This is a genomic window from Sedimentitalea xiamensis (assembly GCF_030164465.1).
Classification (GTDB): domain Bacteria; phylum Pseudomonadota; class Alphaproteobacteria; order Rhodobacterales; family Rhodobacteraceae; genus Sedimentitalea; species Sedimentitalea xiamensis.
This window is the reverse complement of the sequence record NZ_JASNJE010000003.1, coordinates 223,705-265,192: the sequence shown is the minus strand read 5'-3', so window position 1 is coordinate 265,192 and position 41,488 is coordinate 223,705. Positions and strand designations below refer to the sequence as shown.

The window sequence follows — 41,488 nt, the reverse complement described above, 5'->3', positions numbered from 1 at the left end:
GCCGGAAATACTCCGGGGTTTGGGGCGGAGCCCCAAGTCACACGGAGCCCAGCTAGAGGCGCAGGCTGGGCAGGCCGATGCCTGTCGCCTCGAACCCGCCATCGGCGGCCAGGACCTGGCCGGTGATGAAACTCGCGTCCTCCCCAAGCAGGAACACGATGGCGGCGGCGATCTCGTCTTCGGTGCCATAACGGTTGAGCGGAATGGCGTCGTGATAGGCGGCGCGGATGTCCGGCGTATGCACGGCCAGCGCCAGTTTCGTGTCCACCGGACCCGGCGCCACCGCGTTGACGCGGATGCCGAGTTCGCCGAGTTCCACCGCCTGTTGCAGGGTCAGCTGCGCCAGACCCGCCTTGGAGGTGCCATAGGCGACGCGCAGCGTGCTGGCGCGCAGCCCTGAGATCGACGTGATGTTGACGACCGCGCCGCCGCGCACTGCCAGCAAGCCGGTCAGCGCCTGGGTCATCAGGAAGGGTCCGTCCAGGTTGGTGGCCATGACCGTCCGCCACCGCTCGAACGTGGTGTCCCGGATCGGTCCGAAATCGGCCACGCCCGCATTGTTGACCAGCCCGTCCAGCCGTTCGAAATCGGCGGCGATCAGCTCCGGGAGTCGCGCCACCTGGTCCGGATCGGAGACATCCGCGACGATGACGCTGGCGCCGTCCAGGTCTTCGGCGGCGGCGCGCAGCGCGGGTTCGTCGCGATCCAGCATCGCCACCTGCCAGCCGGTGTCCAGAAGACGCCGGGCGGTGGCCAGCCCGATGCCGCGCGCGGCCCCGGTCACGAGTGCGGTTTTCATGTCTGTTCGTCCTTTCCTGTGGTGGCCGCTTCGGACCAGTCGCCGTGATGGAGGCCCGGCCTGTCCAGCCGTTCGAACCCGTGCGCGCCGAAGATGTCGCGCTGCGCCTGGATGAGGTTCGCAGTTCCGCGGCCCCGCCGCAGGCTGTCATACCAGGCCAGGGCCGCCGAGAGCGACGGCACCGGCAGTCCGGCCAGGGCGGCCGCGGCGACGACCCTGCGCAGGGCGGGAACGCCGCGGGCCAATCGCGGCCGCAGCACCGGGGAGAGGATCGGCGGCTGGCCCCGCGGCCCGTCGCGCAGCGCCGCGGCAAGATCGCCCAGCAAGGCCGACCGGATGATGCAGCCGGCGCGCCAGATTTCGGCGATCCGGGCGGTGTCCAGCGCCCAGCCGAACGCGTCCGAAGCGGCCTCCATGACCTGAAACCCCTGCGCGTGCGACAGGATGCGGCCGGCGAGAAGCGCCTGCGCCAACTGGTCGGGCGCGGGCAGAACCGTGTCCTGCGCGGCCGGCGCCAGCACCGTTTCCGCCTGCTGCCGCGCCGCCCGGCCGGCGGACCAGGCGCGCGCGCCCACCGCCGCCTCAATGGTGCTGGCCGACTGCCCCAGTTTCAGCGCCTCGATCACCGTCCAGCGGCCCGTGCCTTTCTGGCCGGCGGCATCGGCGATCACGTCCACCATCGGCAGGCCGGTGTCGCGATCCGTCGCGGACAGGGCCCTGGCGGCGGTCTCGACGAGGAAAGAGGCCAGCGGCCCGGTTTCCCAGGCCCGGAACAGCTCGCCGATCCGCCCGGCCGGCCAGCCTGCGCCGTCGCGCAGGATGCCGTAGATCTCGGCGATCATCTGCATGTCGGCGTATTCGATGCCGTTGTGGACAGTCTTGACGAAATGGCCGGCGCCATCGGGTCCGACAAGGGCGACGCAGGGGTCCCCGTGATATCGCGCCGCGATCGCCGTCAGCACGGGGCGCAGATGCGTCCAGGCTTCGGGGCCACAGCCGACCATCAGCGAGGGGCCGTGCCGGGCGCCCTCCGCGCCGCCGGAGACGCCCATGCCCACATAATGCAACCCTTCGTCCCGCAAGGCGGCGCACCGGGTGCGGGTGGCATGGAAATCCGCGTTCCCGCCGTCGATCAGGATATCGCCCGGTTCGAGAAGCGGCACAAGACGCGCGATCATGTCGTCCATCGGTGCGCCGGACGGGATCATGCAGAGAATGGTCCGGGGCCGCGCCAGACCGGCCACGAGAGTCCCGAGGTCGAAAGCCGGGCGCAGGCGGCCGGCGAGGGGTCCGGCGCTGTCCAGCACATCCGCGATCCAGTCGGTTTCGCGATTTCCGATGGTGACGGTGACGCCGTGATCGGCCAGGTTGAGCGCCAGCGCACGGCCCATCGTGCCCAGCCCGAATACCCCGATCTGCGCTGCCTGCATGACGCGCCCCTTTCCATCGCCGCTGTCCCAGCATGGCGAGCCGTGCAACCGGGCGCAAGGTCAACCGTGCCCGCGCCGCGCGACCGGATTTGGCTTTCCCGATCCAATGGTCTATATTGGGTTATAAACAAAATAATAACACTTCAGCAGGCTACTGACAAAATGACCAATAAGATTTCAAAAGCCTGGACCGAACTGGTCCTTCCCATTCTGCAACGTCCCAAGCGGGTCCAGGTCGCGGCCCTGTGTTACCGGCAAAGCGAAAACGGTCGCGACGTGCTCTTGATCACCAGCCGGGACACCGGCCGCTGGATACTGCCCAAGGGATGGCCGATCGACGGGCTGGACGGACCGCAAGCGGCGCTCCGGGAAGCCTGGGAGGAAGCCGGGGTCAGGACCGCGGAGATCGAACCGCGGGCGGTCGGGCAATACGATTACACCAAGGGCCTGGATAGCGGCGGCGAAGCGGTCGTGGAAACGCAGGTCTACCTGACGCGGGTGATCGAACTCGAACAGGACTATCCCGAAGCCGGCGAACGCGCGCGCAAATGGGTCGCGCCGGAAGATGCCGCCAACATGGTGGAGGAACCCGAGCTGAAAGAAATCCTGCGCCATTTGTGACCGTCGGTCCGGCCGCGCTCCGCAACAGTCTGGTTGCACCTTCGCCGCCGACCGCGTAGATGCGGCGGCGAACCGAATTTGAACCTGGGCGCTGACCGGAAGCATGTCGAACGCACCTATCGGAAACCAGTGGAAGACGCTGGACACCGACCTGAACCGGATCAGCCAGGTCGAATACGCCACAGCCTATGTCGCGCGGCCGATGGTCGCCACCGGCATCGCCATGGCGTTCATCGTGATCGCGGCGCTGGCGGGCGCCGTGCTGTTCGGCCAGACGCCGATCAGCCTCGTCGTCACCTTCGCGGCCGCCTTCGGCGCCTATATGGCGATCAACATCGGCGCCAACGACGTCGCCAACAACATGGGCCCCGCGGTCGGCGCCAAGGCGCTCAGCATGGGCGGGGCGATCCTGATCGCGGCGATCTGCGAAAGCGCCGGCGCCCTGCTGGCCGGCGGTGACGTGGTATCGACGATTTCCAAGGGCATCATCGACCCGGCGGGCGTTCAGAATGCCCAGACCTTCATCTGGGCGATGATGGCGGCGCTGATTTCCTCGGCGCTCTGGGTCAACCTGGCGACCTGGATCGGCGCGCCGGTATCGACGACCCATTCCGTCGTCGGCGGCGTCATGGGGGCAGGCATCGCCGCCGCCGGATTCGGCGCGGTCAACTGGCCGACCATGAGCGCGATCGCGGCGAGCTGGGTGATTTCTCCGATCCTCGGCGGCGCGGTGGCCGCCGCCTTTCTGGCGCTGATCAAGGTCAAGATCATCTATCAGGAGGACAAGATCGCGGCGGCCCGGCGATGGGTTCCGATCCTGGTGGGCGTCATGGCCGGGGCGTTTTCCTCCTACCTGGCGCTCAAGGGGCTGAAGCGGGTCATTCACATCGATCCGGGCACGGCCCTGATCATCGGCCTCGTGCTCGGGCTGGCCGTCTGGGTCGTCACGCGGCCGATGATCCACAGGCAGTCCGAGGGCATGGAGAACCGCAACAAGTCGCTCAAGGCGCTGTTCGGCCTGCCGCTGGTGTTCTCGGCGGCCCTGCTCAGTTTCGCGCACGGGGCGAATGACGTGGCCAATGCGGTCGGCCCGCTGGCGGCGATCGTCCATGCTGCGGAATTCGGCGATTTCGCCGCCAGCGTCGCGATCCCCACCTGGGTGATGGTGATCGGCGCCTTCGGCATTTCCTTCGGCCTGTTCCTCTTCGGCCCCAAGCTGATCCGGATGGTCGGCAGCCAGATCACCAAGCTGAACCCGATGCGCGCCTTCTGCGTCGCCCTGTCCGCGGCGATCACCGTGATCCTGGCGAGCTGGCTGGGCCTGCCGGTCAGTTCGACCCATATCGCGGTCGGCGGTGTCTTCGGCGTCGGCTTTTACCGCGAATGGCACATGGAGCGCCGCCTGCGGGACATGGCGCTGAACCCGACGGTCAAGCGGCTCGCTCCCGAGGAACGCCGCCGCCGCAAGCTGGTGCGCCGGTCCCATTTCATGACCATCGTAGCAGCCTGGGTGATCACGGTTCCGGCGGCGGCGCTGATGTCCGCCCTGATCTTCCTGCTGCTGAACGCCGTGGTCGTCTGACACACCCGGCGCAACCGGCCGCGCCGGCGCGGCCTAGACCCCGAGACACCAGCGCATGATGGCTTTCTGCGCGTGCAGGCGGTTTTCGGCCTCGTCCCAGATCACCGAATGCGGCCCGTCCATGACTTCCGAGGTGACTTCCTCTTCGCGGTGGGCCGGCAGGCAGTGCATGAACAGCGCGTCCGGCTTGGCCTGGGCCATCAGCGCGGCGTTGACCTGGTATGGGCGCAGCATGTTGTGGCGGCGTTCGCGGGCGGACTGGGCGTCGTGCATCGAGACCCATGTGTCGGCGACCACCAGATCGGCCTCCTGCACCGCCCTCTGGGCATCGCGTTCGATGACGATGGTGCTGCCCTGTTGCCGCGCGAACCCGACGAATTCATCTTCCGGATCGAGCTGCGCGGGGCCGGTGAAGGTGAGGTCGAACCCGAACTGCCCGGCGGCGTGCAGGAAGGAGGCGCAGACATTGTTGCCGTCGCCGGTCCAGACCACCTTCCTGCCCGCGATCGGGCCGCGGTGTTCCTCGTAGGTCATCACGTCGGCCATGATCTGGCAGGGGTGGGTGCGGTCGGTCAGCCCGTTGATCACCGGCACGTCGGCATATTCGGCCATTTCGGTCAGCACGGTTTCATCGAAGGTGCGGATCATGATCATGTCGACATAGCGGCTGAGCACGCGGGCGGTGTCGGCGATGGTCTCGCCATGCCCCAGTTGCATGTCGCTGCCCGACAGGACCATGGTCTCGCCGCCCATCTGGCGCACGCCGACGTCGAATGAGACCCGTGTCCGGGTCGAGGGTTTTTCGAAGATCAGCGCCACCATCCGCCCGGCGAGCGGCTGGTCGTCGTCCGGGCTGGCCTTGGGGCGGCCGAGACGGGCCTGCTTCATCCGCCCGGCATGGTCGATCATCGCCCGCAGGTCAGCGGGATCGGTCTTGTGGATATCCAGAAAGTGGTTCATGTGCGTGTCGCTTTTTCTGGGGTCGGACCGGGGGCTCTGCCCCCGGACCCCCGGAGTATTTTCCAAAGGTGAAGATCAGGCAGGAGCCAGGCTGCGGGCCGCCGCGTCGAGCCGGCGCAGCGCCTCGGCGACCTCGTCCTCCGTGAGGGTGAGCGGCGGCAGCAGCCGGATCACGTTGTCGGCGGCCGGAACCGTGATCAGCAGCGCGTCGTAGGCGGCGGCGACCACGTCCAGGTTGGCCGGTTTGCATTTCAGGCCCAGCATCAGGCCGCTGCCACGGACCGCCTCGAACACCGAAGGATGGGAGGCGACGAGGCTTTCCAGTCCCTGGCGCAACTGCCCGGCCCTGCGGTTGACCTCGGACAGGAATTCCGGCGTCGCGACGATATCCATGACCGCCGCTCCGACGGCGCAGGCCAGCGGGTTGCCGCCATAGGTCGATCCGTGGGTGCCGGCGGTCATGCCGGACGCGGCCTGTTCGGTGGCGAGAACCGCCCCCAGGGGGAAGCCGCCGCCGATACCTTTGGCGACCATCATGATGTCCGGCTCAACTCCGGCCCATTCATGGGCGAAGAGCCTGCCGGTGCGCCCCATGCCGCATTGCACCTCGTCCAGGATCAGCAGCAGCCCGTGTTCGTCGCAGAGATCGCGCAGGCCCTTGAGGCACTGGTCGGGCAGCGGGCGGATACCGCCTTCGCCCTGGACCGGTTCGATCAGGATCGCGCCCACCGTGTCGGTGATCGCGGCCCGGAGCGCGTCGTGATCGCCCCAGAGCAGGTGGATGAAGCCCGGCAGCAGCGGGCCGAAGCCCTTGGTCATCTTCTCCGATCCGGCGGCCGCGATCCCGGCCGAGGAGCGGCCATGGAACGAGCCTTCGAAGGTGATGATGTCGGTGCGTTCGGGCCGGTTTCGGTCATGCCAGTACTTGCGCGCCATCTTGACCGCGAGTTCGCAGGCTTCGGTGCCCGAGTTGGTGAAGAACACCGTGTCGGCGAAGGTGGCGGCGACCAGCTTGTCGGCCAGCATTTCCTGTTGCGGGATCCGGTAGAGGTTCGAGACATGCCAGAGCTGTTGCGCCTGCCCGGTGAGCGCCGCCACCAGCGCCGGATGCGCATGTCCCAGCGCATTGACCGCGATCCCCGCGCCGAGGTCGAGAAAGCGTCGCCCGTCGGCCTCGACCAGCCAGGAGCCTTCGCCCTTGACGAAGGTCAGGGGCGCGCGATTGTAGGTCGGCAGAACGGACGGGATCATCGGAACATCCTTTGTCAGACATGAAGCCCTGTGAGTGCCTCACAACGGGCGGTGACGTCAACGGTTATCGGGAGTTATCGAGAAGGCGGGGACCGCGCGGCGGATGGCCACGCGGGAACGGGAACGGCGTTACGCGCTGGGGCGTCGGCGTCGGCAAGACGGGATATGCGTCCGTGTGTTCATGCGCCGCTTCTAGAACAGGCCGCGGCAAAACAAAAGCCGAAACTGCGTGGCGACGCATGAGACCCGGCCGCCCCTTCCGGGGTTGCGCCGGCGCGGATTGCGGCGATGATGGGCGGACCCAGTCCCGAAAGGCCCGCCCGATGACCCAGCCGCCCGCCGCCGCGCCCGCTGTCGACGTGCTGATCGTCGGCGCGGGCATTTCCGGGATCGACGCGGCCTGGCACCTGTCGCGGCGTCTGCCAAACCACAGCTTCGCGCTGCTGGACGGCAAGCAAGAGATCGGCGGAACCTGGGCGACCCACGTCTTTCCGGGCATCCGGTCCGACAGCGACCTGTTCACCTTCGGGTTCAGCTGGAAACCCTGGACGGGCAGGCCGATCGCGAGTGCCGGGGAAATCCTGGGCTACCTGAACGCGGCGCTGGATGAAAACGATCTGCGGCGGCATATCCGCTTCGGCCATGCGGTCAGGGCCGCGGCCTGGGACAGCGCGGCGCAGATCTGGACCGTCACGGTGCGGCACGGCAATCAGGACGTCACGATGACCTGCCGGTTTCTCTGGATGTGTTCCGGCTACTACCGCCATTGCGAAGGCTACAGCCCCGGCTGGGCCGGGATGGAGGACTTCGCCGGGCCCATCATCCACCCGCAGGCATGGCCTGCCGACCTCGACTATTCGGGCAAGCGCATCGTGGTCATCGGCTCCGGGGCGACGGCGGCAACGCTGATTCCGGCGCTGGCGAAAACCGCGGCCCATGTCACGATGCTGCAACGGTCGCCGACCTATTATTTTCCGCGCCCGATGTCGGACCCGTTCAACGAGACGCTGAAGGCGCTGGACCTGCCGCAGGACTGGTATCACGAGATCATGCGCCGCAAGTTCCTGCTGGAATCCGAGACCATGGCGCGGCGGTCCCGCGAGGAGCCGGACGCCGTTGCGACAGAGCTGATCGGCGCGGCGCGCGCCTATCTCGGCGAGTCCGCCGATATCGAAACCCATTTCACCCCCGCCTACCGGCCATGGCGGCAACGGGTGGCGATGATTCCGGATGGCGACCTGTTCGTAGCGATCCGGACCGGCGCGGCCTCGGTGGTCACGGACCGGATCGAACGGTTCACGCGGGGCGGCATCCTGCTGCGCTCCGGAGACGAACTGGCGGCGGACATCATCGTGACCGCGACCGGGCTGACGCTGAATATCCTCGGCGACGTGGCGCTCACGGTGGATGGCGCGGCCGTAAATCCGGCGCAATGCTGGACTCATCGCGGCATCATGCTGAGCGGCGTGCCCAACCTGGCCATGGTATTCGGCTACCTGCGGTCGAGCTGGACCCTGCGGGCGGATCTCGTGTCGGCCTATGTCTGCCGCCTGCTGGAGCACATGCAGGCCGCCGGAATGGCCTCGGCCACCCCCGCCCTGCGCGACCGGGACCGGGGGATGCAGGCGCGGCCCTGGATCGATCCGGAGGATTTCAACGCCGGCTACATCCTGCGCGGGCTGGACCTGATGCCGAAACAGGGGGATCGGCAGCCCTGGGTGATGACGCAGGACTATTTCGACGACCGGCATACCCTGCCCGCGGCGGACCTGGAGGATGGCACCCTGCGCTACGCCACCGCAGCGGCGCGATAGCCGCGATGCGGGACTGGCGCTGCGGCAGACGTTTGCCCTGCGCTATCCGGCCCTTCCCGCAGGGCGGCATTGCAGGCACATGATACCGGATGCCGGGCGGCGGTTCGGGGCCGGTCAGCCCTCGACCAGGTCGTAATGGCGGATGGTCCGGCTTTCCACCAGTTCCGCCTCGACCGGGTCGACATGCGGGCTGGCGATGTCGTCGCCGACAAAGGCCCTGAGCGCGTCGAGATCACGCCAGACCATGACAAAGCTGAAGTCGCGCGGGCTGTCGGGGCGGGCACGGCCCGGCAGGACGGTCTCGATGCCATCGGTGGCCCGCATCAGCGGAATCGCCGTGTCGTGAAAGAACCGGCTGAACGCTTCTTCCTTGCCCGGTCGGGTCGTGACCTGGAAGATTCGCATGATCATGGGTTTGCCCTCCTTTCGGCGGGGAGGCCGGGGTTTGGGCGAAGCGACGCGACCATAGCATGTTTCCGCCCGCCGGAACAGGACGCGGCCTTCTGCTCCGACCGGATTGGGGCTTGCCTGGCCGCGCGATTGGCGTCAAGGCAGCGCCATGTTCGTTGCAAAGGCCGATAACCCCGCCCTGGCCGCCGGTCTGATCCTGCTGGCGACCGCGTTCATCGCGGAGACGACCCTGTTGGCCAAAGCCCTGGGCACCGACGCGCTGGGGCCGCCGCTCAGCCCGCTGCAGATCAGCCACGGGCGGTTCCTGTTCGCCTTCGCCGCGCTGCTGAGCGTGGCCTCGGTCCTCCGCCCGCAGATCCGGGCGCCGCGCTGGCGGCTGCATCTGGGGCGCACCGTGTTCGGCTGGTCCGGCGTGACGCTGATGTTCGCCTCGGTCGCCTTCATCCCGCTGGCCGACGCCACGGCGATCAGCTTTCTCAACCCGGTCTTCGCGATGATGCTGGCGATCCCGTTTCTGGGCGAAAGGGTCGGTCCGGTGCGCTGGGGCGCGGCGGCGATCGCGCTCACCGGCGCGCTGGTCCTGCTGCGCCCGACCCCGGCGAGTTTCCAGCCGGCGGCGCTGCTGGCGCTGGGGGCGGCGCTGGCGATGGGAATGGAACTGATCTTCATCAAGAAACTGTCCGGGCGCGAACCGGTGTTCCAGATCCTGCTGATCAACAACGCGATCGGCCTTTGCATCGCGACGCTGGCGGTGCTCGCCGTCTGGCACCCGCCGACGCCGATGCAGTGGTTAGCGCTGGCCGGTCTTGGCGGCCTGATGGCCTGCGCGCAGTTCCTGTTCGTGAACGCGATGGCGCGGGCCGACGCCAGTTTCGTCGCGCCGTTCAGCTATGCCACCCTTATCCTGGCGGCGTTTTATGACTACGCCGCCTTCGGGGTCGTGCCCGACCGGATCACAGCCCTGGGCGCTGCGATCATCATCGCCGGCGCCCTGATTCTGGCCCTGCGCGAAGCCCGCCTGCGCAGGACCTGACCCGTTGCGCCCGGTGCGCGATTCCTCGCCGGTCGGTTTCAGGCGGCGGCCGCGTCGTATTTGAAGGCGACGCGGCAGGGCGGGCTTGGCAGCCTGCGAGGCAACACCAGCCCTCCACCGCGGACAGGTTCCAGATGCATGAAAAACGCATTCCCGAATGGCTGCGCCACGCGCCGGCCCCGAGCATTCGCGGCTTCGCGACCCTCGCCGGGCTGGAAGCGGTGGTGCGCGGCATCCTGATTTCGGTGTTTCCGCTGATCCTATATCGGGCGGTGGCGGATGCGCAGGTGGTGTCGGCGCTGTATTTCGGCGTCGGGGTGCTGTCGCTCGCCGTCGGGCTGATGGTGCCTTTCCTGATCCGCTTCGTCCCGCGCCGCCGGGTCTACAGCACCGGGGTCCTGTTCTACGTCGCCGGCGCGGCCCTGGCGATCGAAGGCAGCGCCGCCGGAGTCGTCGCGGCGCTGGCGCTCAACACCGTCGCCACGGTCACGACCTTCGTCTGTTTCAACGCCTATGTCCTTGACTATATCGCGCGGATCGAACTGGGGCGCTGCGAGACATCGCGGATGTTCTACAGCGCCGCCGGCTGGACGGCGGGTCCGGTGGCCGGAGTCGCTCTGATGCACTGGTGGCCCCCGGCGCCCTTCCTGATTTCCGGCGGCGCGGCGCTGGTGATGCTGACGGTGTTCTGGTTCATGCGGCTGGGCAACGGCAAGCTGATCAGCCGGGCGCGGCGGGCGCCGCCCAACCCGCTGGCCTTCCTGCCGCGGTTCTTCGCCCAGCCTCGGCTCGTCGCGGGCTGGCTCTTCGCGGTGATCCGGTCCTGCGGCTGGTGGGTCTATATCGTCTACCTGCCGATCTTCGCGGTCCAGAGCGGGCTGAGCGGCCAGCTGGGCGGGATCGTCCTGTCGATCACCAACGCCAGCCTGTTCGCCGCGCCGCTGATCCTGAAATGGATGCAGCGCCGGCCGCTGCGCAGCGCGGTCCGGACCGGCTTTGCCGTCGCCGGGACCATGTTCTGCCTCGCGACCGCCGTATCCGGCCTGCCGGTTCTCGCCGTGCTCGTCCTGATGATCGGATCGTTCTTCCTGATCGTGCTCGACGTCTGCGCCGGGCTGCCCTTCCTCATGGCGGTGAAACCGTCCGAACGCACCGAGATGTCGGCGATCTACTCCAGCTACCGCGATGTCTCCGGCATCGCGACGCCGGGCCTGGCCTGGCTGGTGCTTTCGGTCGCGCCGGTGGCCGGCATTTTCGCCAGCGGCGGCCTGGCGATGTTCCTGGCCTATGGGATCGCCCGCAGGCTGCACCCGAGGCTGGGCCAGGCCAGGCTGGCGATGCAGCCGGCCCACTGAATCCGGGGCCATTCGAGGTCGGGGATTGTCCGGAAGCCCCGGGTTTCGTATTCCTGCGGCATCCGCCGCCCAGACCATCGCCACTTCGACCCGGACCGCCCGCATGACAGCTCTGAAACTTCTGTTCGCCCTGCTCCTCGCCGCCCTGGTGCTCGCCGGGCTGATCGGATGCGACGACATTCCGCAGGATTACGACCGGCCCGTTTCGCGGGCGGCGACGGAGACGGACACGACCTATCTGGCCGATCTGTCCCGCAGGCTTGGCAATCCGGACGATGGCCGGTCGGGCTTCTACCTGCTGCCGGACGGGCTGGAGGCGCTCGCCGCGCGGCTGGTCCTGGCCGAACGCGCGGAAAAGACCATCGACGCGCAATATTACCTGGTCCATGACGATGTGGCCGGCCACGTCTTCGCCTGGGAACTCCTCAAGGCGGCCGATCGTGGTGTGCGGGTCCGGCTGCTGATCGACGACATGGACACCTCTGGCTACGATGCGATGACGGCGGCTCTGGACAGCCATCCGAACATCGAGATCCGCCTGTTCAACCCGTTCTGGCGGCAGCGCGGGCGGGCGCTCAACGCCCTGTTCGATTTCCAGCGGATCAACCGGCGGATGCACAACAAGTCGATGACCTTCGACAACCAGATCACCATCGTCGGCGGACGCAACATCGGGGCGGAATATTTCTCGGCCAATGACGAAAGCAACTACGACGATCTCGACGTGTTCGGGGCGGGACCGGTCGCCAGAGAAATTTCCGCCGCTTTCGACGACTACTGGAACAGCGAATACGCGGTTCCGGCATCGGTGGTGATCGGTCCGGCGGATGCGGACGCCGTCGCAGGCGGCGCGCGCCGGACCCTGGAAGGTCTCGTCGCCCAGGCGGCCGAAACCGGATACGGGCAGGCCCTGACCGACGAATTCAGGTCCCGGATGAAAGCCGGCCGCCTGTCGCTGGCCTGGACTCCCTGGAAGGTTATCGCCGACCCGCCGGAAAAGGCGGCCGGCGATCTCGACAACCTGCCCATCGTCGCGTCCCAGATGCGCCCCTACCTTCTGAACGCGACGCGCGACCTATTCGTGTCATCCGCCTATTTCGTGCCGCGCGCGGGCGGCGAAGCCTTTCTGACCGGGTTGCAGGACAAAGGCGTCCAGGTGTCGATCCTGACCAATTCGCTGGATTCCACCGACGTGGTTCCCGTCTACGGGCACTACGCGAAGTCGCGCAAGGCGCTGCTGGACGCCGGGGTCGAACTCTGGGAACTGCGGCCCGACAGGGAACGCCAGGACCGGTCGCTGCGTCAGCTCGGCCTGTCGAGATCGGGTCTGCATACCAAGGCCTTCGCCATCGACCGGCGCTACCTCTTCATCGGGTCGGTCAACTGGGATCCGCGCTCGGTCCGCATCAACACCGAGATGGGCATTCTCATGGATGCGCCCGAACTGACCTCCAGGGTTGTCGAGTCCTATGCCAAAGGGCTGCCGGCCAGGGCCTACCGGCTGTCGCTGGACGACAGCGGCGACATCACCTGGACCGCGCAGCGCGAGGACGGAACCACCCTGCGCTATCTGGACGAACCGCGCGCCTCCGGCTGGAGCATGTTCCAGGCCCGGCTCTTCGGTCTCCTGCCCATCGCGGGCCAGCTCTAGGATCAGGGCTTCAGCCGGTAGCCGGATGTCAGCATCCGCCAGGCGATCAGCGACACGCCAAGGGTGGTGACGCCGCAGACCGCGGCCCCCAGCAGCGGCGAACTGTCGGACACGCCGATCATGCCAAAGCGCACCCCGTCGATCAGGTAGAAGAACGGGTTCAGATGCGTGATCCGGCTCAGCAGGGGCGGCAGCGCCTCGACCGAATAGAAGGTGCCCGACAGGAACGCCAGCGGCGTCACCACGAAATTGGTGATCGCCGCCATCTGGTCGAACTTGTCGGCATAGATCCCGGCCACGATGCCAAGCGCCCCCAGAAGCGCCGCGCCCAGCAGTACGAAGACCAGCGCCACCAGCGGATGCTGCGGCAGGATGCCCAGCGCCAGCGACAGGCCCAGCCCGATGGCCAACGCCACCATTACGCCGCGCGCGATCCCGCCCGCCAGATAGCCCAGCACCAGTTCCGCCCCCGACAGGGGCGGCATCAGCGTGTCCACGATATTGCCCTGCACCTTGGAGATGACGATGGAGCTGGAACAATTGGCGAAAGCGTTCTGGATCACCGTCATCATCAGGATGCCCGGCGCGATGAAGGTCAGGAACGGCACGCCCATCACGTCGCCCCGGCGCGGGCCGATGGCGAGGTTGAAGATCATCAGGAACAGCGCCGCCGTCACCAGCGGCGCCAGCAGCGTCTGGGTCCAGACCGCGGCGAAACGCATGATCTCGCGGGCCGCCAGCGTATAGAGTCCCAGCCAGTTGACCCAGCCGAACCGGCGCTCGCCCTGCGCTTCGCTTGCTGTCGTTTCCAACATCTTCCCTCCCTGCCCGGATCGGCTGCGCCATCGTCACGTCAAGACGCCTTGTAACTCAGCCCGCAGTGATTAAAATAGGCCGTCGAGACGAATTTTCGGAAGCGGCCGCAAGGGGGGCCGCTTTTTAGCTGGAAAGGTAGCCCATGTCCTGGACCGACGAGCGCGTCGAGACGCTCAAGAAAATGTGGGGCGAAGGCCAGTCGGCCAGTCAGATCGCCAAGGAACTCGGCGGTGTGACCCGCAACGCCGTGATCGGAAAAGTGCACCGGCTGGGCCTGTCCAACCGCACCTCGGGCGCCGCCGCGTCCAAACCCGAAACCAAGGAGAAACCGGCTGCCGCCGCCCCCAAGCCCGAAGCGAAGCCGCGCCCGCAACCCAAGACCGAAGCCGCGCGCCCGGTGCAGGACCCCGCAAGCGAACAGAAGCCGGCCGGCCCGGCCCGGCGCCAGATCATCCCGGCGGGACAACCCCTGCCGCCGCAGCCTTCGGCCAATGAAATCAGCCCGGAAGCCCTGGCAAAGGTGAATGAAATCGAAAAGAAGGCGAAGAAGATCAGCCTGATGGAACTGACCGAACGGACCTGCAAATGGCCCGTCGGCGACCCCGCGACCGAAGATTTCTGGTTCTGCGGGCTGCCGGTTCAGGCCGGCAAGCCCTATTGCGAGGCGCATGTGGGCGTGGCGTTCCAGCCGATGAGCGCGCGGCGCGACCGCAAGCGCTGAGGGTTCAGCCGCCGTCGCGCAGGTGCTGCGCGACGCGCTCCAGCCGGTCCCCGGCATCCTCGGCCAGCGCCCGCATCTCCCCGGCGTCCGACAGTCCCGACCCGCCCAGCATCTCGCGGGCGTCGGGAATGCGTACCTGGACCGAATCCCCGCCCCCGGCGCTTTCGACCGTGACGTTGCAGGGCAGCAGCAGCCCGATTTCCGGGACCGCCGACACCGCCTCATGCGCCAGTTTCGGATTGCACGCCCCGAGGATGGTGTAGCGCGGGAATTCCACGCCGAGCTTGGCGCGAAACGTCTCGTCCATGTCGATCCGGGTGATGACGCCAAACCCTTCCTGCGCCAGCGCGTCGGTCACGCGCGCGATCGCGTCGTCAAAGGGCTGATCGAGGGTTATTCGCGTGTGCTTCATGTCGGGCTCCTGCGTTCTGCAATGGTTCACACCCGAATATCTGCGCGCGGGCCTGCCGGTTCAAGCCCGTCATTCGGCGACGGGCGCCATCGATTCGAACTGCGGGATCGGGTTATGCGACGCCTCCGCGGGTTCGATCTGCGGCCAGTTGCCATCCGCCAGCGAGATGTTGCCGGGAATGTCCTCTTCCCAGAACCCGACCACGTTGGGCGTGATGTTGAGGTAAAGCCGGTCGTCGACGATGCGCCACAGTTTCGGATTGCCCGGCACCTTGCCGCCCTTGCTGACCCCGTAGGCGCAATGCCCGTCGAACTGCGGCGCGTATTTCGCCGGATCTTCCAGGAACAGCTCGCGGTTCCCGGCGGTGGCGAAGGCAAAGGTCGCGCCGTTGTATTCCGCGGTGATGTCGGCCCGTCCCGGCACCGCGGCGGGCTGTGCCGTGCCGACGGGATTCTGCGCGAGGCCGCGATAGGCGACCACGTCATAGCCCGACACCGCGAAACCGGTGCTGTCCACGTATTGTTCCCCCGCGAACGCCGGAGCGGCGAGGCTGGCGGCCGTCGCGACGGCCATGGCAAATCGTTTCATGCGAACCTCCTCGAAAAGAACGCGCCGCCGGCTCCGTGCCGGGCGCTGCCCGCACCATCCTTCATTCGCGCCCCGGCGCGAAGCCCCGCTCGCGCGGCTGTGACGGCGCACGACGGGCCGTGACCGGGTCCGGACCGATTGTTTCAGTTTCGCGGGGGGCGCCGATGCCGCGCCGGCGCATTTCAGGCGGCAGCGCCTTCCCCGTCCGGCGCGCGGATCGCTCAGCGCAGGATGGGCGGGCGGTCCGGATCGCGTCCGGGGGCCGCCGGGGCGGCAGGCTCCGTCGGGGCTGGCTGCGGCAGGTCGAAGCGCAACCCATGTGCGGCCAGTTTCACCACCATCGGATCGGTCGCGGCAAAGAACCCCACGTCCATCGCTCCGGCGTCGATCCCCGAAAAGGTCAGCGCCTCGCCCGCCGCCTTGGCCAGCGCCCGCTCCGCCCCGGCCCGCGCGCCGACGAAGCCGAGCAGATGGCCGCGCCCCTGATCCCCGTGGGAGACGCCAACCAGATAGGCCGCCTGCGCCAGCCCCGCCGCGGTGGCCAGTTTCGCGTCCAGCGCCTCCAGCAGCGCCTTGGGCAGCCCGCCGGGCGCGTGGATACTTTCGATCCGCGTTTCCACCTCGTCCGGGGCGTGCTCCAGGGTCTGGGCCAGCCACGCCACCGCATCGGCCGGGATCAGGATCGACGACGGGGCGACGTCAAGGTTGAGCCCCAGCCCAAGCCCCTGCGCCGCCAGCATCCGCGCCGCCACCCGCCCCGACAGCGCCGCATAGGGCGCGGGACGTCCCGCGAACTGCGCCAGCCGGGTTTCCAGGTCGAACCCCAGAACGAACCGCCCCTCCGCCACGTCGAAGACCTCCGGCGACAGGTTGTCGCCCTCGGGTTCCTCGGTCAGCAGCAGGAACAGCTCGCAGTCGCCCAGCCGCTCGAAGAACCGCAACCGCGCCGCGTCATCGCCATCCGCCGCGGCCATCGCCGCATGCGCCCGGTCCAGAGCCGTCGTTTCCGTCATCCCAGCACCTCCTGAACCCGCCGGCGCAGAACCGGCAGAAGCTCGGTTTCAAACCACGGGTTCTTCCTGAGCCACCCGCTATTGCGCCAGGACGGATGAGGCAAGGGAAACACCCGCGGCGCATGGTCTCGCCATGCGGCGACCGTCTGCGTCACCGGCCCGCGCGCGCCAAGATGCCAGCGATGCGCGTGACCACCCACCAGGATGTGCAGATCGACGCCGCGCAATTCCGCCATCACCCGGCCGTGCCAGGTCCGCGCACAGACCAGCGGCGGCGGCAGGTCGGCCTTGCCCGCGTCATAGCCCGGAAAGCAGAAAGCCATCGGAACCACCGCCACCCGGTCCAGATCGTAGAAGACCGCCTCGTCCATCCCCAGCCAGTCGCGCAGCCGGTCCCCGGACGGGTCGGTGAACGGGCGGCCCGAGGCATGGACCCGCGCGCCGGGCGCCTGCCCGGCGATCAGGATGCGCGCCCCCGGACGGAACCACACCACCGGGCGCGGCGCGTGCCCGGTCGCGGTGGCCGCGAACCGCTCCGCGCAAAGGGTGCAGCGGCGAATGCTGTCGGCAAGACTCTCCTGCACCCCCGCCGCCTTCGGAACCTCTCCGCTCATGCCGCCCGGCGGGGCCGCAGCCCCCGCGCGCAATGTTTCCGCATCCTGCACAATCCCGATCCGCCCAGCCCGGCCAGCACGCCGCATTTCCGGAGAATTCGCCGGGTTCCGCCGCATTGCGATTGGATATTTGTTTCGCAAATCGACATAATATGCTGAGAAATGTCAGACATCCTGTTAACACTCCTTTGCTAGATATCATGATCATGCCGCTTGGGCGGAAACACAACCGCGGGATCGGTGCGCAAAGAACAGATGCTTGAATTCGTCAATGTCAGCAAATCCTTCTGGACGGGCACCCAGCGCAAGGTGATCCTCGACCGGGTGTCGTTCAAGGTCGAACTGGGGCAGTCTCTCGGGGTGCTCGCCCCCAACGGGACCGGCAAGACGACGCTGATCAACATGATGGCCGGCCTCGAAAAGCCCGACGAAGGCGAAGTCCTGCGCGGCTGCAACATCTCGTTCCCGCTCGGCTTCATGGGCGGCGTCGTCAACAAGGTGTCGGCGATGGAAAACGCCCGCTACATCGCCAAGCTCTATGGTCTGGACCCGGATTATGTCGAGGCCTATTGCCGCTGGCTCTGCAACCTGGGCGAATATTTCGACCAGCCGCTGGGCACCTATTCCCAGGGCATGCGGGCGCGGTTTTCCTTCGCGCTGATGCTGGCGCTGGATTTCGACATCTACCTGATCGACGAAGGCATGCCCGGCACCACGGATGTGGAATTCAACCGCAAGGCCGGCGTCATCCTTCGGGAAAGACTGGAAACGACCACCATTATCATCGTGTCGCACCAGGCGGCGACACTGGAAAAATTCGCGCGTTCCGCGGCGGTTCTCATCGACGGCCAGCTGCGGATGTTCGACACCTTGGAAGAGGCAAAGCAGCTCTATGACTACCAAACCCAGGGTTAGGAAATTCCGGTTCCGGCACAGCGGCGCCGATGCGCCCGACATCCCCGCACCCCGACAGGACGGCGCGGCAGGCCCGGACACCGCCTCCGGCGCAACCGGCGGCCCGCCGCAGGACGCCGAGCGCCCGGAGCCGCCCCGGACCGCCAGCGAAGCCGCGATCGACGCCATCCGCGCCGAAGGGTTGACCGGCCGCCAGTTGCGCCTGGCCCGCCGCGTGGCCCAGAAACACGGCCTGACGGCGTCATCGGACGCGGACGCCGTGCGCCTGCTGCGGCAACGCGGGATCGACCCGTTCAAGCGCTCCAACATGCTGGAACTGGTGGTGCCCAATGGCGGCGCCGAACCGCAAAACGGCGCGCCGGACGCCTTCGAGAACCTGCCCGCCCGGGGCGAGACCGGGACAGCGGGCGTTCGGCTGCCCCAGACCGTGCCCGGCAAGGTCGGCGTTCCCGCTCCCGAACTCAGCCCGGCGGAACAGCGCAATCGCGAAATCCGCGCGATCCAGCGGGACATCGCGCTCCGGCGGCGGCGCAAGCTGGCGCTGCTGCTGACGCGGCTCGCCTTCTTCGTCCTGCTGCCCACCGCGATCGCGGGCTATTACTTCCATGCCATCGCGACGCCGATGTATTCCGCCAAGTCCGAATTCCTGATCCTGCAGGCGGACAATGCGGGCGGCGGCGGGCTCGGCGGGCTGCTGACCGGCACGCAATTCGCAACCAGCCAGGATTCCATCGCCGTGCAGTCGTTCCTGCAATCCAAGGACGCGATGCTGCGGCTGGACCGCGATGTCGGGTTCAAGTCGCATTTCAGCCAGCCCTGGATCGATCCGATCCAGCGGCTTGGCGACGACCCCACCAACGAAGAGGCCTATGAGACCTACCGCAAGAACGTGAAGATCGGCTACGACCCGACCGAGGGCGTGATCCGGATGGAAGTCATCGCCGCCGATCCCGTGGTCAGCGCCGATTTTTCCACCCGGCTGATCTCCTATGCCGAAGACCGGGTCAACAACCTGTCCCAGCAGAAGCGCGGCGACCAGATGAACGACGCGCTGCAAGGCTTCGAGAACGCGCAGGCCGAACGGCGCAACGCCCAGGAAGCGCTGGTTCAGTTGCAACAGCAGGGCGCGATCCTCGACCCCGAAGGCGTCATCGCCGGCCTGCGCGCCCAGATCAACAACGTCGAACTGCAATTGCAGGAAAAGCAGCTTCAGCTGGCCGCCCTGCTGGACAATGCGCGCCCCAACCAGGCCAAGGTCGACGGCGCCACCGGCGACATCGGGCGGCTCCAGGACCTGCTGGCGGCCCTGAACGCCCGCATGGTCGATGCCTCCAAGGGCGAGAACTCGCTGGCGCAACTGGCGGTGCGCATCCAGATGGCGCAGGCGGATCTCGCCACCCGCGACATGATGCTGCAATCGGCGCTGCAACAGGTCGAACAGACCCGGATGGAAGCCAACCGGCAGGTGCGCTACCTGACCGTTTCGGTCAACCCGGTGCCCAGCGAAGAAGCGAGCTATCCCCGCAAGTTCGAGAACACCATCCTTGCATTCCTGATTTTCGGTGGCATTTATCTGATGATCTCTCTCACCGCATCGATCTTGCGCGAACAGGTAACGTCCTAGCCATGCCCCATGTAACCGTCGCCGATCTGACCATCGGAAACGATCTTCCCCTGACCGTGATCGCCGGCCCCTGCCAGCTGGAAAGCGCGGATCACGCCCAGATGATCGCGGGGACGATGAAATCCGCCTGCGACGCCGCCGGCGCGCAATATGTCTTCAAGGCCAGTTTCGACAAGGCCAACCGCACCAGCCTTTCGGGCAGGCGCGGCCTTGGCATCGACGAAGGGCTTCGGGTCCTGGCCGGCGTCCGGGACCAGATCGGCGTTCCGATCCTGACCGACGTGCACACCGAAGCCCAATGCGCCCCGGTGGCCGAGGCGGTCGATATCCTTCAGATCCCCGCCTTTCTCTGCCGGCAGACCGACATGCTGCTGGCGGCGGGCCGGACAGGTGCTGCGATCAACGTGAAGAAGGGCCAGTTCCTCGCGCCCTGGGACATGGCCAACGTGGTGGACAAGATCGAAAGCACCGGCAACCGGCGCATCCTCCTGACCGAACGCGGCGTGTCCTTTGGCTACAACACTCTGGTCGCGGACATGCGCAGCCTGCCGATCATGGCGAAAACCGGCTACCCGGTGGTGATGGACGCGACCCATTCGGTGCAGCAACCGGGCGGACAGGGCGGCAGCAGCGGCGGACAGCGCGAATTCGCCCCGGTCATGGCCCGCGCCGCCGTGGCCATCGGCGTCGCCGCCGTCTTCATCGAAACCCACGAGGATCCGGACCGCTCGCCCAGCGACGGGCCCAACATGGTCCACCTCGACCAGATGCCGGCCCTGATCGAGACATTGATGCGGCTCGACAGGATTGCTAAGGCACAGCCAGTCGTTATCTGACCCAGAATTCAGGACCTTTTCATGACCAGACCTGCCGCCAAGGTGACTCAGAACACCTGGAGCTTCCTGCGCGATGCGATGATCGCCCCCACCGGCTTTCGCGAATACGACGCCCGCTGGAAATACCCGGACGAAATCAACCTCCCCGGCATCACCGCGCTCGGCCTCGGACTCGGCACGCAGATGCACCGGCGCGGCATCCGGCCGGAAATCGCCGTCGGCAACGACTACCGCGACTATTCCCTGTCGATCAAGAACGCGCTGATGCTGGGGCTGATGCAGGCCGGGATCCAGGTCAGGGACATCGGCCCGGCCGTGTCGCCCATGGCCTATTTCAGCCAGTTCCACCTCGATGTGCCCGCGGTCGCGATGGTCACGGCCAGCCACAACCCGAACGGATGGACCGGCGTCAAGATGGGGTTCGACCGCCCGCTGACCCACGGCCCCGAAGAGATGGCGGAACTGCGCGACATCGTGCTCGCCGGCGCCGGAGAGCCGCGCCCCGGCGGCGGCTACGCCTTCGTCGACGGCGTGCGCGAGGCCTATCTCGACGACCTCATCGGCGACTTCCGCATGTCCCGCAGGCTCAAGGTCGTCTGCGCCACCGGCAACGGCACCGCATCGGCCTTCGCGCCGGAACTCTTCGAACGGATCGGCGTCGAAGTCGTGCCGAGCCACAACGAACTCGACTACACCTTCCCCAACTACAATCCCAACCCCGAAGCGATGGAAATGCTGCACGACATGGCAGCCAGCGTGCGCGCTTCGGGCGCCGATTTCGCGCTCGGCTTTGACGGCGACGGCGACCGCTGCGGCGTGGTCGACGACGAGGGAGAGGAAATCTTCGCAGACAAGGTCGGAGTGATCCTCGCCCGCGATCTCGCCCGGCTCTATCCCGGCGCGACCTTTGTCGCCGACGTGAAATCCACCGGCCTCTTCGCCTCCGACCCGGAACTGCTGAAACACGGGATCAAGGCGGACTACTGGAAAACCGGCCATTCCCACATGAAACGCCGGGTCAAGGACATCGGCGCGCTCGCCGGCTTTGAGAAATCCGGCCATTACTTCCTCGCCGGTCCCATCGGGCGGGGCTATGACTGCGGGCTGCGGGTCGCGGTCGAAATCTGCAAGCTGATGGACCGCAACCCCGGCAAGTCCATGTCCGACCTGCGCAAGGCCCTGCCGCGGACCTTCGCCACCCCGACCATGTCGCCCTATTGCGCCGATACCGAAAAATACGACGTGCTGGCCCGCCTGGTCGACCGGCTGGTCGCGCTGCACGAAACCGGCGGCCGGATCGCCGGACGCCCGATCGCGCAGGTCGTCACCGTCAACGGCGCCCGCGTGATTCTCGACAACGGCGCCTGGGGGCTGGTGCGGGCCTCCTCCAACACCCCGAACCTCGTGGTGGTCTGCGAAAGCCCCGACAGCGAGGCCGAAATGCGCGCCATCTTCGCCGATATCGACGCGGTGATCCGCACCGAACCGGCGGTCGGCGCCTACGACCAGACGATCTGACCCCCGGCGCGGCAACCGCAAGGATACCGCGTCCCGCCCCGGCCCGGAGTTTCATCTTTGCAGAAATACTCCGGGGTCCGGGGCAGAGCCCCGGCTTTCCGCCGCCACCGGTCCCCGCAGGCAACCCTGTCCGCAACTCGACCCTAGGCAGAGGCGCGTTTCCCGCCTATATGCGCCGGAATGACAACCAACCCGCCGAACCTGCGCCCCGACATCGCCCCCCGCGCCCGCCTGGCCGACACGCCCCGCGCCGGCCAGCCCACCATCGGCATGGTCAGCCTCGGCTGCCCCAAGGCGCTGGTGGACAGCGAACGCATCCTGACCCGGCTGCGCGCCGAAGGCTACGCCATCTCGCCCGACTATGCCGGGGCCGACGCGGTGATCGTCAACACCTGCGGGTTTCTGGACAGCGCGAAGGCCGAAAGCCTCGACGCCATCGGCGAGGCGCTGACCGAGAACGGCAAGGTGATCGTCACCGGCTGCCTCGGGGCGGAACCCGACTATATCCGCAGCCACCACCCGCGCATCCTGGCGGTGACCGGGCCGCAGCAATACGAACAGGTGCTGGACGCGGTCCACGCCACCGTGCCGCCGGACCCGGATCCGTTCATCGACCTGCTGCCCGCGACCGGCGTCTCCCTGACCCCGCGTCACTACAGTTATCTCAAGATTTCAGAAGGCTGCAACCACAAGTGCAGGTTCTGCATCATCCCGGACATGCGCGGCAGACTGGTCAGCCGCCCGGCCCATGCGGTGATGCGCGAAGCGGAAAAGCTGGTCGAAAACGGCGTGCGCGAACTCCTGGTCATCAGCCAGGACACCAGCGCCTATGGCACCGATATCCGCGGCCGCGACCACAGGCACCCGATCCTGCCGCTGGCCCGCGATCTCGGCAGTCTCGGCGCCTGGGTGCGCCTGCATTACGTCTATCCCTATCCTTTCGTGCGCGATCTGGTGCCGCTGATGGCGGACCCGGAAAACGGCCTGCTGCCCTATCTGGACATCCCGTTCCAGCATGCCCATCCGGACACGCTGAAACGCATGGCGCGCCCGGCCGCCGCCGCCCGCACGCTGGATGAAATCGCCGCCTGGCGCGCGATCTGCCCGGACATCACCCTGCGCAGCACCTTCATCGTCGGCTATCCCGGCGAGACCGAGGCCGAGTTCCAGACCCTGCTGGACTGGCTTCACGAGGCGCAGCTGGACCGCGTCGGCTGTTTTCAGTACGAAAACGTCGCCGGGGCCCGCAGCAACGCCCTGCCGGATCACGTGCCGGAAGAGGTCAAACAGGACCGCTGGGACCGGTTCATGGCCAGGGCCCAGGCCATTTCCGAATCGAAACTGGCCGCCAGGGTGGGCAAGACCCTGCAGGTCATCGTCGACGAGGTCGACGATACCGCCGCCACCTGCCGGACCATGGCCGACGCGCCGGAAATCGACGGCAACCTGTTCATCGACGAAGGCTTCGAATCGCTGTCCCCCGGCGATATCCTCTCCGTCCTCGTGGACGAGGCGGCGGATTACGATCTCTGGGGCAAGCCGGCCGGATGAACGCCTCCCCCGGCCGGTCGCCTGTGCCCTTGCGGCGGGCCGCCACCGTGATCCGCGGCATCGCTTGACCTTGCGGCATTTCCTGTCAGGTTCGTGACAGCCAGTTCAGCAGGAGCAGACACCATGCCAGACGCACCCGTCATCGCCCAGAAAGCCCCCTTCCCGGTCGAGGTCGTTGAAGGAAAGACCTATTTCTGGTGCGCCTGCGGACGGTCCGCGAAACAGCCCTTCTGCGACGGCAGCCACAAGGTCACCGACATCACCCCGGTCAGATACACCGCCGAGTCCGACAGGAAACTGTTCTTCTGCGGCTGCAAGCAGACCGGCAAGCCGCCGCTCTGCGACGGCTCCCACGCCCGGCTCTAAGGGCGCATCCGCGTCTGCACGGCGTATGCACGCGGTATGCACGGGCCGTGCATGCCCGTTCAGCCCGCCGGATCGCGGTGCTCCAGGTAGTGACGCACCGCGTCCTGCACCCGGCGGAACCGGTCGCCGCCCAGCTTCTTGCCGCCATACCAGCGGGTCACGACGATGATGTGATTGCGCAGCCCTTCGCGTTCGAGCATGCGCAGGATGACCATCCCGGCGCCGCTCTCCCCGTCGTCGTTCTTGAGCGGCCCGTCATCCAGAAGGACCCCCCAGGTGTTATGCGTGGCCTTGGCGAACTTCCGGTCCCGGCACAGCGACCGGACAAAATCCTGCGCCCCGTCCCGGTCCGAAACCGGGCCGCCGGACACCGCGTATTTGCTGCCGCGATCCGTCAGGAAACCGTCAAAAACCTGCATTCTGATCCTGTGACACCCGCGTTCCCGGCGTCCCGGCGCGCCTTTCGGGCACTGCACCGCGATCCGACCGCGCCGTCAAGCTTTGCGCAGCCGGTCCAGCCAGTCCCGGTGCAGACAGCCGGACGGCGCTGTTTCGGCCGGCCCAACATGGCGCGCCAGCCACTGCTGGCAGGCTTCGTGGCAGTTTCCCGACCGGCAGCGGGCCACCATTTCGCAATACTCCGCCGGGTTGAGCCGGCCTTCGCGCATCGCCCTGGACAGGCTGATTCCCATCACGCGGGCCACGGACCGGGTCAGCCAGAAATGCCGGTCGATCCCTTCGAGATGCGTTTGCGATCCGTCCATGTCAGACCCCCCCGGCCGCCTGCTCCTCCGACTGCGCCCGGAGCCGTTTGAACCGGCCGCGATTGAGGCAATAGGCCGGCGCCCCGTCGGCACAGGGATGATCGTCGAGCCACTCCGGGCACCGATCGGCCCCGGTGCAGCAACGGCAGGTCTGAACCATGTCGGCCCAGTCCGGCTGCGTCAGGGTGCCGGCTTCCGAGGCTTCGACCAGATCGGTCTGCGTGGCTTTCGCCATCCGCGACACCAGCCGCACGTGGCGCATCATCCGCCCGAGCCGGCGGGGCTGTCTTTCCGGCATGTCTTCAGGGTCAGGCATCTTCCGCAAGCTCCTGCAATTCCAGTTTGTTGAGACAGAATTCCGGCAGCGAGCGGGTGTCCGCGCGCAGCCATTCCGAACAGCGATCCGGATGGGCGCAATTTGCGCAGCGCAGAACGGCGCTCGCCAGATTGTCCATCGACATGCGCCCGGATATCGCCAGATCCTGAAGATCGAGGCCCACCGCGTCCGCCATCCTGTCAAGCAGCGCGGCGTGGCGCCTGATCTGATCGATGCTGAGCATGCTGGCGACTCCCCGCGCGTCCATCAACGGGTCGAACTTACGGCGAATGATATCCGGTGCCTTGACATGCATCAAAACGACGGCACCGCGGGCGTCAGCCGCCGAGCGCGCGCATGGTGCGCCGGACCGTTTCGATGCGGGAAGCGTTGGGCGGATGGCTGCCCAGGAACCGGTCCCCCGGATCCGGGATGCGCATGAAGAATTCCGCACCCACGAGGGGATCGAAACCGGCACGGTATGTGATGACGGTTCCCAGTTCATCGGCTTCCAGCTCGAATTCCTTGGAATAGGCCCGCGCACCGACCGCCGCCCCCAGTTCCTGCGCCGTCGCCACATCCGCCGCCGCGCCGCCGGTCAGCGTCGCCAGATTGCCGAACACCAGCGCGCCCGTCGCCGCGTTCAGACGCTGCCGTTCCAGGTGGTTGGCCACATGATGGGCGGCTTCATGGCCGATCACGAACGCCATTTCATCGGCATTGCGGACGCTGCCGATCAGCGACACAGTGAAGGTCAGAACCGGCCGCCCCTGCGAGTCCTCGCTCTGGAAGGCATTGGGCTGCTCGCGCGGGTTCGGATCGACCGCGATCAGGAAGTCGCAGTTCAGCCGGGGTGCGCGCCGGCGGCATTCGCGCTCGGCCACCGGCTCCACCGCCCGCACGACGGTGGTGAAATTGCGCGCGGCCTGTTCCGGGGACAGGTTTTCCCAAGCCGCAGCACCGGTGGCCGCCGGTGGTTGCGCGGTGGGGGGCGGGGCAACGCTGCAAGCGCCCAGAACAACGGTAGCGACCAGCGATAACACAGCCCAGCGCACGGATTTTCCTTTCAGGGTTGCCGTTTGGATGGCAGTGACGCCAATATAGGCACCCCCCCTGCGGGTCGCCAGCGCCCATTGCATCCGTGGTGCTGCAAACTGCGCTTGCATTGCACCGGAGGCACCGGCAATTTGGGCGCATGTTTTCGATCGAGCACGAATTCGACGCAACCGTGATAACCCTTGTGGACGAGGGCGCGGCCCCGTTGCAGGAAGACGTGGTGATCAACGGCTTCGCGGAATGCGTGACCGTGGAACAATACGATCCGCGCACCGATACCGTTCAGAAAGTGACCCTGTCGCCCGAGCAGCTGCGCGATCTTGCGGCGGCGCTCGATCTGCCCGAAGGCGTGTATCAGTTGCGCCAGTCATCCGAACCGGACTAACAGCGGCCGAAGCGCCATAGACTTTTGCGGCGTCGGCGGGAATAGTCGCCGCGACGGGCGGAAAAGGGACTTCAAGGATGGCGACAGGATTCTTCTGGGACGAGCGGTGCTTCTGGCACGCGGGGGGCAATTACGTGTTCACCCTGCCCGTCGGCGGGCTGGTGCAGCCGCAGGTCGCGGGCGGACTGCCCGAGAACCCGGAAACCAAGCGGCGGCTGAAGAACCTGATGGACGTCACCGGACTGAGCGCCGAACTGGCGATGGCCAGCGCCCCGCCGGCGGCATGGGAGGATTTGAGACGGGTGCATCCTGAGAGCTATCTGAGCGAGTTCAAGCGCCTGTCGGATGCGGGAGGCGGCGAACTGGGGCGGCGCACCCCCTTTGCCGCCGGCGGGTTTGAAATCGCGGCGCTTTCGGCCGGCCTGTCCATCGCCGCCGTCGACGCGGTGCTGACCGGCACGCTCGACAATGCCTACGCCCTGTCGCGCCCGCCGGGGCATCACTGCCTGCCCGATTTCCCCAACGGGTTCTGCCTTCTGGCCAATATCGCCATCGCCATCGAGTCCGCGAAGGCGCGGCATGGTCTGGGCCGGGTCGCGGTCATCGACTGGGACGTGCACCACGGAAACGGCACCGAGGCGATCTATTACGACCGCGATGACGTTCTGACGATCTCGGTGCATCAGGAAGGGAACTACCCGCTGGACACCGGGGCGATCGGGGACCGGGGCCGCGGCGCGGGCAAAGGTTTCAACATGAACGTGCCGCTGCCCGCCGGGGCCGGTCACACGGCCTATCTGGCGGTGATGGACGAGATCGTTCTTCCCGCACTGGTCCGTTTCAAGCCCGACCTGATCATCGTGGCCTGCGGATATGATGCGTCGGCCTGCGATCCGCTGGCGCGAATGCTGGCCACGGCGGACACGTTTCGCCAGATGACCCTGCGGGTGAAGGACTTGGCGCAGGATCTGTGTGGCGGCCGCCTTGTGCTGGTGCACGAGGGTGGGTATTCGGAAATGTATGTGCCCTTCTGCGGGCACGCGACGCTTCAGGCCCTGTCCGGCAGCAGCATCGCGGCGCCCGACCCGATGGCCGAAACCTTTGCCGTCCGCCAGCCCTCCGCCCGGTTCGACGCCTTCCTGCGCGAAGTGGTGCGCGATGCGGCGGACGTCCTCGCACCGGGGGCATGAACGCGGGAGCAGGCGTGTTTCCGGCTTGAAAACCCGGTGCAAAGCGCCGACATGAGGTCGCAACCGCCAGAAAAAGGTCCGCCACATGCCCGATCCCAACCCCGCCGCGCTGGATTTCCTGTTGTCGCGCAGGTCGCGCCCGGCCAAGACACTGGTCCCGCCGGTGCCGAACCGGGATCAACTGATGCCGATCCTGACCGCCGCGGCCCGAAGCCCGGATCACGGCAAGCTGGAACCCTGGCGTTTCATCGTCGTCGAGGGGGCCGCGATGGCGCGGCTGGCGGAACTCGCTGAAACGCGCGGGGCCGCGCTGGGAAAATCCCCGGAAGACACCGCCAAGGGCCGCAGCCAGTTCGACCAGGGCAACCTGGCGGTGGCGGTTGTCGAATCGCATAAACCTTCCGACAAGATCCCGCCGATCGAACAGAGCTATTCTGCCGGGGCGGTTTGCCTGGCGCTGCTGAACGCGGCCCTGGCGTCTGGTTGGGGCGCGAACTGGCTGAGCGGATGGGTCAGCCACGACCCGGTGTTCCGCGCACAGGGACTCGGGCTTGCGCCCGAGGAACGGATCGCGGGCTTCATCCACATCGGCACCGAACAATCCGCGCCACCGGAACGTCCGCGCCCGGATCTCGGGCAGATCGTGCAGTGGGTGACGGAATGATCTTTTCTTCTGTTTCGCTGGCCCTGGGCCAGCTCGGCGACCCCAGGTTCCGGCGGGTGCTGCTGCTGGGGATCGCCTTGACCCTGGGCATGCTGATCGCCGCAACGGCCGCGGTCATGATGCTGATCGGCTGGGTCGTCGGCGACGACGTGACCCTGCCTCTGATCGGCCCGGTCACATGGCTGAACGACCTTCTGAGCTGGACATCGGTCGGCGTCATGCTGGTTCTGTCGGTATTCCTGATGGTGCCGGTCGCCTCGGCCATCACATCGCTGTTTCTGGACGAGGTGGCGCAGGCGGTCGAGGACCGGCATTATCCCGGCCTGCCCCCGGTGCCGGGCGTGCCCTTCGCCGACGCGGTCCGGGATACGGTCAGCTTCCTGGGCGTTCTGATCGTCGCCAATATCCTGGCGCTGATCCTCTACGTGATGTTCGCGCCGCTCGCGCCTTTCATTTTCTGGGCCCTGAACGGGTTCCTTCTGGGGCGCGAATATTTCACCCTCGCCGCGATCCGGCGCGTCGGGCGGACAGAGGCCAAACGCCTGCGGTCGCGCAATTCCGGCACGATCTGGCTCGCCGGCACGGTGATGGCGATTCCCCTGTCGGTGCCGCTGGTCAATCTTTTCGTCCCGGTTCTGGGCGCCGCGACCTTCACCCATATCTTTCACCGGCTCGAAGACCGGTCCTAGCCGACCCTGAACTTGCAGATCAGGGCGCTACGGCGTGACCCGCCATCGCCCATCCGGCGACCTGCACATACGGTTGCGCAATTCCAGCGGGTTCTTCCGGTCTTTCGCATGGATGACGTGGTGCAGGTAGGCGCAGTTGCCCTGCATCTTTTCCAAGGTCACCGACCCTTTGGAGCCGGACTGCGGGTTTTCCCATCTGGCGGTCTTTCCGGGCGTCGGAGACGCGGTCTCGTAAAGCGTGCTCTCGGTTTTCCACATCAGATCGAAATCCTGCGGGCTGACTCCGAAATCGGCGATGATCCTCGACAGCGACTTGGCCACACCGGGCGCAGGTGCGGCGGCCAGAAGGAACGGCAAAACCATCAGGCACAGAAAACGGCTCATGAAATCCCCGTGTTGGCGCGGCGCTTGTCTTCGCCATGGCATGATTACAGCGCCTGACGGCGGATGTCCAAACCTGACCGTGGCGCATCCGTTCTTTTTTGGAGCCGCGCGCAATCTTCAAAAATTGCGGAACAATGCTTTCGGGGCAGCCGCCCTAGGCCCGGACGGAAAATTGACGGCATACTGGACACTGAACCCTGATCGAGGAACGAGATGTCCATATCCCCCTATTTCGCCCCCACCGGAGGCCACCCGCCGCAAGAGCAGTTGCTGACTGACAGGGCCATGTTCACCGACGCCTATGCGGTGATTCCGAAAGGCACGATGCGCGACATCACGACCAGCCTTCTGCCGCACTGGTCCGCCACCCGGCTCTGGGTCATTGCCCGTCCGATGACCGGTTTCGCGGAAACGTTTTCGCATTACATCATGGAAGTGTCCGCAGGCGGCGGCAGCGACCGCCCTGAAAACGACCCTGACGCCGAAGGCGTCCTGTTCGTGGTGGACGGCGCCATGACCCTGACGATCTCGGGCACCGCCCATGTGATGGAAGCCGGCGGCTTTGCCTACCTGCCCGCTGGCTGCGACTGGACCCTGCACAATCACGCCGGACCGGCCGCGCGGTTTCACTGGATCCGCAAGGCTTACGAAGCGGTCGATGGCATAGAGCGGCCCGACCCGATCGTGACGCGGGATGCCGACGTGACCCCGAGCGAAATGCCCGGTACCGAAGGCCGCTGGGCCACGACGCGTTTTGTCGATCCCGCCGATTTGCGCCACGACATGCATGTGACCATCGTCACCTTCCAGCCGGGCGGCGTGATCCCGTTTCTGGAAACCCATGTGATGGAACACGGGCTATACGTTCTTCAGGGCAAGGCGGCCTACCGTCTCAATCAGGACTGGGTCGAAGTCGAGGCCGGCGACTACATGTGGCTGCGCGCCTTCTGCCCGCAGGCCTGCTATGCCGGCGGTCCCGGGCCGTTCCGCTACCTTCTCTACAAGGACGTGAACCGGCATATGCCGCTGCGGCTCCGCTGATCGCACGGCGGCGTTGCAGTTGCCCTGAGTTTGGATCACACTGGTTCCGGAAACGACCGGTCGCGCCTGGTGTGCTGGTGTCTATGAGCAGTGGAGATTATCCGGATGAAACCCTTGAGTCTGACAGTGGCGCTGGTCCTGGCCGGATGCGCCGCGCCCGGACCGTTCTCGCAGACCGAAACCAAAGTGGTTCAGGTCATGGGCCGAAACTGGACGGTCACGACCGTGCCGCGGCAACCCAATGCATTCGTCGCGCAACGCGACAACAACAACCTGCAACCGTTCGGGAAACCTGTGGCCCTGCTGACGCCGCAGGCGGTGCGCGCGCTTGAAACCGCCACAGGATGCAAGGTGGTTCAGGGAAGGTTGTGGCAGGATGTCTCTGCGAGATTTCACGCCGACATGGCCTGTCCGGGCTGAACCGGCACGACGACGCACCCCGGACAGATTACCATGCGCATTGCAATCAACGGCTTTGGCCGGATAGGCCGGACGATCCTGCGGCAGGTCCTCTGCCAGCCCGGTCGGCAGAATGTCGAAGTCGTTCTGATCAACGACATCGCGCCGGTTGACATGCTGGCCTACCTTTTCGAATACGACAGCACCTTCGGGCCGCTGCCGCTGCCGGTTTCCACCGACGGCGCGGCCCTGACCGTCGGCGACCGCCAGATCCCGACGACGCATTGCGAAGACCTGACGCAGCTCGACCTGGCCGGCGTGGACGTGGTTCTGGAATGCACCGGGATCGCCCGCAGTTCGGATGTCGCCGAACGGGGATTGACCGCCGGGGCCCGGTCCGTGCTGATTTCGGGCCCCTCCCCGGCCGCGTATGTCACCGTCGTGCTGGGCGCAAACGACTCCGCGCTCGGTGCGCACCGGATTGTGTCCAACGCCTCCTGCACCACCAATGCGGTGGCCCCGCTGCTGGCCGCGGTGGAAAGCCTCTGCGGCATCGAAACCGCGCATATGACCACGATCCACTGCTATACCAACAGCCAGCCGATGGTGGACGCGCCGCGCGGCGATCCGGCGCGCAGCCGCGCCGGCGCCCTGTCGATGGTGCCGACCACCACCAGCGCGACGCATCTGATCGACGAGGTCCTACCGCACCTCGCCGGTCGCATCAGCGGCGCAGCGGTCCGGGTGCCGGTCGCCAGCGTGTCGGCTGTCGACCTTGTGGTGCGTACTGCACGGGACATCGACGACGCGAGGTTGCGGGCGGACCTGCGCGAGGCAACGGATGCATCGCCGGTGCTGGGATGGACCGACCTGCCTCTCGTGTCCTCGGATCTTCGCGCGCGACCGGAATCGCTGGTCATAGCGGGGCCGGAAACCGGCACGACCGGACCCCGCCAGCTGCGGCTCTTCGGATGGTATGACAATGAATGGGGGTTCTCGGCGCGGATGCTGGACGTAGCCGCGCGGATGGCGGAACGCGGGACGCCATAGCGCCCCGCATTCCGGTCAATCAGACGTGATCGTCGCGGATCAGCGACCCGTGTCCATGGCCTGTCATGCCGCCGGACACTTCTTCGGTGGCCTCGTCCGCCAGTTCTTCGGGCAGGATCAGGTTCAGAACGATGGCGATCAGCGCCGCAGGCAACAGGCCGGAGGTCAGCAGGATGCGCGCGGTTTCCGGCATATGCTGCAAGGCGCCCGGTTCCAGTTGCAGGCCGAGGCCGATGGACAGGGCAATCGCGAAGATCACCATGTTGCGGCGGTTCCAGTTCACGTCGGACAACATCGAGATCCCCGCCGCGACCACCATCCCGAACATCACGATGACCCCGCCTCCCAGCACTTCGATCGGAACCGTGCGGATCACGCCACCGACCTTGGGTATCAGGCCGCAAACGATCAGGAAAATCGCGCCACAGGTCACGACATGACGACTCATCACGCCGGTCATCGCGATCAGGCCGACGTTCTGGCTGAACGAGGTGTTCGGAAAGGCCCCAAAGCATCCGGCGACAGCGGTGCCAAGACCATCGGCATAGGTCGCGCCCTGGATTTCCTTGTCGGTCGCCTCCCGGTTGGCGCCGCCCTTGGTGATGCCCGACACGTCGCCCACGGTTTCGATGGCCGAAATGAAAGCCATCAGGCAGAAGCCGAGCACGGCGGCGGCAGAAAACTCGAACCCGTATTTGAACGGCTGCGGCAAGGCGAAGGCGGCGGAGCGCGCCCATGAACTGGCAATGGCGTCGACGCTGAGAATGCCGACCAGGATCGCATAGACATAGCCGACCAGAAGGCCGATCAGAACCGCCGAGATCGAGATCATGCCTCGGGTGAAGAATTTCAGCCCGAGGGTCACGACAATCACGACAAGCGCCGCCGACCAGTTCAACAGCGAACCGTATTCCGGCGTGCCGATGGCGGGCACGCCGCCGGCGGCATACTGGATGCCGACCTGCACCAGCGCCAGCCCGATCATCGTGACCACGAGACCGGTCACGAGCGGCGGCAGCGCGAAGCGGATCTTGCCGATGAATGTGCCGAGAAAAGCGTGGAACAGGCCGCCGAGGATGACCCCGCCGAACAGGGCTGCGAGCGCATCGACCCCCTTGCCCGCCACCAGCGGAATCATGATCGGCAGGAAGGCGAAGGACGTGCCCTGCACGATCGGCAGCGCCGCGCCGACCGGACCGATCGTGATCGTCTGCAACAGGGTCGCCACGCCGGCGAACAGCATCGACATCTGGATCAGGTAGAGCAGTTCCGGAAAGTCCGGCGAATTGGACCCGAACCCGAAGCCCGCGGCACCGGCCACGATGATCGCCGGGGTCACGTTCGAAACGAACATGGCCAGAACGTGCTGGATGCCCAGCGGGATCGCCTTGTAGATCGCAGGTGTGTAATTTGGGTCGCGCAGCTGCTCCGCGGTCCCGAGTGAAGTGTCAGCCATGTCTCTCTCTCCGGTTGTTCATGGGGGTCTTGCCGCTTCTCCAGGCGGCTTCCGGTCTGTTGGTGATCGCGGTTTTGCCCGGCCGCATCCGCCGGGAAAGGCAGGTCCGGGATCGCATCAGGGATATCTTGCAGGTGGTGTCCCGACTTGCACGCGGTTCCGCGTGAAAATGGGCGGCTTATGTCGGGCCGCACTGAAACTGCCCGTGTTTTGAACAGTTGCGGTGCGGTCCCGGCAATTGCGCCATCGGTCACATTTCATTGTGCCAACTCCTCCCAAAGCTATCTGAATGTGCATCGAAACCGCGCTTTTCGGAAACCGCATAAACGGCAAAGCAGCTTCAAAAATTTCCGAACCCATCCCTTTCCGGGGCACGAGGCAGGGCCGGAAACCCGTCAGGAGCTGATGATCCGGTAGGGGGAGTCGAACCAGTGTTCTTCCAGGTTGTCGCCCGCGCCGATCCGGTCGATCACCGCGAACAGGCCCGGCGCGTGCAGGGGCGTCAGGACCCCGTGCCAGGTGCCCCGGTGAAGATTCACCGCCTGCCCCGGTTCGGTAACGAAGGCCAGCGGCGTGCCGGGGTTTCCCCCCGCGTCAGGCGCCACGACGACAAGGAACGGCAGGTAGGACATGGGCACGAAGGCCTGGCTGCCCTCGGGGTGCCGCTCGACCATATCGAGCGCCAGGGGCAGGCTGCGCGGGTTGGCGTTGAACAGGCTGATCCCGGCGCGCCCATCGGCGAAATCGAGCTTGGCCCGGTCGTGGTAGCGCCCGCACTGGCCCTGATTGATGATCTTGTCGGGTTCGCCCGCGCAATCCATCAGGTCGCCGAAAGGTGCGAACGCCTCGCGCGTGATTGGCCGGATGAGGATATCGCGGCTCATGACGGCAGCATGTCGCGCAGACGCAGTTCCGCGATGCGCTCGACCTGGCGGCAGGCCTCGGCGAACTCGGTGTCGCGGTCATTGCCGATGCGGCGTTCAAAGGCTTCGCGGATCGAGGCCTTGGTGTTGTCGCGCACGGCGATGATGAAGGGGAAGCCGTGTTTTTCGACGTAATCCGCGTTGAGACGCTGAAAGGTTTCGCGCTCCTTGTCGGTCAGCATATCGAGCCCCGCACCCGCCTGTTCCGCCGTGCTTTCGGCGGTGAGCTTGCCCGCCGCCGCCAGCTTGCCGGCGAGATCCGGGTGCGCGGTCAGGACGCCGAGGCGCTCCTCCTCGCTGGCAGAGCGGAACATTCGGGCCAGCGCGTTATGCAGGCCCCCGGCCGTGTCATGCGCGGCCCCGAGTTCGAGATCAAAGGCGCGTTCGGCGATCCAGGGCGAATGTTCGAAGATGCTGCCATAGGCCGCCACGAAAGCGTCGCGCTGCATCTGCGAGGGGCGCGGGTGGTCCTGCGGCGGGTGGGTTTCGGCCCAGTGCCGTGCGATGTCGAGCCGGGTGGCGAACCACACGTCATCATGCCCGCGCGCGTAGTCGAGGAAGCGTTTCAGCGCCATGATGCGCCCCGGACGCCCGATCAGCCGGCAATGCAGACCGATCGACAGCATCTTGGGCGTGCCCTCGGCGCCCTCGGCATAGAGCGCGTCGAAACTGTCCTTGAGATAGGAAAAGAACTGATCGCCCGAGTTGAACCCCTGCGGCGTGGCAAAGCGCATGTCGTTGCAATCCAGCGTATAAGGCACCAGCAACTGGTCGCGCGCGCCATAGCGCACCCAATAGGGCAGATCGTCGGAATAGACGTCGGCAATGTAATCGAACCCGCCTTCCTCGGCGGCGAGCCGCACGGTGTTGTCGGAGCAGCGCCCGGTATACCAGCCGCGCGGGCGTTCACCGACGACTTCGGCATGCAGGCGGATCGCCTCGTCCATGTCTGCGCGCTCATCGGCCTCGGCGGCGTCCTTGTACTCCACCCATTTCAGCCCGTGGCTGGCGATTTCCCAGCCCGCCGCCTTCATCGCCGCGACCTGGTCGGGCGAACGCGCCAGCGCCGTGGCGACGCCGTAGACGGTGATCGGCATATCCTTCAGCAGGCGGTGCAAACGCCAGAACCCGGCGCGGGCACCGTATTCATAGATCGATTCCATGTTCCAGTGGCGCTGGCCCGGCCATTGCGCGGCGCCGACGATCTCGGACAGGAACGCTTCCGAGGCCGCATCGCCATGCAGGACGCAGTTTTCCCCGCCCTCTTCGTAATTCATCACGATCTGCACGGCGATCTTTGCACCGCCGGGCCATTGCGCGTCCGGCGGGTTTTCGCCATAGCCGATCATGTCGCGTACGTATCGAGTCATCTGCCCCTCCGAGATTTTGGCTCCTTGTAATTCAGAGCAATGCCAGTGTTTTTCAAAAAAAACGAATAGCACTATCTGAGACGCGGAGTTTGCATAAAATCGCGGTCTGCGGCACACCCGGATCAACGACAGGAGGCATGTCATGACTGGATACCTGACCACGCACGTTCTGGATACCGCGCGGGGCTGCCCGGCGGAAGGCATCCGGATCGAACTGTTTCGCATCGACGGCGCGGAACATACCCTGCTGCGGACCTTGCACACCAATGATGACGGGCGCACCGACGAACAGATCCTGCCGGAAAGCGAATTCGCCACGGGCGTTTACGAACTGGTCTTTCACGCGGGCGAATACCTGGACCGGACCGGCACACCGCCGGAAAACCCGCGTTTCCTTGACGTGATCCCTCTGCGCTTCGGCATGTCCGAGGCGGCGCATTACCATGTGCCGCTGCTCTTGTCGCCGTTTGGCTATTCCACCTATCGCGGCAGTTGAACCTGCGCTTCGGCGCGCTTGACGGTGTCGCCGACGCGGTCGGCGATGAAATCCATGAACAGCCGGGTCTTGGGGTCCTGGTGCCGGCGATGGGTATAGAGGCACGCCATCTGCACCCCGGTCGGCGGCGTGGATTGCGCCACCGGCACCAGCGCGCCCGTGCGCATGTGATCGGCCACCTCGAAAACCGGTTTCATCGCGATGCCCTGCCCGCCGAGCGCCCAGTCGGTCAGCACATCCCCGTCATCGCATTCATAGCGCCCGGACACTGCGAAACGCTGCGGGCCGTCCGGGGTCATCAGACGCCACTGGAATTCCGTCGCGCCGGGATAGCGCAGATTCAGGCATTCATGCTTGTCCTTCACCAGGTCGGCGCCCGACTCCGGCATGCCCCGCGCCGCCAGATAGGCGGGTGCGGCGACCATCACCCGCTGGCAATCGGCGATCTTGCGGATGCGCAGGTTGCTGTCCTCGGGCTGGCCGAGGAAGAACGCGAGGTCCAGCCCCTCGGTCGTGAGGTCGACCGAGCGGTCGGTCAGGCGCAATCGCATGTCGATCTGCGGATACTGGTCGAGGAACTCGGGAACCTGCGGCGCGACCAGCCGCCGTCCCACCCCGAGAGGGGCCGCGACGAAGAGCGAGCCGCGCGGGTTCTCGGTCAGGTTGACCACCTGTGCCTCGGCCTCTTCCACCGCGTCCAGCACCACACAGGCCCCGGCATAAAAGGCGCGGCCCTGTTCGGTCGGGGTCAGGTTGCGCGTGGTGCGCTGGAACAAACGGACATTGAGATGATCCTCAAGCTGCGAGATCCGAGCCGAAGTGACTGCCGGAGAAATGCGCAAATCGCGCCCAGCCGCCGACATGCTGCCCAATTCATAGACACGCACGAAGGTTCTGATGTTGTCGAGATATGACATTATTCCAGAATTTTTGATACAGCTTGATACTATACGGGAATACCGAACAACGGCCATCTTGCCTAGTCTGTTTCAATCACAGGAGGAGACTCACCATGTATGATTTAGTGGCTTTCTGGGACTGGGCCGGATTCGCCGTGCGCTGGCTGCATGTCATCACCGCCATGGCGTGGATCGGCGCGTCATTCTATTTCATCGCGCTCGACCTGATGCTGAAACCCAACGCCGACCTGCCGGAGGGCGCCTATGGCGAGGAATGGGAAGTGCATGGCGGGGGATTCTATCACACGGTCAAGTATCTGGTGGCTCCGGCCCGGATGCCCGAACACCTGACCTGGCACAAGTGGCAGAGCTACACCACCTGGCTGAGCGGCGCGGCGTTGCTGATGATCGTCTACTGGGCCGGGGCGGAACTCTATCTGATCGACGCGAACAAGGCGGATCTGGCGGTCTGGCAGGGCATCCTGATCTCGGCGGCGTCGCTGACCATCGGCTGGATCATCTACGACTTCCTGTGCAAGTCGCCGCTGGCGAACCAGCCGACGCTGCTCATGGTTCTGCTGTTCGTCATGCTGGTGGTGATGGGATGGGGTTACAACCAGATCTTCACGGGCCGGGCGATGATGCTGCACCTGGGCGCGTTCACCGCCACGATCATGACCGCCAACGTGTTCTTCATCATCATGCCGAACCAGCGGATCGTCGTCGCCGACCTGAAGGCCGGGCGCATCCCGGATGCGAAATACGGCAAGATCGCCAAGCTCCGCTCCACCCACAACAACTACCTGACGCTGCCGGTGATCTTCCTGATGCTGTCCAACCACTACCCGCTGGCCTTTGCCACGGAATGGAACTGGATCATCGCATCGCTGGTCTTTCTGATGGGCGTCACCATCCGCCATTTCTTCAACACGATGCATGCCGGCGGCGGGCGCCCCTACTGGACCTGGGCCGTGACCACCGTGCTGTTCGTTCTGATCATCTGGCTGTCCACGGCGTCGATGCATGAGGATGTCGATACCGCCGAAGCGCGGCCGATGACGCCCTATGAGACCCGCCTGGCTACGGCGGACGGGTTCGAGGATGCGCATGACGTGGTGTTGGGGCGCTGTTCCATGTGCCACGCCCGCGAACCCGCCTGGGACGGCATTCTCTGGGCGCCCAAGGGCGTGCTGCTGGAAACCGAAGCCGACGTTGCCCGAAATGCCAAGGCGATCTACCTTCAGGCCGGCATCAGCCACGCGATGCCGCCCGCCAACATTACCTACATGGAACCCGAGGACCGGGCCGCGATCGTCCGCTGGTATCGCGCCAGCCAGATGTGATCGCTATCACACGACGCAATCGCGCCTGATACCCGCGCCGCACCCCGCCCGCGCCGCAGGCCGGGCGCAGTTTCGTGTTTTTTCCGACGCCGAACGTGCTAGTTAACGGGGTGAATCCCGCGCGCACTCACCGCCGGACGGATCGAAAACCCGAGGCAGAACGGAGCCCTGCCCTATGAATTTCTTGCGTTGGCGCCAGGCCCTGCGGCGCAACATCCTCGCCGTGGGTCTGGCCATGGGACCGTCCGTGGCTCTGGCGCTGACTCCGACGCTGTCCGCCCCCGGAGTTTCCGAAGACCTGCAGAAACGGCTCGAATCCTCATCCGCCGTGATGTCCGCCGAAACCAACGGGCTGGATACGCCGCAGGAACTGATCGCCGCGTCCATGTCGGACTACCGCACGCTCCTGCAGATCATGTATGACGAAGGGTATTTCGGACCCGTCATCAGCATCCGCGTGAACGGGCGCGAAGCGGCGGATATCCCGACGCTCGAACCGCCACGCTCCGTGACCTCGATCGCGATCTCCGTGCAGTCCGGCCCCGCATTTCGCTTTGGCAGGGCCTATATCGGCCCGCTGGCTCCGGAAACCGTTCTTCCGGAAGGGTTCAAGAGCGGCCAGCCCGCGAACACCGGCATTCTGCGAGATGTCGTGTCCGCAGGCATCCGGTCCTGGCGCGAAGCGGGCCACGCCAAGGCCGAAATCGGGGACCAGAAGATCAGCGTCAATGCCCGGCAGCAACAGCTGAACGCCGACATATCCCTGCTGCCGGGGCCGCGACTTCGTTTCGGGCGGTTGAAAGTGCCGCAGGATTCCGCCGTCAATGCCGACGCGATCGCCAGGATCGCGGCCTTTCCAAGCGGCGAGGTCTTTGCCCCCGCCACGGTCCAGAGGGTCGGCACCCGCCTGCGGCGCACCGGGGCGTTTTCCGGCGTCAGCATGCGGGAAGCCGAGACGCCCAATCCCGACGGGACGCTCGACTTCGAAGTCGTGGTCGTGGACCAGACGCCACGCAGGATTTCCTTCGGCGGGGAACTGTCATCCGAATCCGGCCTGGAACTTTCGGCCAGATGGATTCACCGGAACCTGTTCGGCGCCGCGGAGAGGTTTCAGTTCGAAAGCCGCATCAGCAACATCGGCGGCGAGGACGACATCGACGGCAGTATCGGCGTCAGACTCGACCAGCCCGCCTTTTTCGGCGGCGACGACAACCTGTTCTATGTCGCGGGATTCGGACGCGACAACCAGCCCAACTATTCGCTGACCCGCGCCTTTCTGGGGGCCGGTGTCCGCCGGGTCTTTTCCGAGAACCTGTTTGCCGAATTTTCGGTCGTGCCCGAATTCAACAGGTCGGACGATGCCTTCGGAAAGGACCGGGATTTCAAGCTTCTGCCTTTGCCGCTGCGGGTCGAACTGGACCAGCGCGACAACAGGGTGAATGCGACCAAAGGCTATTTCCTGAACACGACGGTCGCGCCCTTCCTGGGGTTGTCGGACACGGAATCCGGCCTTTACACGACCATCGACGCCCGCGGCTACCTGAGCCTGACGTCTTCGTCCTCGCTGGTGCTGGCCGGCCGGGTCCAGGTCGGCTCCGTTTTCGGGCCGTCGATTTCCGAGATTTCGCCGCAGTATCTGTACTATTCCGGCGGCGCGGGCACCGTTCGCGGCCAGCCGTATGAATCCCTCGGCATCCCGGTCGGAAACGGTCTGGCCGGCGGCCGCTCCATTCTGGCGCTATCGACGGAACTGCGCGGCAAGGTGACGGACAAGATATCGCTCGTTGGATTCTTCGATATCGCGGCCATCGACGAGAATCAGTTCGTCGATGCCGATTCGCCGTATCAGTCGGGCGCGGGTATCGGCGTCCGCTATGACCTCGGCGGGCTTGGCCCGTTGCGTCTGGATCTCGCCTTGCCGGTCGACGGATCGACGGGCGACGGGTTGCAGTTCTATCTCGGGATTGGGCAGGCGTTCTGATGAGGTTTCTTGCATTCGCGCTGATCGCGGTTTTCTACCTGACGGCCCCGGCCCGCGCCCAGGATGACGATGACGCGGGCGGCTTTCTCGTCAATCTGCTTCAGAACAACCTGTCCGGAGACAACCGTTACATCAGGGTCACCGGGCTTCAGGGTGCACTGAGCGGCGCGGCCAGGATCCGGGAAATCAGCGTTTCCGACGACGAAGGCGTCTGGCTGACGATCAGGGACGCGGTTCTGGACTGGAACCGGCTTGCGCTGGTGCGCGGACGGTTTTCCGTCAATACATTGAGCGCGGCCGAAATCATCGTCGCGCGCAAACCGATCCCGACCCAAGCCGCGGACGACCTGCCCGAGCCGGAGGCGAAACCATTCCAGGTTCCGGAATTGCCGGTTGCCGTCGAGATCGGCGAATTGCGGATCGACCGGTTCGAACTCGACCAATCCGTGATCGGTCACGAGGCGGCCCTGTCGCTGAACGGCGCACTCAGCCTTGCGAACGGAACGCTGGAGTCCAATCTCGAAATCGTGCGGCTCGACAGGAACACCGACCGGCTGACCCTTGTCGCCGGATTTCAGAACGAAACCAGCGTGATCTCGCTGGACGTGACGTTGAACGAAGACAAGGGCGGCCTGGTGTCGGAACTCCTGAACATCCCGGATCGGCCTTCCGTGCTGCTGACCGTGAAAGGCGAAGGCCCGGTTACCGATTTCACCGCCGACGTGACTCTTGCCTCGGATGATGTCGAGAGACTGGGCGGGCAGGTCCGGCTGAGCAGCGTGCAGCTCTCCGACGCGGACGACGCGGCTCCGCCGAGCATCGGGTTTCAGGCGGAACTGGCGGGCGATGTCACGCCGCTTCTGGCCGCCGAATTTCGCGAATTCTTCGGGGACGAGGTGCAATTGAAACTGGTGGGCCGGTCCGATCCGGACGGGCGGCTCGCGATCCAGCAACTGGATGTGCTGTCCAATGCCCTGATGCTGAACGGCGCACTGGATATCGCCGGCGACCGGAGGGTCGAACGGGTGCTGCTGCAAGGCCGGATCTCGCCTCCCAGGGGCACGTCCGTGGTTCTGCCGATCGGCGAGCCCCGCACTTCCATTCAATCGGCGCTGATCAGCGTCAGGCTCGAAGCCGAAAAGGACAACACCTGGGACCTGCGGCTGAGCGTCGACGGTATCGAACGCACGGGCATCAAGCT

Annotated in this window: 44 protein-coding genes (1 of these 44 cut by a window edge); 24 read left to right on the top strand and 20 right to left on the bottom strand. The window is 66.1% G+C overall.

Translation table 11 applies throughout. The features are described 5' to 3' along the window. Window positions 1-52: 52 nt before the first annotated feature. Window positions 53-799: an SDR family NAD(P)-dependent oxidoreductase gene (locus QO034_RS04360; RefSeq protein ID WP_284484278.1), complete on the bottom strand. Its 747-nt coding sequence runs from the start codon at window positions 797-799 to the stop codon at window positions 53-55. Continuing rightward, on the bottom strand, window positions 796-2,229 hold the full coding sequence (gene gndA, locus QO034_RS04355) for an NADP-dependent phosphogluconate dehydrogenase (protein ID WP_284484277.1): 1,434 nt from the start codon (window positions 2,227-2,229) through the stop codon (window positions 796-798). Before gndA ends, QO034_RS04360 begins: the two co-directional genes overlap by 4 nt. A 162-nt stretch (window positions 2,230-2,391) precedes the next feature. Here gndA and QO034_RS04350 point away from each other — a divergent pair, with 162 nt between their 5' ends. Together QO034_RS04350 and QO034_RS04345 are read left to right on the top strand one after the other, a co-directional pair. Beyond that, window positions 2,392-2,850 (top strand): NUDIX hydrolase, encoded by a 459-nt coding sequence (locus QO034_RS04350; RefSeq protein WP_284484276.1) that lies wholly within the window; start codon window positions 2,392-2,394, stop codon window positions 2,848-2,850. A 103-nt stretch (window positions 2,851-2,953) separates the two neighbouring features. Next, window positions 2,954-4,432 (top strand): inorganic phosphate transporter, encoded by a 1,479-nt coding sequence (locus QO034_RS04345; RefSeq protein WP_284484275.1) that lies wholly within the window; start codon window positions 2,954-2,956, stop codon window positions 4,430-4,432. Between the two features lie 33 nt (window positions 4,433-4,465). Here the strand turns inward: QO034_RS04345 and argF are convergent, their stop codons facing one another. After that, the gene (gene argF / locus QO034_RS04340) at window positions 4,466-5,392 is read right to left on the bottom strand and encodes an ornithine carbamoyltransferase (protein ID WP_284484274.1); all 927 of its coding nucleotides are present in this window, start codon (window positions 5,390-5,392) and stop codon (window positions 4,466-4,468) included. A gap of 75 nt (window positions 5,393-5,467) precedes the next feature. Next, window positions 5,468-6,643 (bottom strand): aspartate aminotransferase family protein, encoded by a 1,176-nt coding sequence (locus QO034_RS04335; RefSeq protein ID WP_284484273.1) that lies wholly within the window; start codon window positions 6,641-6,643, stop codon window positions 5,468-5,470. A gap of 323 nt (window positions 6,644-6,966) precedes the next feature. Here QO034_RS04335 and QO034_RS04330 point away from each other — a divergent pair, with 323 nt between their 5' ends. Further along, the gene (locus QO034_RS04330; protein WP_284484272.1) at window positions 6,967-8,457 is read left to right on the top strand and encodes a flavin-containing monooxygenase; all 1,491 of its coding nucleotides are present in this window, start codon (window positions 6,967-6,969) and stop codon (window positions 8,455-8,457) included. A 114-nt stretch (window positions 8,458-8,571) separates the two neighbouring features. Here the strand turns inward: QO034_RS04330 and QO034_RS04325 are convergent, their stop codons facing one another. After that, window positions 8,572-8,868: a putative quinol monooxygenase gene (locus QO034_RS04325; protein WP_284484271.1), complete on the bottom strand. Its 297-nt coding sequence runs from the start codon at window positions 8,866-8,868 to the stop codon at window positions 8,572-8,574. Between the two features lie 148 nt (window positions 8,869-9,016). On the opposite strand from QO034_RS04325, the gene QO034_RS04320 reads away from it, so the two are divergent. The 3 genes from QO034_RS04320 to QO034_RS04310 all read left to right on the top strand — a co-directional run bounded on the left by QO034_RS04320 (window position 9,017) and on the right by QO034_RS04310 (window position 12,907). Next, window positions 9,017-9,901: a DMT family transporter gene (locus QO034_RS04320; protein WP_284484270.1), complete on the top strand. Its 885-nt coding sequence runs from the start codon at window positions 9,017-9,019 to the stop codon at window positions 9,899-9,901. Between the two features lie 134 nt (window positions 9,902-10,035). Beyond that, window positions 10,036-11,256: an MFS transporter gene (locus QO034_RS04315; RefSeq protein WP_284484269.1), complete on the top strand. Its 1,221-nt coding sequence runs from the start codon at window positions 10,036-10,038 to the stop codon at window positions 11,254-11,256. Window positions 11,257-11,359: 103 nt separating this feature from the next. After that, window positions 11,360-12,907 (top strand): phospholipase D family protein, encoded by a 1,548-nt coding sequence (locus QO034_RS04310; protein WP_284484268.1) that lies wholly within the window; start codon window positions 11,360-11,362, stop codon window positions 12,905-12,907. Window positions 12,908-12,909: 2 nt separating this feature from the next. Here the strand turns inward: QO034_RS04310 and QO034_RS04305 are convergent, their stop codons facing one another. Beyond that, a complete protein-coding gene (locus QO034_RS04305; RefSeq protein ID WP_284484267.1) occupies window positions 12,910-13,722 on the bottom strand; it encodes an ABC transporter permease in 813 nt (270 codons plus the stop codon). A gap of 143 nt (window positions 13,723-13,865) precedes the next feature. Here QO034_RS04305 and QO034_RS04300 point away from each other — a divergent pair, with 143 nt between their 5' ends. Then, entirely contained in the window at window positions 13,866-14,444 is a 579-nt protein-coding gene (locus QO034_RS04300; protein ID WP_284484266.1) for a GcrA family cell cycle regulator, read from the top strand. A 4-nt stretch (window positions 14,445-14,448) separates the two neighbouring features. Here QO034_RS04300 and QO034_RS04295 read toward each other — a convergent pair whose 3' ends face one another. The 4 genes from QO034_RS04295 to QO034_RS04280 all read right to left on the bottom strand — a co-directional run bounded on the left by QO034_RS04295 (window position 14,449) and on the right by QO034_RS04280 (window position 17,071). Continuing rightward, on the bottom strand, window positions 14,449-14,856 hold the full coding sequence (locus tag QO034_RS04295; protein WP_284484265.1) for a DUF302 domain-containing protein: 408 nt from the start codon (window positions 14,854-14,856) through the stop codon (window positions 14,449-14,451). A gap of 69 nt (window positions 14,857-14,925) precedes the next feature. Continuing rightward, complete coding sequence (locus QO034_RS04290) at window positions 14,926-15,444, bottom strand: YHS domain-containing (seleno)protein (RefSeq protein WP_284484264.1); 519 nt, start codon at window positions 15,442-15,444, stop codon at window positions 14,926-14,928. 221 nt (window positions 15,445-15,665) lie between these two features. Next, complete coding sequence (locus QO034_RS04285; RefSeq protein WP_284484263.1) at window positions 15,666-16,457, bottom strand: SseB family protein; 792 nt, start codon at window positions 16,455-16,457, stop codon at window positions 15,666-15,668. After that, window positions 16,454-17,071, bottom strand: a complete 618-nt coding sequence (locus tag QO034_RS04280; RefSeq protein WP_284484286.1) for a uracil-DNA glycosylase family protein — start codon at window positions 17,069-17,071, stop codon at window positions 16,454-16,456. Before QO034_RS04280 ends, QO034_RS04285 begins: the two co-directional genes overlap by 4 nt. Window positions 17,072-17,326: 255 nt before the next feature. On the opposite strand from QO034_RS04280, the gene QO034_RS04275 reads away from it, so the two are divergent. The 6 genes from QO034_RS04275 (at window position 17,327) to QO034_RS04250 (ending at window position 23,881) form a co-directional block, all read left to right on the top strand. After that, window positions 17,327-17,986, top strand: coding sequence for an ABC transporter ATP-binding protein (locus QO034_RS04275; protein ID WP_284484262.1), 660 nt, complete (start codon window positions 17,327-17,329; stop codon window positions 17,984-17,986). Beyond that, the gene (locus tag QO034_RS04270; RefSeq protein ID WP_284484261.1) at window positions 17,964-19,610 is read left to right on the top strand and encodes a capsule biosynthesis protein; all 1,647 of its coding nucleotides are present in this window, start codon (window positions 17,964-17,966) and stop codon (window positions 19,608-19,610) included. The genes QO034_RS04275 and QO034_RS04270 overlap by 23 nt, the downstream gene beginning before the upstream one ends. Window positions 19,611-19,612: 2 nt before the next feature. Continuing rightward, a complete protein-coding gene (kdsA, locus tag QO034_RS04265) occupies window positions 19,613-20,446 on the top strand; it encodes a 3-deoxy-8-phosphooctulonate synthase (protein ID WP_284484260.1) in 834 nt (277 codons plus the stop codon). A 21-nt stretch (window positions 20,447-20,467) separates the two neighbouring features. Beyond that, complete coding sequence (locus QO034_RS04260) at window positions 20,468-21,964, top strand: phosphomannomutase/phosphoglucomutase (protein WP_284484259.1); 1,497 nt, start codon at window positions 20,468-20,470, stop codon at window positions 21,962-21,964. A 180-nt stretch (window positions 21,965-22,144) separates the two neighbouring features. After that, the gene (rimO, locus tag QO034_RS04255; RefSeq protein WP_284484258.1) at window positions 22,145-23,515 is read left to right on the top strand and encodes a 30S ribosomal protein S12 methylthiotransferase RimO; all 1,371 of its coding nucleotides are present in this window, start codon (window positions 22,145-22,147) and stop codon (window positions 23,513-23,515) included. A gap of 123 nt (window positions 23,516-23,638) precedes the next feature. Continuing rightward, window positions 23,639-23,881 carry a CDGSH iron-sulfur domain-containing protein gene (locus QO034_RS04250; protein WP_284484257.1) on the top strand — a complete coding sequence of 81 codons (243 nt, stop codon included), beginning with the start codon at window positions 23,639-23,641 and terminating at the stop codon, window positions 23,879-23,881. Between the two features lie 59 nt (window positions 23,882-23,940). Here QO034_RS04250 and QO034_RS04245 read toward each other — a convergent pair whose 3' ends face one another. The 5 genes from QO034_RS04245 to QO034_RS04225 all read right to left on the bottom strand — a co-directional run bounded on the left by QO034_RS04245 (window position 23,941) and on the right by QO034_RS04225 (window position 26,016). Then, on the bottom strand, window positions 23,941-24,300 hold the full coding sequence (locus QO034_RS04245; protein WP_284484256.1) for a YigZ family protein: 360 nt from the start codon (window positions 24,298-24,300) through the stop codon (window positions 23,941-23,943). Between the two features lie 75 nt (window positions 24,301-24,375). Then, complete coding sequence (locus QO034_RS04240) at window positions 24,376-24,645, bottom strand: DUF6455 family protein (RefSeq protein WP_284484255.1); 270 nt, start codon at window positions 24,643-24,645, stop codon at window positions 24,376-24,378. Between the two features lies 1 nt (window position 24,646). After that, entirely contained in the window at window positions 24,647-24,961 is a 315-nt protein-coding gene (locus QO034_RS04235) for a DUF6455 family protein (RefSeq protein ID WP_284484254.1), read from the bottom strand. Beyond that, window positions 24,954-25,205, bottom strand: coding sequence for a DUF6455 family protein (locus QO034_RS04230; RefSeq protein ID WP_284484253.1), 252 nt, complete (start codon window positions 25,203-25,205; stop codon window positions 24,954-24,956). The genes QO034_RS04235 and QO034_RS04230 overlap by 8 nt, the downstream gene beginning before the upstream one ends. Window positions 25,206-25,299: 94 nt before the next feature. After that, window positions 25,300-26,016, bottom strand: coding sequence for a M48 family metallopeptidase (locus QO034_RS04225; RefSeq protein WP_284484252.1), 717 nt, complete (start codon window positions 26,014-26,016; stop codon window positions 25,300-25,302). A gap of 140 nt (window positions 26,017-26,156) precedes the next feature. Between QO034_RS04225 and QO034_RS04220 the strand changes: the two genes are divergently transcribed. From QO034_RS04220 to QO034_RS04205, 4 genes are all read left to right on the top strand, one after another. Continuing rightward, window positions 26,157-26,402: a hypothetical protein gene (locus QO034_RS04220; protein WP_284484251.1), complete on the top strand. Its 246-nt coding sequence runs from the start codon at window positions 26,157-26,159 to the stop codon at window positions 26,400-26,402. 77 nt (window positions 26,403-26,479) lie between these two features. Continuing rightward, entirely contained in the window at window positions 26,480-27,592 is a 1,113-nt protein-coding gene (locus QO034_RS04215) for a class II histone deacetylase (protein ID WP_284484250.1), read from the top strand. Window positions 27,593-27,677: 85 nt separating this feature from the next. Then, the gene (locus tag QO034_RS04210) at window positions 27,678-28,256 is read left to right on the top strand and encodes a nitroreductase family protein (protein WP_284484249.1); all 579 of its coding nucleotides are present in this window, start codon (window positions 27,678-27,680) and stop codon (window positions 28,254-28,256) included. After that, entirely contained in the window at window positions 28,253-28,945 is a 693-nt protein-coding gene (locus QO034_RS04205; protein WP_284484248.1) for an EI24 domain-containing protein, read from the top strand. The genes QO034_RS04210 and QO034_RS04205 overlap by 4 nt, the downstream gene beginning before the upstream one ends. A 27-nt stretch (window positions 28,946-28,972) precedes the next feature. Here QO034_RS04205 and QO034_RS04200 read toward each other — a convergent pair whose 3' ends face one another. Then, window positions 28,973-29,329: a hypothetical protein gene (locus QO034_RS04200; protein ID WP_284484247.1), complete on the bottom strand. Its 357-nt coding sequence runs from the start codon at window positions 29,327-29,329 to the stop codon at window positions 28,973-28,975. A 213-nt stretch (window positions 29,330-29,542) separates the two neighbouring features. Between QO034_RS04200 and QO034_RS04195 the strand changes: the two genes are divergently transcribed. The 3 genes from QO034_RS04195 to QO034_RS04185 all read left to right on the top strand — a co-directional run bounded on the left by QO034_RS04195 (window position 29,543) and on the right by QO034_RS04185 (window position 31,819). Beyond that, window positions 29,543-30,370 (top strand): bifunctional allantoicase/(S)-ureidoglycine aminohydrolase, encoded by an 828-nt coding sequence (locus tag QO034_RS04195; RefSeq protein WP_284484246.1) that lies wholly within the window; start codon window positions 29,543-29,545, stop codon window positions 30,368-30,370. 105 nt (window positions 30,371-30,475) lie between these two features. Further along, window positions 30,476-30,790: a YajG family lipoprotein gene (locus tag QO034_RS04190; RefSeq protein WP_284484245.1), complete on the top strand. Its 315-nt coding sequence runs from the start codon at window positions 30,476-30,478 to the stop codon at window positions 30,788-30,790. 33 nt (window positions 30,791-30,823) lie between these two features. After that, on the top strand, window positions 30,824-31,819 hold the full coding sequence (locus tag QO034_RS04185) for a type I glyceraldehyde-3-phosphate dehydrogenase (RefSeq protein WP_284484244.1): 996 nt from the start codon (window positions 30,824-30,826) through the stop codon (window positions 31,817-31,819). Window positions 31,820-31,838: 19 nt separating this feature from the next. On the opposite strand, the gene QO034_RS04180 is transcribed toward QO034_RS04185, so the two are convergent. The 3 genes from QO034_RS04180 to puuE all read right to left on the bottom strand — a co-directional run bounded on the left by QO034_RS04180 (window position 31,839) and on the right by puuE (window position 35,568). Next, window positions 31,839-33,275 carry a uracil-xanthine permease family protein gene (locus tag QO034_RS04180; RefSeq protein WP_284484243.1) on the bottom strand — a complete coding sequence of 479 codons (1,437 nt, stop codon included), beginning with the start codon at window positions 33,273-33,275 and terminating at the stop codon, window positions 31,839-31,841. A 395-nt stretch (window positions 33,276-33,670) separates the two neighbouring features. Continuing rightward, on the bottom strand, window positions 33,671-34,159 hold the full coding sequence (locus QO034_RS04175) for an ureidoglycolate lyase (protein WP_284484242.1): 489 nt from the start codon (window positions 34,157-34,159) through the stop codon (window positions 33,671-33,673). After that, the gene (puuE, locus tag QO034_RS04170; RefSeq protein ID WP_284484241.1) at window positions 34,156-35,568 is read right to left on the bottom strand and encodes an allantoinase PuuE; all 1,413 of its coding nucleotides are present in this window, start codon (window positions 35,566-35,568) and stop codon (window positions 34,156-34,158) included. The genes QO034_RS04175 and puuE overlap by 4 nt, the downstream gene beginning before the upstream one ends. 142 nt (window positions 35,569-35,710) lie before the next feature. Here puuE and uraH point away from each other — a divergent pair, with 142 nt between their 5' ends. Beyond that, window positions 35,711-36,064, top strand: coding sequence for a hydroxyisourate hydrolase (uraH, locus tag QO034_RS04165; RefSeq protein WP_284484240.1), 354 nt, complete (start codon window positions 35,711-35,713; stop codon window positions 36,062-36,064). On the opposite strand, the gene QO034_RS04160 is transcribed toward uraH, so the two are convergent. Then, a complete protein-coding gene (locus QO034_RS04160; RefSeq protein ID WP_284484239.1) occupies window positions 36,049-36,981 on the bottom strand; it encodes a LysR family transcriptional regulator in 933 nt (310 codons plus the stop codon). The genes uraH and QO034_RS04160 overlap by 16 nt on opposite strands. Before the next feature lie 95 nt (window positions 36,982-37,076). Here QO034_RS04160 and QO034_RS04155 point away from each other — a divergent pair, with 95 nt between their 5' ends. The 3 genes from QO034_RS04155 to QO034_RS04145 all read left to right on the top strand — a co-directional run. After that, entirely contained in the window at window positions 37,077-38,306 is a 1,230-nt protein-coding gene (locus tag QO034_RS04155; protein WP_284484238.1) for a urate hydroxylase PuuD, read from the top strand. A 175-nt stretch (window positions 38,307-38,481) separates the two neighbouring features. Continuing rightward, complete coding sequence (locus tag QO034_RS04150; RefSeq protein ID WP_284484237.1) at window positions 38,482-40,287, top strand: autotransporter assembly complex protein TamA; 1,806 nt, start codon at window positions 38,482-38,484, stop codon at window positions 40,285-40,287. Beyond that, a protein-coding gene (locus tag QO034_RS04145) for a translocation/assembly module TamB domain-containing protein (protein ID WP_284484236.1) crosses the window boundary here: on the top strand, window positions 40,287-41,488 show its beginning. 2,923 nt of this gene lie beyond the right edge of the window; only the first 1,202 of its 4,125 coding nucleotides appear in the window; it begins with the start codon at window positions 40,287-40,289; the stop codon falls past the right edge of the window. Before QO034_RS04150 ends, QO034_RS04145 begins: the two co-directional genes overlap by 1 nt.

What these genes read in the sequence shown, in the direction of transcription:
- QO034_RS04310 (WP_284484268.1), top strand. Translation starts at nt 11,360, where the DNA reads ATGACAGCTCTGAAACTTCTGTTCGCCCTGCTCCTCGCCGCCCTGGTG.
- QO034_RS04275 (WP_284484262.1), top strand. Translation starts at nt 17,327, where the DNA reads ATGCTTGAATTCGTCAATGTCAGCAAATCCTTCTGGACGGGCACCCAG.
- QO034_RS04345 (WP_284484275.1), top strand. Translation starts at nt 2,954, where the DNA reads ATGTCGAACGCACCTATCGGAAACCAGTGGAAGACGCTGGACACCGAC.
- QO034_RS04280 (WP_284484286.1), bottom strand. Translation starts at nt 17,071, where the DNA reads ATGAGCGGAGAGGTTCCGAAGGCGGCGGGGGTGCAGGAGAGTCTTGCC.
- QO034_RS04210 (WP_284484249.1), top strand. Translation starts at nt 27,678, where the DNA reads ATGCCCGATCCCAACCCCGCCGCGCTGGATTTCCTGTTGTCGCGCAGG.
- QO034_RS04200 (WP_284484247.1), bottom strand. Translation starts at nt 29,329, where the DNA reads ATGAGCCGTTTTCTGTGCCTGATGGTTTTGCCGTTCCTTCTGGCCGCC.
- QO034_RS04220 (WP_284484251.1), top strand. Translation starts at nt 26,157, where the DNA reads ATGTTTTCGATCGAGCACGAATTCGACGCAACCGTGATAACCCTTGTG.
- puuE (WP_284484241.1), bottom strand. Translation starts at nt 35,568, where the DNA reads ATGACTCGATACGTACGCGACATGATCGGCTATGGCGAAAACCCGCCG.
- argF (WP_284484274.1), bottom strand. Translation starts at nt 5,392, where the DNA reads ATGAACCACTTTCTGGATATCCACAAGACCGATCCCGCTGACCTGCGG.
- QO034_RS04185 (WP_284484244.1), top strand. Translation starts at nt 30,824, where the DNA reads ATGCGCATTGCAATCAACGGCTTTGGCCGGATAGGCCGGACGATCCTG.
- QO034_RS04215 (WP_284484250.1), top strand. Translation starts at nt 26,480, where the DNA reads ATGGCGACAGGATTCTTCTGGGACGAGCGGTGCTTCTGGCACGCGGGG.
- QO034_RS04155 (WP_284484238.1), top strand. Translation starts at nt 37,077, where the DNA reads ATGTATGATTTAGTGGCTTTCTGGGACTGGGCCGGATTCGCCGTGCGC.
- QO034_RS04285 (WP_284484263.1), bottom strand. Translation starts at nt 16,457, where the DNA reads ATGACGGAAACGACGGCTCTGGACCGGGCGCATGCGGCGATGGCCGCG.
- QO034_RS04245 (WP_284484256.1), bottom strand. Translation starts at nt 24,300, where the DNA reads ATGCAGGTTTTTGACGGTTTCCTGACGGATCGCGGCAGCAAATACGCG.
- QO034_RS04315 (WP_284484269.1), top strand. Translation starts at nt 10,036, where the DNA reads ATGCATGAAAAACGCATTCCCGAATGGCTGCGCCACGCGCCGGCCCCG.
- QO034_RS04175 (WP_284484242.1), bottom strand. Translation starts at nt 34,159, where the DNA reads ATGAGCCGCGATATCCTCATCCGGCCAATCACGCGCGAGGCGTTCGCA.
- QO034_RS04205 (WP_284484248.1), top strand. Translation starts at nt 28,253, where the DNA reads ATGATCTTTTCTTCTGTTTCGCTGGCCCTGGGCCAGCTCGGCGACCCC.
- QO034_RS04240 (WP_284484255.1), bottom strand. Translation starts at nt 24,645, where the DNA reads ATGGACGGATCGCAAACGCATCTCGAAGGGATCGACCGGCATTTCTGG.
- QO034_RS04230 (WP_284484253.1), bottom strand. Translation starts at nt 25,205, where the DNA reads ATGCTCAGCATCGATCAGATCAGGCGCCACGCCGCGCTGCTTGACAGG.
- QO034_RS04350 (WP_284484276.1), top strand. Translation starts at nt 2,392, where the DNA reads ATGACCAATAAGATTTCAAAAGCCTGGACCGAACTGGTCCTTCCCATT.
- rimO (WP_284484258.1), top strand. Translation starts at nt 22,145, where the DNA reads ATGACAACCAACCCGCCGAACCTGCGCCCCGACATCGCCCCCCGCGCC.
- QO034_RS04360 (WP_284484278.1), bottom strand. Translation starts at nt 799, where the DNA reads ATGAAAACCGCACTCGTGACCGGGGCCGCGCGCGGCATCGGGCTGGCC.
- QO034_RS04320 (WP_284484270.1), top strand. Translation starts at nt 9,017, where the DNA reads ATGTTCGTTGCAAAGGCCGATAACCCCGCCCTGGCCGCCGGTCTGATC.
- gndA (WP_284484277.1), bottom strand. Translation starts at nt 2,229, where the DNA reads ATGCAGGCAGCGCAGATCGGGGTATTCGGGCTGGGCACGATGGGCCGT.
- QO034_RS04300 (WP_284484266.1), top strand. Translation starts at nt 13,866, where the DNA reads ATGTCCTGGACCGACGAGCGCGTCGAGACGCTCAAGAAAATGTGGGGC.
- QO034_RS04305 (WP_284484267.1), bottom strand. Translation starts at nt 13,722, where the DNA reads ATGTTGGAAACGACAGCAAGCGAAGCGCAGGGCGAGCGCCGGTTCGGC.
- QO034_RS04290 (WP_284484264.1), bottom strand. Translation starts at nt 15,444, where the DNA reads ATGAAACGATTTGCCATGGCCGTCGCGACGGCCGCCAGCCTCGCCGCT.
- QO034_RS04260 (WP_284484259.1), top strand. Translation starts at nt 20,468, where the DNA reads ATGACCAGACCTGCCGCCAAGGTGACTCAGAACACCTGGAGCTTCCTG.
- QO034_RS04330 (WP_284484272.1), top strand. Translation starts at nt 6,967, where the DNA reads ATGACCCAGCCGCCCGCCGCCGCGCCCGCTGTCGACGTGCTGATCGTC.
- QO034_RS04250 (WP_284484257.1), top strand. Translation starts at nt 23,639, where the DNA reads ATGCCAGACGCACCCGTCATCGCCCAGAAAGCCCCCTTCCCGGTCGAG.
- QO034_RS04235 (WP_284484254.1), bottom strand. Translation starts at nt 24,961, where the DNA reads ATGCCTGACCCTGAAGACATGCCGGAAAGACAGCCCCGCCGGCTCGGG.
- QO034_RS04295 (WP_284484265.1), bottom strand. Translation starts at nt 14,856, where the DNA reads ATGAAGCACACGCGAATAACCCTCGATCAGCCCTTTGACGACGCGATC.
- QO034_RS04190 (WP_284484245.1), top strand. Translation starts at nt 30,476, where the DNA reads ATGAAACCCTTGAGTCTGACAGTGGCGCTGGTCCTGGCCGGATGCGCC.
- QO034_RS04335 (WP_284484273.1), bottom strand. Translation starts at nt 6,643, where the DNA reads ATGATCCCGTCCGTTCTGCCGACCTACAATCGCGCGCCCCTGACCTTC.
- QO034_RS04150 (WP_284484237.1), top strand. Translation starts at nt 38,482, where the DNA reads ATGAATTTCTTGCGTTGGCGCCAGGCCCTGCGGCGCAACATCCTCGCC.
- QO034_RS04270 (WP_284484261.1), top strand. Translation starts at nt 17,964, where the DNA reads ATGACTACCAAACCCAGGGTTAGGAAATTCCGGTTCCGGCACAGCGGC.
- QO034_RS04325 (WP_284484271.1), bottom strand. Translation starts at nt 8,868, where the DNA reads ATGATCATGCGAATCTTCCAGGTCACGACCCGACCGGGCAAGGAAGAA.
- uraH (WP_284484240.1), top strand. Translation starts at nt 35,711, where the DNA reads ATGACTGGATACCTGACCACGCACGTTCTGGATACCGCGCGGGGCTGC.
- QO034_RS04195 (WP_284484246.1), top strand. Translation starts at nt 29,543, where the DNA reads ATGTCCATATCCCCCTATTTCGCCCCCACCGGAGGCCACCCGCCGCAA.
- QO034_RS04180 (WP_284484243.1), bottom strand. Translation starts at nt 33,275, where the DNA reads ATGGCTGACACTTCACTCGGGACCGCGGAGCAGCTGCGCGACCCAAAT.
- QO034_RS04160 (WP_284484239.1), bottom strand. Translation starts at nt 36,981, where the DNA reads ATGTCATATCTCGACAACATCAGAACCTTCGTGCGTGTCTATGAATTG.
- kdsA (WP_284484260.1), top strand. Translation starts at nt 19,613, where the DNA reads ATGCCCCATGTAACCGTCGCCGATCTGACCATCGGAAACGATCTTCCC.